The organism is Shewanella sp. VK101, from assembly GCF_056497865.1.
The window spans coordinates 2,466,446-2,524,116 of sequence record NZ_CM151402.1 but is presented as its reverse complement, the minus strand read 5'-3'; the positions used below and the strand labels follow the sequence as shown (position 1 = coordinate 2,524,116).

The 57,671-nt window shown below is 54.9% G+C and carries 42 protein-coding genes, 2 tRNA genes and 1 riboswitch (2 of these 45 running past the window's edge); of the genes, 22 read left to right on the top strand and 22 right to left on the bottom strand.

What is annotated here, in order from left to right:
- From ACSHSR_RS11425 to rmuC, 10 genes are all read right to left on the bottom strand, one after another.
- Nucleotides 1-131 carry the 5' end (the start) of a D-alanine--D-alanine ligase gene (locus ACSHSR_RS11425; protein ID WP_479630768.1) on the bottom strand. 880 nt of this gene lie to the left of the window's left edge, so the window shows 131 of its 1,011 coding nt (coding positions 1-131); the start codon lies at nucleotides 129-131; its stop codon lies beyond the left edge, outside the window.
- A 215-nt stretch (nucleotides 132-346) separates the two neighbouring features.
- Nucleotides 347-2,350 (bottom strand): exodeoxyribonuclease V subunit alpha, encoded by a 2,004-nt coding sequence (gene recD / locus ACSHSR_RS11420; RefSeq protein WP_418069830.1) that lies wholly within the window; start codon nucleotides 2,348-2,350, stop codon nucleotides 347-349.
- On the bottom strand, nucleotides 2,347-6,012 hold the full coding sequence (recB, locus tag ACSHSR_RS11415) for an exodeoxyribonuclease V subunit beta (RefSeq protein WP_479630767.1): 3,666 nt from the start codon (nucleotides 6,010-6,012) through the stop codon (nucleotides 2,347-2,349). The genes recD and recB overlap by 4 nt, the downstream gene beginning before the upstream one ends.
- A 1-nt stretch (nucleotide 6,013) precedes the next feature.
- A complete protein-coding gene (gene recC, locus ACSHSR_RS11410; protein WP_479630764.1) occupies nucleotides 6,014-9,640 on the bottom strand; it encodes an exodeoxyribonuclease V subunit gamma in 3,627 nt (1,208 codons plus the stop codon).
- 51 nt (nucleotides 9,641-9,691) lie between these two features.
- Complete coding sequence (locus ACSHSR_RS11405; RefSeq protein WP_479630763.1) at nucleotides 9,692-11,755, bottom strand: transglutaminase TgpA family protein; 2,064 nt, start codon at nucleotides 11,753-11,755, stop codon at nucleotides 9,692-9,694.
- A complete protein-coding gene (locus ACSHSR_RS11400; RefSeq protein ID WP_479630762.1) occupies nucleotides 11,752-12,732 on the bottom strand; it encodes a DUF58 domain-containing protein in 981 nt (326 codons plus the stop codon). The genes ACSHSR_RS11405 and ACSHSR_RS11400 overlap by 4 nt, the downstream gene beginning before the upstream one ends.
- A 7-nt stretch (nucleotides 12,733-12,739) precedes the next feature.
- Nucleotides 12,740-13,642, bottom strand: a complete 903-nt coding sequence (locus ACSHSR_RS11395) for an AAA family ATPase (RefSeq protein ID WP_096141712.1) — start codon at nucleotides 13,640-13,642, stop codon at nucleotides 12,740-12,742.
- Between the two features lie 14 nt (nucleotides 13,643-13,656).
- On the bottom strand, nucleotides 13,657-14,373 hold the full coding sequence (locus tag ACSHSR_RS11390) for an EAL domain-containing protein (protein WP_479630761.1): 717 nt from the start codon (nucleotides 14,371-14,373) through the stop codon (nucleotides 13,657-13,659).
- Between the two features lie 170 nt (nucleotides 14,374-14,543).
- A complete protein-coding gene (locus ACSHSR_RS11385) occupies nucleotides 14,544-16,418 on the bottom strand; it encodes a transglycosylase SLT domain-containing protein (RefSeq protein WP_479631517.1) in 1,875 nt (624 codons plus the stop codon).
- 123 nt (nucleotides 16,419-16,541) lie between these two features.
- A complete protein-coding gene (gene rmuC / locus ACSHSR_RS11380; protein ID WP_479630760.1) occupies nucleotides 16,542-18,038 on the bottom strand; it encodes a DNA recombination protein RmuC in 1,497 nt (498 codons plus the stop codon).
- Between the two features lie 279 nt (nucleotides 18,039-18,317).
- Between rmuC and msrP the strand changes: the two genes are divergently transcribed.
- Together msrP and msrQ are read left to right on the top strand one after the other, a co-directional pair.
- A complete protein-coding gene (gene msrP, locus ACSHSR_RS11375) occupies nucleotides 18,318-19,313 on the top strand; it encodes a protein-methionine-sulfoxide reductase catalytic subunit MsrP (protein WP_144128453.1) in 996 nt (331 codons plus the stop codon).
- Nucleotides 19,310-19,924: a protein-methionine-sulfoxide reductase heme-binding subunit MsrQ gene (gene msrQ, locus ACSHSR_RS11370; RefSeq protein ID WP_479630759.1), complete on the top strand. Its 615-nt coding sequence runs from the start codon at nucleotides 19,310-19,312 to the stop codon at nucleotides 19,922-19,924. The genes msrP and msrQ overlap by 4 nt, the downstream gene beginning before the upstream one ends.
- Before the next feature lie 31 nt (nucleotides 19,925-19,955).
- On the opposite strand, the gene ACSHSR_RS11365 is transcribed toward msrQ, so the two are convergent.
- The 3 genes from ACSHSR_RS11365 to ACSHSR_RS11355 all read right to left on the bottom strand — a co-directional run bounded on the left by ACSHSR_RS11365 (nucleotide 19,956) and on the right by ACSHSR_RS11355 (nucleotide 22,957).
- Nucleotides 19,956-21,281 carry a diguanylate cyclase domain-containing protein gene (locus ACSHSR_RS11365; protein ID WP_479630758.1) on the bottom strand — a complete coding sequence of 442 codons (1,326 nt, stop codon included), beginning with the start codon at nucleotides 21,279-21,281 and terminating at the stop codon, nucleotides 19,956-19,958.
- Nucleotides 21,278-22,276 carry an ABC transporter substrate-binding protein gene (locus ACSHSR_RS11360; RefSeq protein ID WP_071237597.1) on the bottom strand — a complete coding sequence of 333 codons (999 nt, stop codon included), beginning with the start codon at nucleotides 22,274-22,276 and terminating at the stop codon, nucleotides 21,278-21,280. Before ACSHSR_RS11360 ends, ACSHSR_RS11365 begins: the two co-directional genes overlap by 4 nt.
- A 363-nt stretch (nucleotides 22,277-22,639) precedes the next feature.
- On the bottom strand, nucleotides 22,640-22,957 hold the full coding sequence (locus ACSHSR_RS11355; RefSeq protein WP_025009657.1) for a hypothetical protein: 318 nt from the start codon (nucleotides 22,955-22,957) through the stop codon (nucleotides 22,640-22,642).
- 210 nt (nucleotides 22,958-23,167) lie between these two features.
- On the opposite strand from ACSHSR_RS11355, the gene ACSHSR_RS11350 reads away from it, so the two are divergent.
- Genes ACSHSR_RS11350 through ACSHSR_RS11340 form a run of 3 tightly spaced genes read left to right on the top strand, consistent with a single transcriptional unit; the run spans nucleotide 23,168 to nucleotide 26,077 of the window.
- A complete protein-coding gene (locus ACSHSR_RS11350) occupies nucleotides 23,168-23,662 on the top strand; it encodes a putative 4-hydroxy-4-methyl-2-oxoglutarate aldolase (protein WP_107004755.1) in 495 nt (164 codons plus the stop codon).
- A 40-nt stretch (nucleotides 23,663-23,702) separates the two neighbouring features.
- Complete coding sequence (locus tag ACSHSR_RS11345) at nucleotides 23,703-25,538, top strand: AsmA family protein (protein ID WP_479630757.1); 1,836 nt, start codon at nucleotides 23,703-23,705, stop codon at nucleotides 25,536-25,538.
- Nucleotides 25,535-26,077, top strand: a complete 543-nt coding sequence (locus ACSHSR_RS11340; RefSeq protein ID WP_115390428.1) for a BsuPI-related putative proteinase inhibitor — start codon at nucleotides 25,535-25,537, stop codon at nucleotides 26,075-26,077. The genes ACSHSR_RS11345 and ACSHSR_RS11340 overlap by 4 nt, the downstream gene beginning before the upstream one ends.
- A 98-nt stretch (nucleotides 26,078-26,175) precedes the next feature.
- Here ACSHSR_RS11340 and ACSHSR_RS11335 read toward each other — a convergent pair whose 3' ends face one another.
- The 3 genes from ACSHSR_RS11335 to gloB form a co-directional block, all read right to left on the bottom strand.
- On the bottom strand, nucleotides 26,176-27,726 hold the full coding sequence (locus ACSHSR_RS11335; protein ID WP_167716242.1) for a methyl-accepting chemotaxis protein: 1,551 nt from the start codon (nucleotides 27,724-27,726) through the stop codon (nucleotides 26,176-26,178).
- Between the two features lie 167 nt (nucleotides 27,727-27,893).
- Nucleotides 27,894-29,426 carry a LysM peptidoglycan-binding domain-containing protein gene (locus ACSHSR_RS11330; protein ID WP_223828977.1) on the bottom strand — a complete coding sequence of 511 codons (1,533 nt, stop codon included), beginning with the start codon at nucleotides 29,424-29,426 and terminating at the stop codon, nucleotides 27,894-27,896.
- A gap of 274 nt (nucleotides 29,427-29,700) precedes the next feature.
- Nucleotides 29,701-30,513, bottom strand: a complete 813-nt coding sequence (gene gloB / locus ACSHSR_RS11325) for a hydroxyacylglutathione hydrolase (RefSeq protein WP_044734420.1) — start codon at nucleotides 30,511-30,513, stop codon at nucleotides 29,701-29,703.
- Nucleotides 30,514-30,629: 116 nt separating this feature from the next.
- On the opposite strand from gloB, the gene ACSHSR_RS11320 reads away from it, so the two are divergent.
- Entirely contained in the window at nucleotides 30,630-31,373 is a 744-nt protein-coding gene (locus ACSHSR_RS11320; protein WP_479630756.1) for a class I SAM-dependent methyltransferase, read from the top strand.
- A gap of 5 nt (nucleotides 31,374-31,378) precedes the next feature.
- The gene (locus tag ACSHSR_RS11315) at nucleotides 31,379-32,296 is read left to right on the top strand and encodes a LysR substrate-binding domain-containing protein (protein ID WP_025888084.1); all 918 of its coding nucleotides are present in this window, start codon (nucleotides 31,379-31,381) and stop codon (nucleotides 32,294-32,296) included.
- A gap of 42 nt (nucleotides 32,297-32,338) precedes the next feature.
- Here the strand turns inward: ACSHSR_RS11315 and rnhA are convergent, their stop codons facing one another.
- Complete coding sequence (gene rnhA, locus ACSHSR_RS11310) at nucleotides 32,339-32,815, bottom strand: ribonuclease HI (RefSeq protein ID WP_025009664.1); 477 nt, start codon at nucleotides 32,813-32,815, stop codon at nucleotides 32,339-32,341.
- 72 nt (nucleotides 32,816-32,887) lie between these two features.
- Between rnhA and dnaQ the strand changes: the two genes are divergently transcribed.
- The 6 genes from dnaQ (at nucleotide 32,888) to bluB (ending at nucleotide 38,420) form a co-directional block, all read left to right on the top strand.
- Entirely contained in the window at nucleotides 32,888-33,634 is a 747-nt protein-coding gene (gene dnaQ, locus ACSHSR_RS11305; protein ID WP_109248002.1) for a DNA polymerase III subunit epsilon, read from the top strand.
- 8 nt (nucleotides 33,635-33,642) lie between these two features.
- On the top strand, nucleotides 33,643-34,953 hold the full coding sequence (locus tag ACSHSR_RS11300; RefSeq protein WP_052658025.1) for a TIGR03503 family protein: 1,311 nt from the start codon (nucleotides 33,643-33,645) through the stop codon (nucleotides 34,951-34,953).
- A gap of 110 nt (nucleotides 34,954-35,063) precedes the next feature.
- Nucleotides 35,064-35,140 (top strand) — tRNA-Asp (locus ACSHSR_RS11295).
- A 50-nt stretch (nucleotides 35,141-35,190) separates the two neighbouring features.
- A tRNA-Asp gene (locus ACSHSR_RS11290) sits at nucleotides 35,191-35,267 on the top strand.
- Between the two features lie 204 nt (nucleotides 35,268-35,471).
- On the top strand, nucleotides 35,472-37,475 hold the full coding sequence (locus ACSHSR_RS11285) for a cation:proton antiporter (protein ID WP_107004765.1): 2,004 nt from the start codon (nucleotides 35,472-35,474) through the stop codon (nucleotides 37,473-37,475).
- A gap of 201 nt (nucleotides 37,476-37,676) precedes the next feature.
- Nucleotides 37,677-38,420 carry a 5,6-dimethylbenzimidazole synthase gene (bluB, locus tag ACSHSR_RS11280; protein ID WP_208160930.1) on the top strand — a complete coding sequence of 248 codons (744 nt, stop codon included), beginning with the start codon at nucleotides 37,677-37,679 and terminating at the stop codon, nucleotides 38,418-38,420.
- Nucleotides 38,421-38,649: 229 nt separating this feature from the next.
- On the opposite strand, the gene fadE is transcribed toward bluB, so the two are convergent.
- Nucleotides 38,650-41,100, bottom strand: a complete 2,451-nt coding sequence (gene fadE, locus ACSHSR_RS11275; RefSeq protein WP_208142764.1) for an acyl-CoA dehydrogenase FadE — start codon at nucleotides 41,098-41,100, stop codon at nucleotides 38,650-38,652.
- A gap of 252 nt (nucleotides 41,101-41,352) precedes the next feature.
- Here fadE and ACSHSR_RS11270 point away from each other — a divergent pair, with 252 nt between their 5' ends.
- Complete coding sequence (locus ACSHSR_RS11270; protein ID WP_045282745.1) at nucleotides 41,353-42,153, top strand: class II glutamine amidotransferase; 801 nt, start codon at nucleotides 41,353-41,355, stop codon at nucleotides 42,151-42,153.
- On the opposite strand, the gene ACSHSR_RS11265 is transcribed toward ACSHSR_RS11270, so the two are convergent.
- Together ACSHSR_RS11265 and ACSHSR_RS11260 are read right to left on the bottom strand one after the other, a co-directional pair.
- The gene (locus tag ACSHSR_RS11265; protein WP_231473497.1) at nucleotides 42,097-42,825 is read right to left on the bottom strand and encodes a DUF3108 domain-containing protein; all 729 of its coding nucleotides are present in this window, start codon (nucleotides 42,823-42,825) and stop codon (nucleotides 42,097-42,099) included. The two genes, ACSHSR_RS11270 and ACSHSR_RS11265, sit on opposite strands and share 57 nt — an antisense overlap.
- Before the next feature lie 19 nt (nucleotides 42,826-42,844).
- Entirely contained in the window at nucleotides 42,845-43,207 is a 363-nt protein-coding gene (locus tag ACSHSR_RS11260; RefSeq protein ID WP_224866581.1) for an MGMT family protein, read from the bottom strand.
- A gap of 176 nt (nucleotides 43,208-43,383) precedes the next feature.
- Here ACSHSR_RS11260 and def point away from each other — a divergent pair, with 176 nt between their 5' ends.
- On the top strand, nucleotides 43,384-43,878 hold the full coding sequence (gene def, locus ACSHSR_RS11255) for a peptide deformylase (RefSeq protein WP_071237586.1): 495 nt from the start codon (nucleotides 43,384-43,386) through the stop codon (nucleotides 43,876-43,878).
- Here def and ACSHSR_RS11250 read toward each other — a convergent pair.
- A complete protein-coding gene (locus ACSHSR_RS11250; RefSeq protein ID WP_479630755.1) occupies nucleotides 43,875-45,302 on the bottom strand; it encodes a HAMP domain-containing sensor histidine kinase in 1,428 nt (475 codons plus the stop codon). The two genes, def and ACSHSR_RS11250, sit on opposite strands and share 4 nt — an antisense overlap.
- Nucleotides 45,303-45,454: 152 nt before the next feature.
- Here ACSHSR_RS11250 and ACSHSR_RS11245 point away from each other — a divergent pair, with 152 nt between their 5' ends.
- The 4 genes from ACSHSR_RS11245 to ACSHSR_RS11230 are packed head-to-tail and all read left to right on the top strand — an operon-like array spanning nucleotide 45,455 to nucleotide 52,066.
- Entirely contained in the window at nucleotides 45,455-46,567 is a 1,113-nt protein-coding gene (locus ACSHSR_RS11245) for an ImuA family protein (protein ID WP_479630754.1), read from the top strand.
- 1 nt (nucleotide 46,568) lies between these two features.
- Nucleotides 46,569-48,278: a Y-family DNA polymerase gene (locus ACSHSR_RS11240; protein ID WP_479631498.1), complete on the top strand. Its 1,710-nt coding sequence runs from the start codon at nucleotides 46,569-46,571 to the stop codon at nucleotides 48,276-48,278.
- Nucleotides 48,278-51,436: an error-prone DNA polymerase gene (locus tag ACSHSR_RS11235; protein ID WP_479631497.1), complete on the top strand. Its 3,159-nt coding sequence runs from the start codon at nucleotides 48,278-48,280 to the stop codon at nucleotides 51,434-51,436. Before ACSHSR_RS11240 ends, ACSHSR_RS11235 begins: the two co-directional genes overlap by 1 nt.
- 30 nt (nucleotides 51,437-51,466) lie before the next feature.
- Nucleotides 51,467-52,066, top strand: coding sequence for a tRNA-uridine aminocarboxypropyltransferase (locus ACSHSR_RS11230; RefSeq protein ID WP_044734429.1), 600 nt, complete (start codon nucleotides 51,467-51,469; stop codon nucleotides 52,064-52,066).
- Between the two features lie 74 nt (nucleotides 52,067-52,140).
- On the opposite strand, the gene trhA is transcribed toward ACSHSR_RS11230, so the two are convergent.
- Nucleotides 52,141-52,821, bottom strand: a complete 681-nt coding sequence (trhA, locus tag ACSHSR_RS11225; protein WP_044734430.1) for a PAQR family membrane homeostasis protein TrhA — start codon at nucleotides 52,819-52,821, stop codon at nucleotides 52,141-52,143.
- Between the two features lie 629 nt (nucleotides 52,822-53,450).
- Between trhA and ACSHSR_RS11220 the strand changes: the two genes are divergently transcribed.
- From ACSHSR_RS11220 to thiE, 3 genes are all read left to right on the top strand, one after another.
- Nucleotides 53,451-54,317, top strand: a complete 867-nt coding sequence (locus ACSHSR_RS11220) for a hypothetical protein (RefSeq protein ID WP_144130918.1) — start codon at nucleotides 53,451-53,453, stop codon at nucleotides 54,315-54,317.
- A gap of 164 nt (nucleotides 54,318-54,481) precedes the next feature.
- A riboswitch (TPP riboswitch) is annotated at nucleotides 54,482-54,581 on the top strand.
- Nucleotides 54,582-54,809: 228 nt separating this feature from the next.
- Nucleotides 54,810-56,912 (top strand): phosphomethylpyrimidine synthase ThiC, encoded by a 2,103-nt coding sequence (gene thiC / locus ACSHSR_RS11215; protein ID WP_479631496.1) that lies wholly within the window; start codon nucleotides 54,810-54,812, stop codon nucleotides 56,910-56,912.
- A gap of 1 nt (nucleotide 56,913) precedes the next feature.
- On the top strand, nucleotides 56,914-57,671 hold the beginning of the coding sequence (thiE, locus tag ACSHSR_RS11210) for a thiamine phosphate synthase (protein WP_479631495.1). Its footprint extends 1,813 nt past the window's final position; the window shows 758 of its 2,571 coding nt (coding positions 1-758); it begins with the start codon at nucleotides 56,914-56,916; the stop codon falls past the right edge of the window.

Sequence of the window (57,671 nt, the reverse complement as noted above, 5' to 3'; positions counted from 1 at the left end):
AGCTCCAACCTGAGCACTTCCATGTCGGGAATATTTGCCAGGCAACTTTCGATATAGTCAGCCGACATCAAAGAGATACTGTGCTCGGCGGCCCCGCCGCCACAGAGTAACAAGATATGGGTTTTGCTCATGAATTCTCCTGACTGAGCGGCCTGATAAATAACCTTGGCCGATATTATGCCTGCTTAGACAGGCCTTGAGTATAACGGCAGCTGACGCTGGCTCTCATCTGGTTATTTTGCCGCCAGAGCGAAACGGGCCGTATGGCATCTGGCTCGGTTGCTGTTCTCGCTATCGTCCCAGCCAGTCGCGGCCAAAGCCGCCATAGCCATAATCTCTGCCACAATCACTGCCACAGCCTATCGGCCAGCCCCGAGGCCCGGCGCGTGAGGCGACGACAGGCGCCGTCAAACACTGAGCTGTTACCCAAGCAGCAAAAATGTTGTTTGGCGCGGGTAATGGCGGTGTAGATCAGCTCCTTGGTGAGCAGTTGCAGCTGCGCCGGACTCGGGCTTGGCGGCAACACCAAGGCCACAGAATCAAATTCACTGCCCTGGGACTTGTGCACTGTCATGGCAAAACAGGTCTCGTGGCCGGGAAGACGCGCCGGCAACACCTTGAGCACACTGCCGTCGGCCTGAATAAAGTGCGCCAGCAGCCTGTTGCTGTCTCGGTCGGGCAGAATAACGCCGATATCGCCGTTAAACAGCCCCAGGTTGTAATCGTTGCTTTGGATGATCAGCGGCCGGCCCGGATAAAACTCCTGCTGCGGGGCGATCAATCCAGCCTGTTTCAACACTTGCGTCAGTTGCCGATTGATCCCCTCGACACCGAAATCGCCGCCACGGGTGGCGCACAGCAGTCGAAAGCGGTTGTAACGGGCGATGATCTCCTCGGCGCCAATGTCCGGCCTGTGCACCACTTCCAAATAGTCTCGGTAGTGCTCACAGGCCTGGCTGAGAAGCTGAGCCAGCCCCTGCTGCTGTTTACCGATTTCCAGCCACTCAAGCTCTTGATAACCACCATTCCAGGCCTCAGTTATCGCGGCGCCATCACTGAGGTTGACCGCCTTGGCCAGCACGCCTATGCCGGCATCGCCGCGGAACCTGTGGCTGTGACGCAGCATACAAAGATTATTGCCTATGCCGGGGGCGAGATTGACGCAATCGCTGAGGTCAAAGCCGGTGAGCCTTGTCAGTGTTGCGGCAAACTCGGCGCTGTAACGCATGCGCCAGTCCTGCTGGTGGCGCAAACCGGCGCAGATATCGGCGAGCACGGCGCCGGCTTCCACCGAGGCCAGTTGATCCTGATCCCCAAGCAGTATCAATCTGGCATTGGCGGGCAGGGCATCGAGCAGCCGGTCCATCATAGGCAAGTCCACCATGGAGGCTTCATCGACAATCAGCAGATCCAGATGCAGCGGATTGTCTTGGTGATGACGGAATTTGTGCGAGCCGGGGATCACCCCCAACAGGCGATGCACAGTGGCGGCTTCTTCGGGGATCTTGTCTATGGCGCCAAGGTCAAGCTCGGCGGCAAAGGGCATAAGCTCTTTTGCCAGGCGCTGTTTGGAGGCCTTTATCGATTCGGTCAGGCGCGCAGCCGCCTTACCCGTGGGGGCCACCAGACGTATGTTCATCTCACTGCCGAGACACAGGAGCATCAGCAGCTTGGTGACTGTGGTGGTCTTGCCTGTGCCCGGGCCGCCGGTGATCACCGCCAACTGGCGACAATAGGCGGTGGCGGTGGCGACTTTTTGCCAATCGCGTTTGCCGGAATTTTCATTATTAGTTTGAGGTTCACTATCAGCTTGAGCTTCACTATCGGCTTCAGCTGCACCATTAGTCGCTTGGCCAGTATGGCTGACTGGCGGCAAAAACAGGCAATCGAGCGCGCGCCGTACTTCGTCGGTGGCGGGGTATTCAGTGGCGGCCATGGCGGTGAGGCGCCGGGCGACCCGGCACTCAAAATCATAATAGCGTTTGAGGTAGAGGCGGCCAGCGTCGAGGATCAAGGGTTTGTCTTCACCCGGGGCGCCGACGGCGGCAAAATTGGCCACCGCCAGCTCAAGGCTTGCCGGGTCGGTATTGAGGCGCACACTGGGGTGGGGCTCTGCCAGCGGATTATCAAACGCTATGCTCCCCAGTGGCAGGCAGGCGTGCTGCGATGATAACTGGCGGCTCAGCAGGGCGCACAGCAACAGAAATAGCGGCGATGGCTCTTGGTGAATGGCGGCCATCTGCAGCGCAAAGTGGCGGTCGAGCGCCGTCAGCAGCCGCTGCTCTTCCCATTGCTTGAGCAGCGCAGTAACAGCTTGGCTGCTTTGCAGTATTGATGGGCTATCTGTCATAGACTCAACTCCAACTGAGGGGTGCTCGAGGGCGATTCGCCCTTGAGTAAGGCATCCAGGGCCAGGATCACCGCTTCATTCGGCCTGTCCACAAACACCCCGGCGCCGGGATGAGCCGCTGACATGCCCCGTAAAAACAGATAACAGCAGCCGCCGAAATGGCTTTGATAACAATAGTCCGGCAGTTTGAGGCTCAGGTATCTGTGCAGTGCCAGGCTGTAGAGCAGGTACTGGAGATCGTATCTGTGCTCGCTGATAGCGGCGGCCATCTTGTCCTGGCGGTAATCGCTGAAATCGTCCCCAAGATGGTTGGATTTATAATCGGCAATATAGAAACGGCCCTGATATTCAAAGGTAAGATCGATAAACCCCTTGAGCATGCCCTTGAAGGCATCGAAGCGCAGTTCACCGCCATAACCGTGCTTGGCCAGCAAGCGACTGAGCTCGGTATCGATAAGCTGGGTATCGCCGCCAAGGGGCAGATAAAACTCCATCTCCACCAGCTTTTGGCGCTTGCTGAGGTCGCCCAGGCGCAGACTCTGCCCCTGAGGCAGAGCGATGTCGGCGTGAAGCAGATCCCGATACCAGTCATAAAGCACATCTTGCCAATCGCTGTCGATGCCGTATTGCTGCATCGCCTGGGGCAGATGCAGCAAGAGTTCCTCCTCGGCCTGGGTAAAGTCGATTTTCTCCAGCACCAGGTGCATAAAAGAACCGGCATTGGCGCCGCGCTCGAAGCTGAAGCGGTTGGCCTGCAAGACATCCTGTGGTTCATAGACAGAGGCTGGCTCGATTTCAAACTCCTCATCACCGGCGCCCGGCAACACCCGCTCGTGGGGCAGATGTTTGACCAGGCCGGAATAGCTGCCGACCCGCCAGGGCGCGCCTTGACGCATCGCCGGCACCTGGGCACAAAGTGGGCTTTGGGAATGGTTTTCAGTGCCTTGAAGGCGACTTGGGTCTGCATCGCCTATCCCGGTCAAGGAGATGGCCTCGCAAACAAGGGATGCGGCGGCGCTTTGCAACCTGTCGCCGTCACAGTCCTTGTCTTCAATGCCGAGCAGATAGCCTATGGCTGTGTCTTTCAAAAAGCTGTTGATGCCCGTCTTGTTCATGCGGCAGTGGTTGGCCAGCCCCAGATAACAGCGATATACGGGCCGGGTCAGCGCCACATACAAGAGGCGCAGATCTTCGGCCAGCGTCTCGCGTTTACAGGCTTCCCAGCCTTCGTCACTGGCGTCCAGATCCCAGACTAATTGATTGTCTTTGTGGTACAGCATGGGCGAGGGGCGGCGACTGCCGTCGCGGGCCAAACTGACAAAGGGGATGAAGCACACAGGATATTCCAGCCCCTTACTCTTGTGGATGGTGACTATCTGCACCAGGTTTTGCTCACTGGCGAGCCTCAGTTGCTGCTCTTCACGGCTCTGGCCGGAGAGCAGTTCCTGCTCAAACCAGTTGACCAGGGCGCTCATGCCTTCGAGCTCGGTAGATTTTTGCTGTAGCAGTTCCGCCAGATGACGAAAATCGGTGAGGCGCCGCTCGGCGTTGGCCTCTCGGCCAAGCCGTTCCAGCAGCTGCCAGTGATCAGCGAGATTGAGCAGTGCCGGCATGATGCCGCGGCGGCTCCAGAGCTCATGCAGTGACATGAAGGTATCGAGCACCTCGGCGCGCAGTGTCTCAGATTGGTTGAACTCATGGATCTTATTGGCGCTGAAGCCCAGCAAGCGGCAGGCCAGTGCCGAGCGAATCGCCCGTTCATCCCTGGGGCTGGCGAGCGCCTTGAGGATAAGGGCGATTTCCCGCGCTTCCTCAGTGCCCATTACCGAGTCGCGGCTGAGGAACACGGCGCCGATTTGGCGACTATTGAGCGCTTGTTGCATGACGGCGGCTTCATTTCTGTCGCGCACCAAAATGGCGATATCCCGGGCGCGCAGCGGCTGCTCACTGCCGGTGAGGCGGCACTCGCCGCGGTTGGCGGCATTGAGCAGGCGCACGATTTCGGCGGCGGTATCTTCGGCCAGCAGTTTACGGGCCTGGGTCTTGTTGAGGCCTTTGTCCGGATCTTCCTTGAGCAGCCTGAGCTGCAGCGCCGCCGAGTCTGCGCCGGGCGCGAGCAGCTGTTTACTGCCAGCGTCATTGGCCTTGACCGGCTCGAACGGGATGGCGTCGCTGATAAAAGGGTCGTTGCGACCGACAAACAGGCGGTTGACTGCTTCAATCATGTTGCAGGCCGAGCGGTAGTTGGTGTCCAGATTATAGTGATCGGCGGTATTGCGCCTGGCCTCAATATAGGTATAGATATCGGCGCCGCGAAAGGCGTAAATCGCCTGCTTGGGATCGCCTATCATCAACAGAGTTCGACTTGGCTCAGGCTCAGGCTTGGGTTCGGGCTCGGGCTGGGCGCCGGCATCCGCTTCCTGCTGTGGCAACTGCGCCGGGTAGATGCCGGAGAAAATTGCAAACTGCAGCGGATCCGTATCCTGAAATTCGTCGATAAGCGCCACCGGGAAGCGTTTGCCTATCTCCTGCTTGAGCTGCTCACCTATGGCAAGGCCGCTATCCGGCGCCGTCTGGGTCAGGCCGCCTATGGCCTTGGCCAGGGTCAGCAGCAGATCGTCCGGGCTCAGCAAGTTGCGCTCGGCCTTGAGCTCGGCAAAACGCTCGGCTATCTGGGCTCTTGCCTGATAGAGAAATGCCGGAATAAGCGAGTCTACGCTGTCTCTGAGCGCTTCTATCTGCGCCAGTAGCGGCGCTTGTTGTGCTGTAGGGATTTCGCCGCCTTTTCTCAGTTTCAGTGACCCGAGAGCCAGGCTGTCCAGGAGTTTCGGGGTCGGCAGCCCCTGATGATACTTGGCCCAGTTGTCCATCTGCTCCAGCATGGCCGTGAGCTTGGGGTAGCCATCGGCCTGCTTGCCATAGCTGGTGCCGTTGAGCGGCAGGCTGTGGAGCAGGGCCTCGATGGTGTCCCTTTCTCTTGGCCAGCTCAGTCGCAGCCTTGCGAGCTGAGTCTGCAACTGCTCGGCATATTGGTCGAATTTCCCCGGGTCGCGGTTGGCGCTCGCTTGACTGGCGCCGAGCAGCGGTCTCAATTCGCGCCCCAGCGCATCCGGAGTGGCGTAATGGGCGGCTATCGCGGTCGCCAGCGCTGTTGGCAGCCGATAGCAGACATGGCGCCAGAAATCGCGCACACTCTGGCGCAGATATTCGCTGTCATCCAGGGTAAATTCCGACTCGAACAGCAGCGCCGACTCAAAGGCCATATCCGAGAGGATCCGCTGGCAAAAGCCGTGAATGGTAAAAATGGCGGCTTCATCCAGGCTCTTGAGCGCCAGATCCAGCTGCTTGAGGGCGGTTGCACGCTGCGTTGGCGGGCAGCGCTGATAAAGCTGCTCGATAAAATCGTCTTTGACGCTTAAGCCGATAAAGCGCTGATAACAGCTGCGGATCCTTTTGCGTATTCTGTCGCGCAGCTCTTCGGTGGCGGCGTTGGTAAAGGTGACCACCAGGATCTGCTCACAACCGAGGCCCGGGCGCTCAAAATCACCCAGCAATAAGCGCAGATAGAGGCCGGAAATGGTGTAGGTCTTGCCGGTTCCGGCACTGGCCTCAATCAGGCGCCGGCCGCTCAGCGGTAAACTCAATGGCTCCAGTGCTTGCATATTATTCCTGTCCCATCTGGGTAAAATCGGCCAGGGCGGCCAGTTTGTCTTTGTGGTAAAGGCTGATAAGCGGCGCCAAAATCCCCTGGGCCAACCCCGGGAAACTCAGGCTTCGCTTGAGTCTGAGTTGCCAACCGCCTGGCAACCCCGCACTCATGTCGCTCAGGGTAAACTCATCTTCACTCAACTCATTTTCACTCAGCTCATTTTCATTCAGCTTAGGTTCGCCAGCTTTGAGCCCAAAATCCGCCGCCGTGGCAGCATAGGTGCTGTCATCAAGGGTTAAACCGAAGTCTTCCGGAAAGCGGAACAGGCGGGCGTTATGGGGATCCTGGCCGTCACCGAACCCGGCATCATCCAACCAGGCGCTCTCGGCCTCAGCAAGCCGCAGCTGATGTTCAGTGTCAATGGGCAAGCCATCTTCTACCTCGGCGCTGAAGTACGCCATGGAGGTTTGCGCCATAAAAGGCAGCGGCCTATGTTGCCCCAGCTCAAACAAGGCGGCCAACTGACCCAGCAGGGCCTTGGCGGACTCGGCCTTGAGCGGCGCCATGGCGTGGAAGTGACCGGCATCCAGCAGATAGCTGTGCCTGTGAATGCCGCTGGCATTGAGGCATAGATGGCGAATATAGAGGCTCAACAGATCCTTGGGCTTGGTGGTACCCGGCCTTAAGTTGACCAGCCCCTTGGGGTAGCAGTCTTCGATGCGGCCACAGAGCAGCAACTCGCGGCCATTGACCTCGAGCTTGAGCGCTATTTCAACGGCATCCGGCTTGGGCAATTCGGCGCGAAGAAAACGGGTGCGCTCTACCGCCGGGGCGATATCGCGGCGGTATTGATCCAGCAGCAGATCGTCAAACGGCGCCATCGGCAGCAGACCTTCGGCCTTGAGCTTGTCGAGCAGGGTTTCATCCAGCTCTCCGCGCTCGTCTTCCAGCGCATCCTGCATCATCAGCAGCTGCAGCTGATAGCGTTGCAGGGCGTTGAGCTCAAAGGGCTCATCATTGTCCTGACTGTCGATATCCAGCCTCAAGTCCAGCTGCAGCACCCGCTGGCAGAAATACTGCGCCGGGTTGCGGAAAAAGCGGATCAGCGCCGAGAGTTCCAGCTCCGGCTCCTTGAGGCCGGTTTCCTCGCCCAGCTCATGTTCAATAAAGGGCGCAGGACTTTGGGCGGCAAACATCTCCCGGGGGCACCACTGGGTTGCAAAACTGCCGGGCAGCTCGCTGTCACTGTAGAGCCGGGCGTCGAAGGGCTGCAGCGGTTGCTGAATGATGAGGCGCTGCATCAGCGCATCGGCCGCCAGATCGCCAAGGGCGGCAATTTCATCGGCATCAGTGGGCACTGATGGCGGCGTAAATTGCGCCTCGTCCGGGCGGTAACACAGCTGAATGTATTCCAGCAATTCCGATACCAGCATGGAGGGAATACGTTCACTGTTATCGCGCTCGCTATGGCCTATGTAACTGATATAGAGCTGATCCCGGGCCGACAGCAAGGCTTCGAGAAACAGGTATCTGTCATCCAGGCGTCTTGAGCGGTCGCCGCGTCTTGGCTTTTCATGGGCGGTGAGATCGAACCCCACAGGATGTTGCACCCTGGGGTAGACGCCATCGTTCATTCCCAGCAAACACACCTGGCGGAAGGGGATGGAGCGCATCGGCATCAGGGTACAGAAGTTGACGCTGCCGGCGAGATAACGCTGACCGACCCTGGACTCACTCAAGGTTGAGTTGAACCATTGCCAAACCACTGTCTGCGGCAATACCCCGCTAAAGCCCGACAGTCGCAGTTCTTCGGCGAATCTGTCTATGGCCTGGCGAATGTCGTTGATCTCTTCCCTGGCATCGTCTTCCTGGGCCAGATAAAAGGCATCGAGCAGGGCGTTAAGCTGCGCCACCCGCTCTTCCGGCGGGATTTGCTGCTTGAGCTCTTTCCTGAAGTCATCGAGCGCTTCAATAAAATTCAATAGCTTGCCGAGCGCTTGCGCCGACTGGCCTTCAATACCGGCCAGCGGCAGATCGCCCTGATACAGCTCGGCATCATCGCCCAGGGCATAGCCCAGCAGCATGCGGCGGATCCCAAAGGCCCAGGAGTGTTTGTCAAACCCGGGCAAGCCAAGCTCTTCGCGGTTGTGACTGTCGCGGCCCCAGCGAATACCGGCGGCCTTGAGCCAGCCCTTGAGCTGCTCCAGCTCCTCCTGGGCTATGCCAAAGCGGGCCAGCACAGCGGGCACTTCGAGAATACTGATGATGTCTGTCAGGCCAAAGCGGCTCTTGTCCAGCGCCAAAAGGTTGAGAAAACCGGCAATTAAGGGGGATTCCTGGGCCGCGCCGCGATCGGCTATGGCATAGGGGATGAAATGATCGCCGCTCTTGGCGGAAAACACCGCATCGATATAGGGGGCGTAGGCGGCCACATCAGGCAGCATCACCATGATGTCCTTGGCGGCAAGCGAAGGGTCGCTGCGCAGGCGATGCAGCAGATGATCGTGCAGGGTTTCCACTTCCCGCAGCGGGCTGTGGCAGCTTCGCAGGGTGATGGAGTCGTCGGTGGCGGCCAAGGGCCTGCGCCGGGCGATATTCAGGTATTTACTGACATCCGGCCCCAGAGGCTCGCCTAAGGTTTCCATCTCCAGAATGTCATTTTGAATGCCGCCGAGCAGGGTATTTGTGTTGCCGGGGTGAAACAGCTCTTCCAGTTCCAGCCGCTCGGGTGGCAGCTCCAGCACCATATCCAGCAGCTCGCGGCCGAGACGGCCGTTATTGGCCAGAATGGGATTGCCCACTTCCAGCTTGTCTTCCCAGAGCTCGGGCAACTGTTTCTTGCCCTCAAAAGCCAGCGCCATCCGCGCCCGCGCCCTGGGCTCTATGATATCGCCCCAATAGTGACGACAGGGGCTGAGGCTCAGCATCACTACCTCGATGCGACTGGCGAGCGCATAGAGTACATCCAGTGTTTGCGGCGCCATCGAGGAGATCCCGAACACGAACAATCTGGGCGGCAGGCCTTCCAAGGCATGATTGCTACCTGTCAGCGTTTCTATCAGCGCCTGGTGCAGATTGGCCCTGTGGTAATGGCTCTGCTGCAGCTCCTGATTGTTGTAACGCACCAACTCGCGCCAAAGCTCGGGTTGCCAGGCGTGCTGCGGCGCTATCTCCAGCGGAGATTCATTTTGCTCCCAGCCGAGGATCCATTCCGGACGGTATACCAGATATTGATCGAAAATATCGGCGATACGGCCGCTGAGTTGAAACAGTTTGAGCTCGACATCGTCGCCCAGATAATGTCTGAGCGGTGCAAAATTGTCTCTATCCAGAAGGGAGGGCAACAGCGCCATCAGTTTCCAGGTCATCGCCGCCTTGGTAAAGGGATTTTCCTTGGGCACGTCATCGAGCAGCAGATAACAGAGCTGCCAGATAAAGCTGGACGGCAGCGGAAACTCCTGCGCTGCTGCCACGCCGTTGTGGCGCGCCAACTCCAGGCGGAGCCAGGTGGACATGCCGGGGCTTTGCACCAGAATTTGCTCACAGCTAAGCGGCGACATGCCGGGGACGCCATCGCGAAGCCGGTCTGCCAGGGTGGCCGACAGCAATTCCATCTTGTTGGACTGGATAAGAGTAAACATAGGCAGCAGGGTTACCTGGCTTTGGGCCGTTTATTGCTTTGGTGCTCTATTCTAGGTGCTTGATTTATCGGGTTGCAAATCTTGTTTCAGCAGTTTGAACCACAAAGCGCGGGACTGGCGGATAAAGCGGCGTTTATATATCGCCGACTCCTTGGAAGCGTCTTGATACTTGAGTTGAATATAGAGTGAGGTCCAACTTTCTATCTCCTCTGTCAGCGCCGGCCAGCGAGCGGCCAGCGCCGCTGCGTAATCCACTGGCCCCAGGGAAGCCGGCCTTGGCAGCCCGAGCCTGGCAGCCTGGCGGCATACCTTGAGATAGTGACGGTTGATGCTGTCCGGGCCTCTTTTAAGCCGCAGCAGGCCAGTGGTGAACAAAATGACGATAAAGGTAAGGGCCATCACCCCGAGGACCAAGGCTGCCAGACGGCCGATACTCACTTCCCCCAACAGCTTGGAGAGCACTTCTTGCTGGCGCGCGTTGTCAAAACCCAGCACCCAGACGCTCCAGTAGTAATCCAGGCTGGCGAGCCTGAGTCTCAGGCTGTTGTACCAGTCGCTGGCCCGCACCCCGGCAAACGGCAGTTCGGAAAGATAGCTTTCTTCAGGGCTGAACAGGGAGTCGAAACCCTGCTCAATTCGTTCGGGCGCTATCATGGCGGTGGGGTCGTAACGTACCCAACCTTTGCCTTCGAGATAGACTTCACTCCAGGCGTGGGCCATATATTGATACACGCTGAGATAACCGGCCTGCGGGTTGTATTCGCCGCCCTGATAGCCGGTGACGATGCGGGCGGGCAAGCCGGTGGCTCTGGCCATGAAGGTGAATGCCGAGGCGTAGTGAACGCAGAACCCGGCGCGATTTTCAAACAAAAAGTCGTCCAGTTGCTGCGGCCCCACCGGCGGGGGCGTCAGGGTGTAGAAAAAGGGCTGGCTGTTGAAATACTGCATCATGGCAGTCAAGCGCTGCTCGGCTTTTGGGTAACGGCGGGCAAAATCGGCGGCAAGTTTGCGGCTGCGGGGGTTGATTTCATCGGGGAGGCTCAGATTGAGCTGCCGCAGCGGCGCTCTCAAGCGGTTATCCAGGGGGGCATCCGGATAGCTCATCACCCGGTATTGCAACCTTTGTTCTACCGGCCTTATGGCATAGAGGCGAAAGTCCGGCAGATTCACCAGGCGTGGATCCATGCTGTAGGCGAGATCCAAGCCGAACAGCCAATGCTGGCCGCTCGGCTCGGCTATGATGCTGTAATCGATAAAAGGCCCTTTGGGGGCGCCGGGTTCGGGGCGGCGATTCATGATAAAGCTGTCTTGCTGCAGCGCCTTTATTCCCCGTGACTGCTGCCAGCGTTTGCCGTCATATTCTTCCAATACCAGTGCGCGCCAATACCTGTCTTCCGGAGCCGGTATCTGGCCCTTGAAACTGGCGCGAAATGCCAGCTCGTTGGATTTGGTCAGGCGTGAGATATCACCAAAGCTCAGCTCATCGGACAGGCCTGTGGTACTGCTTTTCATCTGCGGCACCATCCAAAGCGGACTGAAACGCGGCAGCACTACAAAAAGCAGCAGTGCCAGCGGCAGACTCTGTGCCAGCAGCACCAGGGTTAGCTTGATCTGGCGATTGAACGAGGCCTGTTCGTGGTAGAGGCTTGCCAACACACAGGTGTTGAGCGCCGCCACCAGCGAGAGTTGCAGGGTGTCGAGCATCTGCTGATGGTCGATAAAGGTGAGGGCGATAAGAAAGTAGCCCACCAGTACCACGGCTTTGACATCGCGGCGACTGCGCATTTCGATATATTTGAGGGAATAGCCGAGGATCAACAAGTTGACCAGGGCATTGAGCAGGCCAAGTTCGCGACTCACCAGCGCCAACGTCAGCGCCGCAGCAATGGCCAGCACAGTCACCAGAACTCTGGGGGGCCTGGCGACCTTGCCAAGATAGATCCCCAAGCGCCAGACAAAACAGATGGCGCAGATCCCCAGGGTTCCCAAGGTGATTTTGCCTGCAAGCGGCGCCAGCACTGCCAGGTTGGTGATCAGCAGCCAAAGCAAGGTGCGGCGGGTGATGATCTCCTCCGAGGTTTCCTTGAGTGCGGCTTTCAAGCGAGCGGTTTTCATCGGCCGGTACCTTCAGCCTTGGCCGGATAGAGCGCCAGGGCTTTGAGGCATTCCTGACGCTGAGGTTCGCCTTGAGAAGGCGCTATGGTTCTGCCCGCTAACTTAAGCCCCCAGGTTTGGCCTGAATGGGCCAGTTGATTGACCTGATAACTCAGCTCTCCCAGGCGCTTTTCCAACTCATCGCCGGTTAACTTGCTATCAAGCTCCAGCCACAAGGGCTCCCCCTGAGGCTCGGCAAACTCCTTGCTGAGCATGCCTCGGCCCTGAGCCCACTGTTTCCAGGCCACCTGTTTGAGCGATTCACCCGGAACATAGCTCTTAAGACCGGCGTATTCATCGACGCCGCTGAGCCACTCGCCACTGTCTTGGGATTCGGGGACGTGTTCACTGCGCCCCAGTTTAGGTGTGCTGACCACAGGCGCTGGAAACACCCATTGACTGGTGTCGAGATCCAGATGAGACCAGGCGCGACAGAGCCCCAGAGGATAGCAGGACTCCACCTTGAGCCTGCCTGGATGCCAAAGGCCTCTGGGCCTTGGCTGCATGGGCACCAAAGCCGTCTGCTCCTGGTTATCGACACAGGAGACAAAGACTTGCCGCTCTCCCGGGTAGCTGAAACCGAGCCGAAACAGGCTTCTGTCGGCGCTGACGGTCACAGGGAAGGAGAGGCTGTCGCCGGCGTAGGCTTGGGGAGGCTTACGGGCACTGAGTCTCAGTCCCGCTAAGTTGCGGTAACTGTGAATGATGCAGGTGTGAAACACGCTGGCCAATACTATGGCCAGGCCGATCACCAGGTTGTTTTGATAGTTGGTGCCGAACAGAAACAGCAGCAGTACCAGCGCCAGCCAGATAACGCCGAAGCCGCTGGGAAGAATAAAGATGCTTCTGTGGCTCAAACGTTGCTCTTTGGCGGCGGGAATACGCCGTGACAACCAGCGGTTGAACCGGGCAGAGAAGAGGGAGGTCACAGAGGCCATCTCGTTGTTACCGAATGGGATTAATGGTGCCGAGTAACTTGGCCGATAACTGCTCGCCCTGAAGTTGGCTCGAATGCCGCAGGCGGTGCTCGGCAACGGCGCCAAACACTGCTTGCACATCTTCGGGCACCAGATATTGACGCCCCTGGATATAGGCCCAGGCCTTGGCCGCCGCCAGCAGCGCCTTGGTGGCTCTGGGGGAAAGGCCATAGCCTTCGTTTTGGCTGCGGGAAGCTTCCACCAGCGCCAGAATATAGTTAAGCAGGGCATCGGAAGCGGCCACCTGCTCGCACTCCTGCTGCAGTTGATCCAGCTCGAGCGCACTCAGACACTGGGGCAGGGGCTGAGTGCGTTCTTGCCCTTTGAGCATGGCCAGCTCGGCGTCCTGGCTGGGATAACCAATGGAGAGGCGCATCATAAAGCGGTCCAGCTGGGATTCCGGCAGTGGAAAGGTGCCTGATTGGTCGGTGGGGTTTTGGGTGGCGACCACAAAAAAAGGATGCGGCAGCCTGTGGGTCACACCGTCGACAGTGATCTGCCGCTCTGCCATCGCCTCGAGTAAGGCACTCTGGGTCTTGGGGCTGGCGCGGTTGATTTCGTCGGCCAGCACCATCTGTTTGAAGATGGGGCCTGGGTGGAATACAAACTCAGATTGCTGCTTATCGAAGATGGAAACCCCGAGAATATCCGCCGGCAGCATGTCGCTGGTAAACTGAACCCGCTGATAACTCAAGCCTAAGGTTTGCGCCAGTGCGTGGGATAAACTGGTTTTGCCCATGCCCGGCAGATCTTCAATCAGCAGGTGGCCGCGGGCCAGTAAACAGGCCAGTGCCAGCCGTATTACCCTGGGCTTGCCTATCAAAACTTGCTCGAGTTGCTGCAGTACCTGGGTTATCTGGCTCTTGGACACATTGGCTTCCTTGTTTAGATGGTCACTGAAATCAGTTCCGGCTCTGTCTGGATGAACTGAGGTCTGAAATAGAAACCTTGCACTAAATCCACATCCAAAGCCAGTGCCTGAGACAGGTGCTGCTCGGTTTCAATTCCTTCGAGTATAGTTATTTTTTGGCAGGACTTGGCAAAATTAAGCAGATTTTCCAAAAGCTTAGCCATGAGCGGTGCCTTGATGGCACTCAGCCAGTGACGGTCGAGCTTGATGCAGTCGATGGCAGTCAGTAGTTGCAGCGACACCATGGCATGGGGAGCACCGACATCATCGAGTGCCACGGTAATCCCGCGGCGGTGCAGTTCCTTGAGTAGTGCCTGGGCTTTATCGGCGTCATTGACACAGGTGTTTTCTATCAGCTCTACCGTCAAGCCTCCGGTTTGCTGCTGATATTTGTCCAGCGCCTGCATCATGCATTGACAGTTGGCGCTGTCCAGCGCGTGGGGATCCAGATTCAGGTGCAGCCTTGGCGTTTTAGGCGCCTGATTGAGTTGCAACAGCTTGGCTTGCAGTTCTACCGCCGCCAGGGCGCGGCTGTCTCTGTGCAGCCAGTCGAATACCAGATTGGGCGCCAGCGCCTTTCCCTCTTGATTGTAAAAGCGGGCCAGGGCCTCATAGCCCTGAATGGTCAGGGTCCAGGGGCAAACAAGTGGCTGATATTCGCAGGCAATGTGCCGCGGAGGAGAAAGATCCATGCAGTCATCAACGGAGTTAGCTAAATGAATGCTAATTATTCCCATTATAGCCGTGGGATAACAAGCCCATTTACCCCACTAAAGTACCGAGCGCTGAAAAATACAGCGAGGGACAAGCGCTTTAATATCAAAGCGTTGGGAAATTGACTCAGTGCCAATTCACCGCCGCTTCAATAGCGGCGGCCAAGCTCTGTTTCACTGAATTGTGGCAGCGCCTGTTGTTGACGCAGCTCATAAATCTGCCGGTAGGTGAATACGGCCTGCACATAGGAGCGGGTTTCACTGAAGGGGATGGTTTCGATAAAGCTCATCACATCCAGTTTGCCATCGCTCTGCTTCAACCAACGCTTTACCCTGTGAGGGCCGGCATTGTAAGCGGCGACGGCCAGCACCCGGTTGTTGTCAAACTGTTCCAGCAGCTTGGTGTAGTAGGCGCTACCGAGCGGTACATTGATGGCCGGGTCGTACAAACTACGACTGCCGTTGAACGTCAGTTTGAACTCTTTTGCGGTTTGCTTGGCGGTGGCCGGCATCAGTTGCATCAGGCCTCTGGCGCCCACTGACGAAGTCGCATAAGGGTAGAAGGCGCTTTCGCGGCGGGAGATTGCGCGAATTTCATTGACATTGACCTTGAAGTCTTTGCCTGCCCGGGTAAAGAAAGGGTCTGCTGCATAGGGAAAGCGCATCTGCATATCATTCCAGAGCTTGGCCTGAATACTGGCTTCAACCGCCAGCGCGTCCCAACCTTGCTGCTGAGCGTAGACTCCGTACTGGGCGCGCATCTGCTTGTTGTGGCGGGCGAGCATTTGGCTCCATTCGATGCGGGCATCGACCAGTTTATCCAGCGCCAGCAGTTCAGATACCCGCGCCAGCGCCTTGTCATCGGCGAGTCTTGCCTGCATTTGCGCCTGGGATTGAGTCGGCACATGCGCCAGGTTAGGGGCGACACCGAGTTCGGCGGCGGCCCAGAAACCATAGAAATTACGCTCTTTGCTGAGCGCTTCGAGCATGGTATCGTCCCGGCCATTGACCCTCAGGTGCCAGTAGCGCCAGCGGGCATCGTTGCGGCCTTCGTCGCTGAGCAGCGGCAGAAAACGGCGGATATCGGCGTCATTTTGCTCGGCAATAGCCCAGCGCAGACGGCGCTCGGTCAGATCGTCGGCCTTGAGCAGCGGCAGCATGGTGTCGATATGATCTCTAAGCCCCTCGTCCTCGACGATAAGCGCTCGTCTGACCAGATAACGGTTGAGTTGTCGCCCTTGGAAATCGCTGAATCTGCCGGCTTTTTCATACTTGACGTACAGGCGAACTGCCTGACGCAGATCTTTGCGGGCCAGGCGCTTAAGCCCGGCGGACACTATATCGCTGTAGATGGGGGCATCGCCATCAAACTGATTCATGTGCCTGAGGCGATTGGGATCTTTGTATACCGCCTGCAGCAGCTTGGCCTGGCTCTGATGCTGAGTCACTTTACGCCCCAGATACTGCAACAGACCGCTTTGGCCTGCATCAAAGGCCAGCATCATCCGCGACCAAATCAATTCCTGAGTGCGGTGCCCGGCCTTGCTCCAGGCATTGAACAGGGGATCGCACTCCTTGGGACGGGAGCGACCATAGAGCCAGAGTTGGCGAGTGCCATCCCAGGCGACCTGAGCCTCACCCTGGCCAAGCTTGGCCCGGTAAAAATAGCATTGCAGCTCTGTGGCTCGTGGAAGTTCCGGGGAAATGGCCAGAAAGTCTTGCCAGCGTTTGTCGGCACCGGCTTGCACCAGGTACCTGTGGCGGGCACTGGCGTGCAAGGGTGAATGCTCAAACTTGTCCAATGCCTTTAGCGCCTTTGAGCCAGAAAGCGCCATTATGTCATCCAGCTCGGCGTGAAAATCCAGATAGATACTGAGTGGGTAATCCTTGAGTTGGGCCCTGAGCTTGCGATACTCCTCAAGTTGGCCCTTATCCAGCGCTTCTCTGGCCTTTAGGTAGCTTTGGCGTTGTTGCTCCAAAGCGGCAGGTGCCTTGGCCGCATGGCCTATCCCGGGAAACAGCATCCAGGGAGTGGATACTGCCAATGCACTCAAGGCAACACTGCCGGCGAGGGCGATTCGGGTCAAGGCTCTGCGCATCTAAAACTCCTTGTTGATGGCCTGGTTCACTTGAGAGCGGGGTTGAGCTCAGGAAGCCAGTTCGCTGCCCGGCTCTGTATCCTCTATGGCATCAACCTCCTGGTCTGTCGGCAAGGAAGTCTCTGTCATCGCCTTTTCAAGCAACTGTTTATCCAGTTGTTTACTGGTTTCAACGCCCAGCTGTTGCATCTGGTGAGCCTGGCGGACAAGGTTACCTCTGCCGGTAGCCAGCTTATTCATGGCGCCGTTGAAACACTTCTCTGCATTGTCCAGCGCGCGCCCGAGTTTGTCCATATCTTCCAGATAGCCACAGAGTTTATCGTAAATTTTTCCGGCTTGCCTGGCGATCCTCTGTGCATGTTGGTTCTGATACTCGTAGCGCCAGATGTTATTGATGGTGCGCAGTGCCACCAAAAGATTGGTTGGGCTGACGAGCATGATGTTGTTTTCGAGCGCAAAATTAACCAACTGCGGCTCTTGTTCCAGCGCCAGCAGGAAGGCGGGTTCCACCGGAATAAACATCAGCACATAATCCAGGCTCTTGATGCCGTGCAGTTGCTGATAGTCCTTCTGACTCAGGCCTTTGATATGACCGCGGATAGAGTTGATATGTTCACGCAGCGCCAGGGCGCGCTCTTCATCGGTTTCGGCATTGTAGTAGCGCTCATAGGCTAGCAGTGACATCTTGGCATCTATCACTACATCCTTGTTGGCTGGCAGGTGGACGATGACATCGGGTTTAAAGCGCTTGCCGGCATCATTTTTCAGATCCTGCTGCACGTCATACTCGTGCCCTTGTCTTAGGCCACTTTCCTGCAGCACCCGCTCCAGGATCACTTCCCCCCAATTGCCTTGCTGCTTGTTGTCACCCTTGAGCGCTTTGGTGAGGTTGACCGCATCCTGGCTCATGCGCAGGTTGAGCTGCTTGAGATCTTCCAGCTGGTGTTTCAGTGAGGAACGTTCACTCTGTTCCTGTGAGTAGGATTCATGAATTTGTCTTCTGAATCCTTCGAGTTGTTGCTTCAGTGGTCCAAGAACACCATCCAGCTGCGATAGATTCTGGGATTTTAGCCTTTCGCTTCTGTCTTCAAAAATTTTGTTGGCCAGGTTTTCAAATTGCTCTTTCAGGCGGGCTTCACTGCGCTCAAGCAGTTCAATCTTATCGTTGAGCGCCTGCTGCTCGGCGTCGAAGCGGGCGCTGATTGTCTGCTGCATGGCATTGGATTTTGACAGGTTTAACTGAGTTTCCAACTGCTTGCGCTGAGCATCCTTGAGTTGCTGTTCAAGGTCGGGCACCCGCTCGGCAATGGCCTCTGCCTTGCCGAGCTGGGACACCAGCCATTCGGCTTTTTCCTGGCTGTTGCTGAGTTGTTCGTTAAGTTCGCTGCATCTTTGTTCATGTTGCAGCACCAACTGGTCTTTAATCTGTTGCCAGCGGCCGCGGGTCATGCGCTGATTAAAGAGGGCGCCAAGCAAGATACCCAGCAGTAATACGGCTGCGGCGGCAATGAGTTGAGGCGCGGAAATTGTGGTGGCCAAGTCCATATCATGTCCCTTGAGTGCAAAAAGAGGAGCGGAAAACCCGGATAGAGTCGCAGAATGAGTCAGGGCCTTCAAGGCCCAGGGCATGCAGACTCAGGATAAATGACCAAGAGTTGCCCATTTTGTACCCCTTGTCAGCCAAGGTTCAGCCAATGAAGCAGCAGGAATTAGTCCAGCAGGAAATTTTTCTTTGCCTGCCTGGGTCTTATAAACTGAATTGACTGCAGCTATTGAGAGGTCTCTGTGAGCAATAAAAAATTTAAACCGGGTATCGGCAGGCAAATGCCCTGGGAGTTGCCGGCAACTGAAGTCACGCCGGAAGCCGTGTTTCGCGATCGGCGCAATATAGTTAAGGTGTTGGGGCTCGGCGCCATAGGTGCCAGTATTCCCGGCCATGTTCAGGCAGGCCTGTTTGACCTTTTTGGTGAAAAGCGCGAGAGCGAGGCATTTGTGACCTCAAATCTCAACTATCGCAGCAACCCTAACTTTCAATTACCGGGAAGCCTGACACCCCTTGACAAGGTGATCCGCCATAACAACTTCTACGAGTTTGGCACAGGTAAACAAGATCCCTTCGAAAACAGTCAGGACCTCAAGGTCAATCCCTGGATGCTGAAAGTGGAAGGCGAGGTCGAGCGCCCTTTGACGCTGGACTATGACGCTCTGCTCAAGTTGCTTCCCCTTGAGGAGCGCCACTATCGTTTGCGCTGTGTCGAGGCCTGGTCCATGGTGATCCCCTGGGTCGGCTTTCCGCTGGCGGCTTTGCTGGCCAAGGCCGGAGTCAAATCCTCTGCGACTCATGTGGCCTTTGAAACCCTGTTTGATCCCGAGCAGATGCCTGGGCAACGCAATCGCCTGATGGGCGGCGGCATTCATTATCCCTATGTGGAGGGATTAAGACTCGATGAGGCGATGAACGAGTTAAGCTTCCTGTCGGTGGGCCTCTATGGCAAGACACTGCCGCCGCAAAATGGGGCTCCCGTGCGTTTGGTGGTGCCCTGGAAATACGGTTTCAAGAGCATTAAATCTATCGTGAAAATTAGGCTTTTGGACAAACAGCCACCGACCAGTTGGAATCAGCTGGCACCCCATGAATATGGTTTTTATGCCAACGTGAACCCCAAGGTGGATCACCCGCGCTGGTCACAGGCGACAGAGCGGCGGATTGCCGAAGGTGGGATCTTCTCTGCCAAACGGATCCCGACCCAGATGTTCAACGGTTATGGCGAGCAGGTAGCCCATCTTTACCGGGATCTGGATTTAAGGAAATATTATTGATGCGTCTAGACCCCAAGCTACTGCCTTGGTTAAAGGCGTTGCTGCATTTGGCGGCCGGCTTGCCACTGCTTTATTTGGCTCTGCAAGTGATGACAGACAGTGCCGGTGGCGATCCTGTGCAATATATTATCCATTTTACCGGCAAAGGGGCGCTCAATGTCTTGGTGGCCACCTTGTTGGTATCGCCTGTTGCCAGAAAATTCAAATTGGGGTTGTTGATGCAGACCCGGCGTTTGCTCGGACTCTGGGTATTTGCCTGGGCCTGTTTACATATTCTCAGCTATTTCAGCCTGGATCTGCTGTTTGCTTGGGAGCTGCTACTCAGTGAAATTATCAAGCGTCCCTATATTCTGGTGGGGGCCAGCGCCTGGTTGTTGCTTGCTGCGCTGGCGCTGACCTCGTTCAAGGCATTGCAGCGCCGGATGGGGCGACGTTGGCAGCAACTGCATTACAGTATCTATGCCATAGCCCTGTTGGTACCTGTGCATTATTACTGGTCGGTGAAGTCTGAAATCATTGAGCCCAGTCTTTACCTTGCTGCCATGTTGCTGTTGTTGGCGATAAGACTGCCGAGGTTCAGCTGGTTTAGGCGCCTTTGGCCGGCAGTTTGAAGTTCAGGCGTGTGTGGCCGGGTAAGCATAGTCAGGCATCGGCACTGGGTGAGGCAAAGCTGTAGCGCTTCTTTAGTGACAGTTCTATGGAAGCCTGAGGTTGTGCCTGCTTGGCCTGATACATGGCACTGTCGGCAGCGCCGATGAGTTCGGCCAAGGTGTCGCCATGCTCAGGATAGAGACTGATGCCGGTACTCAGGCCGACTTGCAGTTGTTGCCCTTGCCAGGGGATATCGGCACCCAAGGCATGAATCTTTTCCAACACGGCACAGACTTCTTCGCGGCTATTTATCGGCTCCAGCCAGATGATAAATTCATCGCCGCCGATACGGGCCACCAAATCCGAGCGTCTTAAGGTCTCTCGCAGCCTTTTGGCGATTTCCACCAGCACTGCATCACCGGCGCTGTGGCCAAAGTTGTCGTTAATGGGTTTGAATTTATCCAGATCGATAAACAGCAGCGCCGCTTTAAGCTGTTGACGTTGGCAACGTACTATGGCGTTTTCCAGCTCGGTGGTGGCGGCACCGCGATTGAGTGCGCCGGTGAGATCGTCATGGTTCGCCAAATATCTTAACCTATCCTGTTGCTGCTGCAACTGCCGGGTTTGCGCCTCCACTTCCAGCTGTAACTGCTCCTTTCGGGCTGTAGTTTCCATCAATGCCTGTTTCATATTGTTGAATTCATTGGCCAGCTCCGAGAGTTCATCCTGTTGTTCCAACCTGATACGGCTGTGAAGATCGCCTTTGGCCAGATCGCGAATGCCGCGTTTCAAACTGCCCAAGTGGCGCCGAAAACGCCTCAGAGTATGCAGGGTAAAGCCTGTCACCAACAGGGCAATGGCCAGCAGCAGGGCGCCGTTGAGATAGAGATGACTGAGCTGCAGCATACGGGCTCTGTCCATGGTGTAATGTTGAAAGCGAAACAGATCTTCGCTCATGGATTGAATGCTCATATTGTATCTGGACAGCAACATGCTGCTGACCAACTGATCATCTGCTATCAGCGACAGCTTGGGCAGGGAATGCTCCAGCAGGGTACTGATGTTGCTGCTCTGGCGTTTTAAATTGGCCAATAGCTGCTGTTGCTGCTCATCATCGACCTGAGTGTTACTCAAGAGGGCGTTGAGGCGCAGCAGATCCCGCTGGGTATTTTCAACTGCCCGGGTATCCCGGTATTGCTGCAGCAGCCACAAGTTGGAGCGCAGTAGATCCAGATGCAGTTGCAGCTCCACCAGTTTGTGCATCTGCTGGAATGTCTGCTGGGAAAAATGGCGCTGTTGCAGCAGTGACAGCGCCAGTACCAGCGTCAGGGTGATGCAGAGAATGACCAGAATATTGAGGCGGCTGGATAGCTTCATTGCTGCTCCACCAAAGACATGTGTTGTATCTGATCCAATGCAGTGGGATCTATGACGCTTCTGAAATCCGGTAGCTGCTTGGCTTCAATGGTGCCGCTGGCCATGGCCCAGCGGGCCTGCGACTGCAGATTACTGAGCAGGCTGTTACCCAGCGACAGACGGAACAGGTAGTCGGGCCAGAGGGCGGCAACCTCCTCTGTTGGCAGGTGCAGATACTCGGCAACCAGTTGACGGGCTTCCTGCGGGTGCAGAACAATAAATTCACTGGCGAGTTTCAACGCCTTGAGGATCCGCACATGATGCTCGTAGTACGCTTGGTTGTCGGCCTTACGACTGATGAGATTGAAAGAAAGGCTATATAACCCCCGGCTGGGGAACTCGCTTATCTTGCCCGGTTGATGCTTGAGCAGCTGAAATCCGTAGGGCTCCCAAACTGAAATCGCATCCACATCGCCGGCCAACAGCGCCGGTGCCAAGCGAGACGGACGGATATCCACCCTAACTGGCGCCAAGGCTGGGTGTCCGGCAATATTCAGTATGGTATCGAGAAAGTACTCGCTGGCACTGCCGGCAACGACTCCAACGCGTTTGCCATCCAGTTGCGCCGGGGTAGTGATACCGCTCTGGCTCAGGGTTAACAGCTTAATGTCGTTATCCGATTCGGCAAAGCTGGCCAGCACGGTAAAGTCGGTTCGCTCAAAGCTGTTGAACATCACCACTGACTCTGAGCTGGTGGCCAGATCCGCCCTGTGATAGAGCAGGGCCTCGAAACAAAGATCGCCACCTTGAAGTGGTTGCAGCACCACATAGACGCCTTCGCGGGCAAAGAGTTCGAGCTTATCGGCAATGATGACAGGGGCTGAAAGCAGCGAGGTGGACACGGCGATGCGAACCGGGGTCTGATTGAGTAAAACAGGGGAGGTTGGTTGCCTGGGCCCGCTGAGCCAGATAAACAAGAGTAGCAGCAGAGCCAAAGGCACTAGCATCTTTCCCATAGTGGTTGCTGCCCTCCATTCGTCACTGCTTTGAGCCCTTATCTTTTCAAACTGGGCCGTTTGTACTTTCCCTAAGTGTAGTGCAAACAAGAGGGTGCGCTATAAAGCCTCATAATTTTCATGGGATTATTTGGAATAATCCGGACGAATAATAGGTTGGGGATTTGAGCGGATACTTATTGCTTTTTGTTAAGCATCAGAAACTTTCAATAACGGAATGAAATTTAAAAGATGGAATAAATAGTTGTTGGACAGAAAGGGTTTATATCATTGTTATAAAAAGAGAGGCGCAGATATTGTCTGCGCCTTTCTGGTATATCGAACTATATTGCAATCGATACTGAACTCACTTCCCTATAGGACTTACTTACCGCCTTGATTGGCCATATAGACCAATACTTCATCGTAGGACATATTGAGTTCGCGGGATAAATTGATGACCTTGGTCTTGAAGGTTTGTACTTGCTCTTGTTTATGCAAGTCGTTCTGCGTTTCTTCGACCAATTCATTGACCGCTTCCTGCAGAAGCTTCAGACGCCTGAGGCTATAGTCCAAAGACTTCAAGTAACGGGTCATCTGTTGTTTGTTTCTGGCTTGCTCAAGATCCGTTGAGTGTTTTTTTTCATATCCATATGCATCGAGCGCCGCAATAGCACTCTGCAAATCGAGATCTTTTGTCATGTATGTTCACTTAAAACGAAGTTTTGCCCGAAAGAGTGGACAGGATAAAGGGATCGTAAAGCTGTCACTTGTAGTAGTTTATAGTATATTTCCGAACTTACTCAAGCATTTCACTGCACAGCGTAGGAGATGCCTGTTTTGCTATCATGAAACTTGTGGTGGCAGGATAAGGGCGTTAACCTAGAAAGCAGTATTTGCACGGAGGCCTATATGCTGGATTTGTTACCGGATCTCTTTGATCATTATGAAAATGATCTCATGTTGCTGCCATCTGTTTTTCACCAGTTTGGTGGCAAGTCTATTTTTTGGGGCGAAGCCGTAACCGTCAGGTGTTTCGAGGATAATTCCATGGTGAAGCAGCTGTTGGCTACTGATGGCACGGGTAAAGTGCTGTTGGTGGACGGTGGCGCCTCTACATCCAAGGCCCTGATGGGAGACCTTATTGCCCAAAGCGCAGTTGACCATGGTTGGCAGGGAGTCGTGATTTATGGCGCCGTGCGCGATGTTGCCACCTTGGCGACCATGCAGCTTGGGGTAAAGGCCCTGGCGGCGGTACCTATCAAAACCGAGCGTAAGGGGGCTGGAGAAATCAACTGTGCGCTCTCCATTGGCGATGTGCAGATAACTCCCGGCATGATGCTCTATGCCGATGATAATGGCATCGCCGTCAGCCAAAATCCCTTGAATATGGCCTTTATCAGTTGAACAAGCGCCTTTGTCCTTATTGTTGAACAAGGAAACTATTATGAAAGTGGTTAAGTGGATACTGGGTATTTTCGCGGTATTGTTTCTCGGTCTGGTTCTGTATTTGACCTTGTTGTTTGATCCCAACGACTTTAAACCCCAAATAGTCGATGCGGTAAAAAAACAGACAGGGCGTGAATTGGTCATCAGTCAGGATCTCAACTGGACTTTTTTCCCGACTCTGGGAATTGAATTGGGCGGTATCAGCCTGAGTAACCCGGATGGTTTCGACGAGAAACAGATGTTGGCAGTTAATCAGGTTGTCGCTGAAGTTGCTCTGATGCCGCTGTTTCGTAAAGAAGTGGAAATTGCCCAGTTAAACCTCGATGGCTTGAAACTGGATCTCATAACCCAGAAAGACGGCCGCACCAGTCTGGATGGGCTCAGCGGCGATGCCGGTACGGCCAAAGAGCAACCCAAGAATACCGAAGGCAACGCTCAGGGGCTGGCCAGTCTCAATATCGGTGGCATCAATATCACCAATACCCAAATTCATCTGCTCGACAAGCGCAGTGGCAGTGACCAAACCTTTGTACTTGAGTCCCTGACCCTGGGCGAGTTTTCGCTGGGTAAATTTGCCTCTCTGGCTTATAAGTTCAGCGGCAGCATGCCGGACATGAAAATTGCCAGCGAGGGTAAAGGGCAATTGAAGATTTCAGCGGACATGAAGCAGTTGGAGATCACCGGCTTTGCCATTGAAAATCGCGTTGAAGGCAAGAGTATGCCCGGCGGCAAGTTGAGCGCCGATCTGAATGCCGATGTGAAATTGGATCTCAACCGTCAAAACGCCGAGCTGGTATTGAGCAGTCTCAAGGTGGCCGATATTGAAGGCAAAGGGGATCTCAAAGTGGCTTTCGGCGGCAAGGTACCGGATGTAAAAGCCAAGTTGGCACTGGGGGAAATTGACCTCGACAAGTTACTGCCCGCCGGTGAGGAAGATAAAGCCGCAGCCAAAACCACTGAGTCGGCAACGGTCGCCAAGGCCGGCAGTGAACCGGACTTGAGTGCGATGAAGCAGGTCAACTTCGCCATGGATCTTACTGTTAAGGCCATTAAGGTTGCCGGCTTGACCACTGAAAACTGGAAAATGGATCTGGCTCTGAACAATGGCGTGCTGGATATGAAGCAGCTCAGCGCTGACTTGTATCAGGGTAAACTGATGACCAAGGCACAGCTTGACGGTCGCAACAAGGTCGCCAGCTACAATTTTGATACTCAGCTCAGTGGCGTCAAAATTCAACCTTTGCTCAAGGATGCGGCCGATTTGGAAATTCTTGCTGGTGCCACCGCTTTTAATGTCAAAGGTAAAGGCAAGAGCCTAATTCCGGATAACATCAAGCAAAACCTGGACGCCAACGGCAAGTTTGAAATCAGTGACGGTGCCCTTTACGGCGTGAATATCCCTCATATGATCCGCAGTGCCCAGGCCAAGCTAAAAGGTGATTTGTCGGCTCAGGAAGAGGGCGAACGCAAGACAGACTTCTCCAGCCTGACCGGCAGTTTCAGTCTGAAAAATGGTGTGGCCAATAACCCGGATCTGGCGATGGCCTCACCACTCATTCGCTTGGCGGGTGCCGGTAGTGCCAACCTTATCAGTGAGCAACTGGACTATAAGCTGAAAACCTCAGTGGTCGGCAGCCTCAAGGGCCAAGGCGGTGAAGGCAAGAATGATCTGGCCGGTGTTGAAATTCCGCTGATGATTTCCGGTTCATTCCAGGAACCCAAGTTTGCACTCGATACCCAGGCGCTGTTTGATTCCAAACTCAAGGAAGAAACCGAGAAGGTGAAAGACAAGCTTAAAGACAGCATCTTCAAGAAACTCGGAGGAGGTAAATGATGCGTGCCGTTTTGCCTTTGCTGGCGGTCTTGGCACTCGCAGGTTGCAGTGGCTCCAATGCTGCAACTACTGAGCCTGTGCCTCAAAAGACCCCGACTGGGATGGAGGAACTCAGAATGCCGACACTGCACTTTGGTACCATCAAAAAAGCGCCGACAGCTGCCTTGCTTGAGGGTAAACTGACGTTTGCAGAAGTAGTCAATAAGCAGCCGCTGCAGGCGATGCTGGAGATCCGTAACCCGAGCGAGTATGTGGTTGGGATCCGCTTTAACTCAGGGATGACGGCGGATCTCTGGTTGGTGGATGATAAGGAACAGCGAGTCTGGGCTTGGTCGGATGAAATGATGTTCACTCAGGCTATCAGAGATACCAGTATCAAGCCGGGACAGACGCTGAAAGTGATGTTCAAGGTACCGGCCAAGACACTTGAGCGAATTGGCCCTGAGGGATACAGCTTCCAGGCCCGCTTTGAAGGCAAACCTCTGGAGTCCAAGTTGGCGGCTATGGCCATGCTGGAAGTGCCGGTGGCGAGGCGTTAAGGCGCTTATCTAGGTTGGAATAAAAAAGTCAGGTTAATCCTGACTTTTTTATTGGGATACTCAGTCTTTGACCAAGCTGTAACGGGCGGTAAAGCGCGTTAAAACTGGGCTATCAGTTCCTTTTGCCGCTCACTTTGGCGGGTCAACTCTTCGCCGTGATGGCTTGCGGCTTCACTGTTGCTGGTCAGGCTGCCAACCCCTTGTTGCAACTGCTCTGAGTGGCGGTGCAACTGCTCAACCACACAGGCTTGCTGCTCCGTGGCAACGGCGATTTGCTGGCTGTGTGCGGCAATTCGGCCCAGGGCACTGGTGGCTTCATCCAACCGCTGCGCCAACTTTTGCTCCAGTTGCAGACTTTCTTTGGTCAGTTGCTGGCTGCGCTCCATCTCGGTCACTGTCTGCCGACTTTGCAGACTGAGCTCGGCAATAATTTGATGTATTTCACCGGCGGATTCACCGGAGCGCATTGCCAGGTTACGTACCTCATCGGCCACCACGGCAAATCCGCGGCCGGCTTCACCGGCCCGGGCCGCTTCGATTGCCGCATTGAGTGCCAGCAGGTTGGTCTGATCCGATAGTTGCTCTATCACTTCCAGCACGGTGTTAATGCTGCTGCAGCGTTTATCCAGCGCCAGCAGTTGAGCCTCCACCTTGGTAAGCAGAGCGGTGATTTCACTGTTGGCTGCGCGGCTGGCGGCCAGGGCTTCGAGCGTTTGCCGGTTACTTTGCTCAAGCTCAGTGACCTCGTTGGCGGTGTCGGCGGAAGTTTCGGCAATCTCTGTCACAGCACCTTTGAGTTCGTTGATGGCATCACCTTGCTGTTTGAGCGCGCCGGTTTGCTGTGCCAGTTCGCGGTAGTTGGCATCGACGGCGGCCTGATGGGCACTCAAACTGTTATCGAGGATCTCACCGCTGTCTTTTATCCGCCCTGTGATGGCGAATATCTCGGCCTGCTGCATTCTCAGGCTCAATTCCAGCTCGGCGAGTTCATCTGTGCTGTTACAGTAAATAGCCTGCATCAGTGGATTATTCTGTACTCCGCGGCTGAGTTGACTGACATTTTTTAACCTTTGTTTGAGTCTGAAAAGGCTCCAGCCCATCAAAGTTGCCGCGGTGCAGACAGGCACAAATTGCCAGAGGCCGCTTAGCCAGGGCAGGGGCACCAAGGATAGCAGTGATGCACCCCAGCATAGTGCCAGTTTGGTTGTCAGGTCGAGTTTAACGCGTGGCAGTACTGATTTTCCCTGACTGATGGCCAGGTAGCAGGCCTCGGCTCTGGCAATCAGTTCTGGTGTTGCCTTGGTTCGCACTGATTGATATTCAACTATTTTGCCTTTTCGGCGGATCGGGGTGACGTAGGCGTTGACCCAATAGTGACCACCATCCTTGCGGCGGTTTTTCACCAAACCCATCCAGCTGTTGCCACTCTTGATCTGTTGCCAGAGATCGGCAAAGGCTGCCTTGGGCATATGAGGATGGCGCACTATGTTATGCCCATGGCCCAACAACTCTTCATGGGAAAAGCCACAAAGTTCGACAAATTCCTGATTGATGTGGGTGATACGCCCTTTGAGATCTGTGGTTGATAGAATACGGGCACCTTCAGGCACCGGCGTCTCGATGCCGGTAATGGACAAATCTCTGCTCATTTTTGTTTTTATTTAGGGTGGATTAATTCAGCGGATGATTATCGACAAAGATGAGCGTCAAATTTGTGACAGCGAACAAATGGTTAACAATTGTACCGAAGCGGCTTGTGAAAGTTAGAGCAGGATCAAAAGCGGCATCAAAGATGCCGCTTGGGTAGGAGTTTTTATCAGGTCTTGACTCGGGTCACATCCACGAACAGGGTCAACATCTGTCCGGGTTGCAGGTATTTACTGGCCTTGAGCTGGTTCCATTCCAGCAGATCATCCACAGTGACATTGAACTTGCTGGCTATTCGTGCCAGCGAATCCCCGGAGCGAACCTTGTATTTCACGGTGCGCATTACGGCGTTGGCATTCTGGGATTTGCCAGAGGCTTTAGTCCAGATGGTCAGCTGTTTCCCGGGACGCAACGGCGTCTTGGCCGAGATACCGTTCCATTTCACCAGCTCGTTGACACTGACACCATTATCCTTGGCTATCTGCCACAGGGAGTCACCGGACTTGACCTGGTAGCTGCGTTTGCTCTTGCCGGACTTATTCTGACCCAGACGCTGCTCTTTGGAGAGCGGGTAGGCCGATGCATCCTTGAGGGCGACCGGGATCAACAGGTGCTTGCCGGCGACAATATTGTTGCCACTGATGCCGTTGACAGAACGGATCACATCGATACTGGTATGATGTTTCTTGGCTATCACTCCAAGGGAGTCACCCTTGCGGATCTTGTATCTGAGCCAGTTGAGGCGCTCGCTGGGCTCAGTGCTGGCCAGGGCGATTTCAAACTCTTTGGCCTTGTCCAACGGCAGTACCAATTTGTGTGGCCCTTCCGGCGCTGTGGCCCAGCGATTAAAACCCGGGTTGAACTGTTGCAGTTCATTGACTTCCATACCGGCAAGGCGGGCTGCCAAGGCCAAGTCTATCTGACTACCGACATCGACCACTTCCAGTTTCTGCTCGTTGGCAATCGGTGTCAGGTTAATGCCGTATTTGTCGGCGTTTTTGATCACATCGGCCAGTGCCAGCAGTTGCGGCACATAACGCTCGGTTTCCTTGGGCAGTGACAGGGACCAGAAGTCGGTAGCTTGCCCTTTTTGACGGTTCCGCTTGACCGCGTTCAACACCCGACCTTCGCCTGTGTTATATGCGGCAATGGCATAGAGCCAGTTTTCGCCCGTCTTGTCGTAGAGGTATTCCATCATATTCAGCGCTGCAGCCGTGGCAGCAGGTACGTCGCGGCGTCCGTCATACCACCAGTTGATATCCAGGCCAAAATGCAGCGCCATCGGCGCCGTAAACTGCCACAGCCCGGAGGCTGCACCATGGGAGTAGGCAAAGGGGTCGAAGGCACTTTCCACTATCGGCAGCAGCGCCAGTTCCATCGGCAATTTACGCTCTTCTATCTGCTCGACAATCAAATACATGAAAGGGGCAGCCCGCTCGGAGATCTGCTCCAGGTGTCTTGGATTATTGATGTACCACTGGCGGTACTGGCGCACCAGCTTCTCATCGGGAACCGGCATATTGAGTTGGCTGCGGATCCGTTGCCATACATCTGTGACAGCGACTTCGGGCTCACTGATGACTTGTGGAGCCTGAGTGATGACCGGAGCCGGAGTGGCCTTGACGGGCGCTTCGGCAGTGGACTCCGGCGCCTGAGACAGCAGCTGACAGCCGCCAAGCAGGGAAAGGCTCCCCGCCAACATAAAAAATCTGATTTGCTTCAAAAACAGCAATCCTCGAATGATGGCCTGAACAGACAGGCAAACGCACATCAAACGGAAACCCGGGATAGGCCTGGTCCCTTGGCCCGGGATAGCACCTTGGGTGGTACTTTTACCCTGGTTTGGTTTCCGTGGTGAAAAAGAAGTGCCGTTACTGGAAGCCAAGTATTGTTATTTAAAACAAGTAGATAAATCTATCTTGGCCTATGGTTGTCATAATAACGACACAAAAAAGCGGCTTATTGTAACCCGGTTTTCAGAAATTGTCTTTCCATTGCCTGAGAACTGCAAAGCGGCTCACGGGATCATGGCAGGGGTGACCGCTGTGGGCCTCCAGTACGCTCTGCAGTGTGTTCTTTTGGCAGCGCATAAAGGGGTTGATGGCCTTTTCACGACCAATAGTGGAGGGGAGTGTGGGGTGTTGCTGTTCGCGCAGCGCTTCGGCGGCAAGTTGGTAGTCAGCCAGTGCCTGATTATCCGGCTCAACGGCTTTGGCAAAACGCAGATTGGCCAAGGTGTACTCATGGGTGCAATACACCTTGGTGTTGTCATCGAGGGCCGCAAACTGACTCAAGGAGTGGTACATCTGTTCGGCGCTGCCTTCAAACAGGCGGCCGCAGCCGGCGCAGAACAGGGTATCGCCGCAAAAGAGGGCATCGCCAATCAAGTAGGCGATATGATCCAGCGTGTGCCCGGGGACCTTGAACAGTCGACACTCTAAAGCAAATCGGCCTTGCCCAGGCTCAAGCCGATATTCGCCTTCCTCGGTTAGTGCCCGGGTAATACCTTTGATGGCCGGATTGGCAGGCCCGTAAACCGGGAGCGAGCCGAAAGCTTCCTTCAAGGCCAGGATACCGCCGGTATGGTCGCTGTGATGGTGAGTTATCAGTACCCCGGCCAGTGTCAGGTTATTTTGCGCCAAAAAAGCCAACACGGGCGCGGCATCACCCGGGTCCACCACCCAACAGCAATCACCTTGGGGTGCCACTATGGCCCAGATATAGTTGTCATCGAAGGCGGCAATGGGCGTTATCTTTGGCCGGGCGAGGGGGACATTGACATTGGACATAAGCTCAAGGCTCCTTTGAGTCGACGGGATCAGTTTCAATTTTACTGAGCCTCATACTTGCTTGTATAGGGGGTTCGTTATTAAGCTGAACCTAGAACGGCTTAACCGGAGTATCTATGCCTCTCTCGTCTGAGTCCAGACCCAGCTCCTGGGACAGTTTGCCAGCCGGTGAGACTATCAAACGTGAACTGGAAAGCAAACTGGCCTATTGGTGGCCCAGAGTGTTTGGTTATCATCTGTTGCGCCTGGGGGCCTTAAGCCGCGAACTCGAGATCAAAAACTGTCCGGTCGGGCATCAGTTTTCCCTCTATCCCGGCAACGGCGCTTCGATAGTTGCCGATTTTGCCTCGCTGCCGTTGGCGCCGGCCAGCATAGATGCGGTGGTGATGAACTTGGTACTGGAGTTTGAGACAAACCCTTACCGGATTTTACGTGAAGCCGACAGGGTGCTGGTCAGCGGAGGTTATCTTTTCATCGTCGGGATTAACCCGTTCAGCTGCGTCTTTTTCGGCAAGCTGCTGCCCAGATTTCAGCAGGCTTTACCCTGGAGCGGCCATTTCTTTATGCCGGCCAGGGTCAAGGACTGGCTGGGGCTTCTGGGGTATCAGTTGGTGCACGATGAGCGGCTCTTGTACCATTCGCTGCTCAGCGAAGCCGCACCCTTGAGGATATGGCATCATTGGCAGCAAAAGTGGCTGCCGGGTACCGGCTCTCTGTATCTATTGGTGGCCCGCAAGCTGGATTCGCCGTTAACCCCCTTGGGGGATAAACGTCGTCAGCGGATCCCCGGCTGGCAACCCACGCCGACACCGGGATTCTCCGGCAGGCAACTGGAGCGCCACACTAAAGAAGAGCAATAATTGCAATGCGTATTACCCTGAAACAGTTAATGATTTTTGAAGCCGTGGCCCGCACAGGCCAGGTGGCCAAGGCCGCCGAGCGGGTTAACCTCTCCGCGCCGGCCACCTCCATGGCACTGTCGGAGCTTGAAAAGCAGCTCGATACCCGTTTGTTTGAGCGTATAGGCAACCGCTTGCAGCTCAACTCTCAAGGCAGTCTGCTGTTGCCACTGGCCAGCGATGTGCTGCAGCGCATCGAGCGCATAGAGCAGGCTTTTACTCCGAACAACCATGAACTGGCCGGTATGTTAAATGTCAGCGCCAGTTCAACCATAGGCAATTTTCTGCTGGCCAAGGCGGCGGTGGCATTCAGCCAGCAGCACCTTCAGACTCAGGTCGACTTGGCGATAGACAATACCCGTAAGGTTATCCGTGATGTGGCCGAGTTTCGCGCCGAGCTGGGCTTCATTGAAGGTTATTGCCTCGACAGTCGTATCGCCGTATTGCCTTGGCATCAGGACTGTCTCAAGGTGTTCTGCCATCCGGCGCACCCGCTGGCGGGAAGCAAGGTCTCGCCAAGCGAGCTCAAAGGGCTCTTCTGGGTATTGAGAGAAGAGGGCTCTGGCACCCGGGAGTACTTTGTCGATGCCGCCAACCGCTTGGACCTGCAGCCAGAAGCCCGTTTCTGTTTTCCAACTCCGGATGCCATCAAACAGGCGGTGAAGCAGGGCGCCGGGCTTGGGGTTTTGTCTGAGCTGACACTGGATAAAGAGCTGGCTCGCAGAGAGCTGGCGTTGGTGGAGGTGGAGGGGCTGGCGCTCGAGCGGCCGTTTTACCTTATTCGCCACAAGAGCCACAGCCTGACGCCATTGGCGCAGGCCTTTATCGACTTTTGCGGCAAGTTTTTGAAACTCAAGACAGTCGCGGACAAAGGTAGTCATTAGAGACCAAGCTTCTAACGACCAAGCCTCTAAAGATTATAGCCATTAAAGACTGGCCTGATAACCCTGATCGACAGTGGCAGGGTTGGCCTCGGCGGCTTCGCGGGCCAGGGTGTCGCAACGTTCGTTCTCCGGGTGTCCGGCGTGGCCCTTGACCCAGCGCCAGTCTATCTGATGTTGTTGCGTGGCCTTATCGAGTCGCTGCCAGAGATCGACATTTTTCACCGGCGTCTTGTTGGAAGTGACCCAGCCTTTTTTCTTCCAGCCGTGGATCCATTGGGTGATCCCCTGGCGCATATATTGGCTGTCGCTGGTCAGCACGATTTTGCAAGGCTCTTTCAGGCTCTCAAGCGCTATGATAGGTGCCAGCAACTCCATGCGGTTGTTGGTTGTCAGGGCAAAGCCACCGGAGAGTTCTTTGGTATGCTGTTTATAGCGCATGACAACACCATAGCCGCCGGGCCCGGGGTTGCCCAGGCAAGAGCCGTCGGTGTATATCTGGATCTGTTTCAGTTCGCTCATCAAGTTGTTACCATATCCGGCAAATGCGGGCGAGTATACCCGTAAATTCACTCAGGAAGCTGCAAAAAATAGATGAATATCATATCGAATGCCAGTCGGCAGATCATTCTGGATACCGAAACCACAGGTATGAACCAGGGCGCAGGCCCCGTCTATCTAGGCCACAGAATCATTGAAATCGGCTGTGTGGAAGTCATTAACCGCCGCTTGACCGGCCGCACTTTCCACCAGTATATCAATCCGGGCCAACCCATTGATGAAGAAGCGATTGCGGTTCACGGTATCACAGATGAGAGAGTGGCCAACGAGCCCAGGTTTCATGAAATAGCCCCCGACTTTATCGCCTTTATTCAAGGGGCGGAGATTGTGGCTCACAACGCCTCGTTTGACGTGAGCTTTATGGATCATGAGTTTTCCATGACCCATCCCAGAGGGCCGGTGACGGCGGATATTTGTCAGATCCTCGACTCCCTGGCCATCGCCAAGTTTTTGCACCCAGGGCAAAAGAACAATCTGGATGCCCTGTGTAAGCGTTATCACATAGACAACTCCCGCCGCGAGTATCACGGCGCTTTGCTCGATGCCGAGATCCTCGCCGATGTTTATCTGGCGATGACAGGCGGCCAGACCAAGTTCAACCTCTCCAGTGAACAAGCAGGTCAGGAAGCCGGCGGCATCATGCGTCTCGATGCCAATCGCGCAAAACTTAAAGTGATCGCCGCATCGGCCGATGAACTGAATATGCATGAGCAAAGGCTCGATTTAGTTGCAAAATCAGGCAAGTGCCTCTGGCGCGACGAGCCACAACCTATGGATTGAAGCAAATAATGGGATTGAGACCAGCGCTGGGCCTCATGGTGTGTCTGCTGCTTGGCCTTGGGGCCCCGGCTGTGGCGGAGATAGTACCCAAGGAACAGGCCTCTGAGCTTAAGAATCGTTTTCGGGTCGACCATATGGTCGACAGAATCGTGCTTCTGGTGCAGCGGGAATACGGCTCCGCCCCTGTGGTGGTGGTTTTGCCTGATGGCAGTAAATGGTATGCCTCGCGCCACCCGGAGAATGTCAAATGGACCGATGGCGTCACAGGCGACATGATTTCGGTGGAAAACCCGGTGCCAGGCCCTTGGCAGCTCATTGGTAAAGTGGTGCCCGGCTCGCAAATCACCCGGGTATCCGAGCTGGGGATTGAGGTGGATGAACTGCCTCAGCCACTGTATCAGGGAGAGCGCCTTAAGCTGACCGCCCATCTCACCGGTGATTCGCTGAGAATGCGACTTCCCGGGCTTGAATACCTGTTGCAATGGACGGCGCGTTTTGTTTCCTCCCACAAACCGGGCGATGAAAACTTTGCCGCCGGTACCCTTATTGTCGGCAGTTATCAGGACAACGGAGAGGCGCTGGATGAACGGCCAGATGACGGCACCTTTACTTCCAATATCAACCTCAACCAGCCCTGGGGAGATTACACCCTGCAGGTCAGTGTGCAAAACGATGTGTTTGAACGTGAGTTCAAACAGGCATTTCGCCTCGAACCTTCGCCTGTGGATATTAAGGTGGTTGAGCCGGACGATCCCCTGACTCAGCCATGGGGCCTGATGCTGAGTGCCAATCCAGACATTCTGCGCCTTGAGGAAACCTATTTCGATATTGAGCTTTTGGGGCCGGCCGGATTGCAACTGCCGGTTACTGTGCGTCAGCCCACAGAAGGCACCACGCAACTCGTGCTGCCCCAGGTGAGTGACTTTGGCAGTTACCGTATCAAGGGCACTGTCTTCAGCACAGACAAGCAGGGAAGGGAGCTGGTGTTGACCCTGCCGGAGCGCTTTTTCAATTTTGTCGAGCCACCCAAGCCGCCACCGAGCGCCGAAGAGATGGCCGCCAGGGCTGCAGCAATAGCAGCCAAAGAAGAAGCGGCGGCCAAACAAAATGCCCTTTACCTGATCATAGGCGGTAACGTCTTGCTGTTACTGTTTGGGGTCGGTGCGATTCTGTTTTGGCGCAAGCGTCAAAGTCTGAAGCAGGCCTTGGCTGCGGCTGAAGAGCAGTTGCTGGCAAAACAGCAGGCAGCGCCCAAGGAAGATGATGTGCAGGAAATTGACCTGACCCTACCCGATGAGGATGAGCGCAAATCCAACTGAACATCTTGATTATCCATGCTTTGCTGATTTTTTAGCTAATCGGGATCCTCGGGGTAAAAAAGTTGTTGACGCTGACAAGGGGCCTACGTATTATTCCCGGCAACTTGAGTGGAGCGGTAGTTCAGTTGGTTAGAATACCGGCCTGTCACGCCGGGGGTCGCGGGTTCGAGTCCCGTCCGCTCCGCCAGTCAAGTTAACGAATTCAAGCCTTATTGCCCAGGCGATAAGCAAGAGTTTGGAGCGGTAGTTCAGTTGGTTAGAATACCGGCCTGTCACGCCGGGGGTCGCGGGTTCGAGTCCCGTCCGCTCCGCCAAACAAGCAGAAAGCCCAGTCAGCAATGACCGGGCTTTTTGTTTTATCTGGTTTCAAGCCGATTCTGGCACATTGCCACAAAAATTTCTGATCCCATCCTCTTTAACTCATATATGCTCATACAGAAACAGCGATTGACTCTGGCGTTGCTCATGCTGTAAAGCTGTTTCGGGTCGCCCGAAAGAAACAAAAAAGGATTCTACTTATGGTTGAAAAAATCACCGCCATGCTGGCGTTGATAGGAGTCTTATCTCTGGCGTGTCAGTGGATTGGCTGGCGGATGCGTCTGCCGGCGATATTGCCGCTGCTGCTTTGTGGTTTGTTGCTGGGTCCCGGGCTGGGTTTACTGGATCCCGATGCGATTTTCGGCGACTTGCTGTTTCCCATCATCTCCCTCGGGGTTGCTGTCATTCTGTTTGAAGGGGCGTTGACGCTCAACTTCAAGGAGATCAAGGATCATGGCCGGATGGTGACGCATTTGGTGTCTGTGGGCGCGCTGATCACCTGGGGCTGCATCGCCTCGGCGGCGCATTTCCTGCTGAGTTTTGATTGGCCGCTGGCACTGTTGTTTGGGGCCTTGGTAGTGGTTACCGGGCCGACTGTGATAGTGCCCATGCTCAGAACCGTTAAGCCCAAGTCTCAGTTGGCGAGCATTCTGCGCTGGGAGGGGATAGTGATAGATCCCATAGGCGCCATGCTGGCGGTGTTGGTGTTTGAGTACATTACTGTCAGCGCCGGGCAGACAGCGCATGTACTGCTGGCACTCGGCTCTATGCTGGGTATTGGCCTTGGGCTTGGTGCCTTGGCCGGTTATCTTGTCGGGCGGGTGCTGAGAAGCAATCTTTTGCCCCATTATCTAACCAACACGGCTGTACTGACCATAATGCTCGGGGTCTTTGTCGGTTCAAACCTATTGCAGGAAGAGTCCGGCCTGTTGACAGTGACAGTAATGGGGATTTGGCTCGCCAATATGCGCGGCGTGGATATTGCCGATATCCTCGAGTTCAAAGAGACACTCACGGTACTGCTTATCTCGGCGCTGTTTATTTTGCTGGCGGCCAGGTTGGATTCGTCGGCCATGCTGGACCTTGGTCTGGGCGGCCTAGGGGTACTGGCAGTGGTGCTTTTGGTGGCCAGGCCGCTGAGCATTTGGCTCTCGGGTATAGGTACTTCGCTCAGCAGCGCTGAAAAGTGGTTTTTGAGCTGGGTGGCGCCGCGGGGGATAGTGGCGGCGGCCGTGTCATCACTGTTTGCCATCAAACTGGAAAAGATGGAAGTGCCCGGCGCCGAGACCATAGTGCCACTGGTGTTTTTAATCATCATAGGCACAGTTGTGATCCAGTCGCTCACCGCCAGACGCTGGGCCAGTATTCTTGGGGTGCAGGCAGGCTCTGCCCGCGGCCTGCTGATCTTTGGCGCTTCCAAGTTTTCCCGGGAGCTGGCCAAGGTGCTCAAGAGCAAGGATATCAAGGTGATCCTTGCGGACAGTAACTGGGATAACATTCGTTTGGCGCGGATGGATAATATTCCGGTTTACTTTGGCAACCCGGCCTCCGAGCATGCCGACACCTATCTGGATTTGACCGGCATCGGCAAGGTGTTGATCCTGTCTCCCTATCGTCAGCTCAACCCTGTGGTCTATTTCCATTTCCAGGATATTCTCGGACAGAAGAAGGTTTATGGTCTCAGTAACACGGAAAGCAACGGTACCAGTGCCCGCCATCAATTGTCTGAGTCCTATTTGAAGCGTATGTGCCTATTCGGTGAAACTGTCTCCTACGCCAAACTGGCCAGTTTGATGTCCAAGGGCGGGGTGCTGAAGAGCACTAACCTGACAGAAAGCTTTGGCTACAAAGACTTTTGCCGCCGCTATGGTGAAACTGTGGTGCCGCTGATGTACCTGAAAAATGGTAAGGTCACTATGTTGACCGGCAACACTACAGATTTGCCAAGCGGAATCGAGCTTATCAGCCTGATCCCCAAAGAGGCGCTGGCGGAGGCATCGGCGCTCAAGGAAGCGGAGGAAACCCTCAAGCAGGCAAGGGCTGAAGCCGAGCAAAAGGCCAAGGAGCAGGAAGCGAAAGAGCAGCAAACCGCGCTAACTGAGGCTGATGTTCAAGACAAAGTGAGCTGTGATAAAGAGGGCGAAGCCGGTGGAAAAGAGAGCGGGAAAGGTAATGGGGAAGACAAGGGGAAAGTTACCGCCTGATCAAATTTGAGCCACGGCGCCGAAAGCAAACGGAAAATACCGGGTCATTAAAACGGCCCGGTATTTTTATATCACAAGGTTTGGCTATAGAAGATTAATGCAGCATCAAATCTTGAGATGCCGGATTGGCGCTTCCTGTAACATGCCTGCTATAGTCCGGGCACCGCAGGCGTTAAAGATCAGCCATCAAAGAGGTGAACCATGTCCGATTTTGCTGTTTCCTCCGAAGCAGAAGCGTTTTCTTTGCAGGAGAGAGAAGCCTTGTACAAGGCGATATTTGCCCGCCGCGATGTACGCAGCCAATTTTTGTCAAAGCCGGTTCCCGAGGAGAGCTTACAGAGGATCCTGGATGCGGCGCACCATGCGCCCAGCGTTGGCTTTATGCAGCCTTGGGACTTTATTCTGGTGCGCAGTGAAGCCAAGCGCCGCGCCATTAAACAGGGGTTTGATGCCGCCAATGCCCGTTCGACGGCACAGTTCAGTGGCGAAAGACGGCTTCATTATCAGCGGTTAAAGCTTGAAGGTATTCTTGAGGCGCCTTTGGGGATCTGTGTGACCTGCGATCCCAGCCGCACCGGGCCTGTGGTACTTGGCCGCACCATCAAGCCGGAAATGGACAACTACAGTGCAGTTTGCGCGGTGCAAAATCTGTGGCTCGCCGCCAGAGCCGAAGGCCTGGGTGTGGGCTGGGTCAGTATTCTTGATGATGAAGTGTTGCGTGAGACCTTGGGGATACCTGAGGAGATAAGAATTATCGCTTATTTGTGTCTGGGGCGGGTGAGCGCTTTCAACGATACCCCTGAGCTTGAGCGCAAAGGCTGGTTGCCCCGGCGACCACTTGAGTTGGCGGTTCATGAAGATGGCTGGCAGGCTGCGCAGCAGCAACAAACCGATGAACTGCTGGCCGAATTTTTGCACCAAAGAGAGCGCCAAAGCGGAAAATGACATCTCATTCTATAGAAACAGTTGAGCTACGCGCAGATATGAGCCCAGGGCAAGGATGAAATGGCAGAGCGGTAAGGTCGGTAAAAAATAGGTGGATATAGCTACAAGAAAGTAAGCACAGAGAAGATAGAGACATAAAAGATAGACACATAAAAGTGATCAAGTCTGCCCCGCCATAAAAGAAAAGGAGACTCAGAGTCTCCTTTTTCATGCTTGTTACTCGGCAGGTTTAAGCGGCTTGCTCTTCGCGGCTGTCCTGCTCCAGGCTCTGGGCCTTGAGTTCAGCGGGGTCAAAGTCATCCACGTTGATGGATTTCATTCGGCCGATTTCAGCGCGCTCCAGCAGGGCCACTTCATCATCGCTCAGAACACCCAGCGCCTTGCCTTCTGCGGCCACTTTATCCAGCCACATGAAGGGCAGACGTTTGCCGGCAGCCTTACAGACTTTGTCATACAAGGGCTCTGCCGCCAGTATGTCTTTGAAGGTCTGCTCCTGAATACCTACGGCATTGTTGTCGCAGGCTTCCCAGAATTGTCCCTTACCCAGACGGTCACGGCTGGCACAAGGGGTCTGCATTATCTTGGCTACCTTGTGGTCCAACACATCACTTGGGCGCTTCAGTGGTCGACCGAAGGGGAACAACACCAGGCGCAGCACGCCGCCGAGGCCAGCAGGGAAGTTATCCAGCAGATCATCCAGAGAAGACTGCAGCTTGTAGAGCGCGTCTTCAACCGCCCACTGTACCAGTGGCAGATCTTCACTCTGACGGCCTTCATCCTGATAACGCTTGAGGGTTGCCGATGCCAGATACAACTGGCTGAGCAAGTCACCCAGGCGGGCAGAGATCCGCTCTTTACGTTTGAGGTTACCCCCCAAGGTCGCCATCGCCAGATCCGACAGCAAGGCCAGGTTGGCACTGAAGCGGTTCATATGCTGATAGTAACGCTTGGTCTTGTCGGCAAAAGGCGCATTGGAGAAGCGACTGCCCGTGAGGCCCATCCACAGACTGCGGATAAAGTTACTTGTGGTAAAGCCGATATGGCCAAACAGCGCCGCATCAAAGTTATTCAGGCCGCGGTTTACGTCGGTATCAAAGGCCGACTCCATCTCTGCCAGTACATACGGATGGCAGCGAATGGCGCCTTGACCATAGATGATCATGGAGCGGGTCAGAATGTTGGCCCCTTCAACCGTGATGGCGATAGGTGCCGCTTGATATCCGCGTCCCAGATAGTTGTTGGGGCCAAGACATACCCCTTTACCACCGTGAATATCCATGGCGTCGATAACGCATTTCTGCATTCTGTCGGTCAGGTGATATTTGACTATCGCTGAGATGACAGAAGGCTTTTCACCCAGATCAATACCTGTGGTGGTCAAGGAGGTTACAGCATCCATCAGATAGGCATTACCACCGATGCGCGCCATTGGCTCTTCAATGCCTTCCAGCTTACCGATAGGCAGCTTGAACTGACGACGAATGCGGGCATAGGCACCGGTTGCCAAAGCCGCGGTTTTAACACCACCGGCTGAGTTGGAGGGCAGGGTGATGCCGCGGCCAACCGACAGGCATTCCACCAGCATGCGCCAGCCTTGTCCCGCCATTTTCGGGCCACCTATGATAAAGCTCAGAGGAACAAACACCTCTTTGCCTCGGGTTGGACCATTTTGGAACATACAGTTGAGCGGGAAGTGGCGACGGCCGGTTTCCACACCTTCAACATCGGTCGGGATCAAGGCGCAGGTAATGCCCAGCTCTTCCTTATCGCCAAGCAGATGCTCGGGATCTTTAAGCTTGAATGCCAACCCCAAAACTGTGGCAACAGGTGCCAGGGTGATATAGCGCTTGTTCCAGGTCAGTTTCATCCCCAGAACTTCTTCACCTTGCCATTGGCCTTTGCAGACCACACCGAAATCCGGAATGGCGCCGGCATCTGAACCGGCCTCAGGACTGGTCAGGGCAAAGCAGGGAACTTCCAAACCTTTGGCCAGGCGGGGCAGGTAGTGATCCTGCTGCTCCGGGGTACCATAGTGCTGCAGCAGCTCGCCCGGGCCCAGTGAGTTGGGCACACCTACGGTCGAGGCCAGTTCACTGCTGACACCGGCCAGCTTTTGCAGTACCCGGGATTGGGCGTAGGCAGAGAACTCCAGACCACCGTACTTCTTCTTGATGATCATCGCAAAGAAGCCTTTGTCCTTGAGGAATTGCCATACTTCGGCAGGCAAGTCCGCCAATTGATGGGAAACCATATGCTGGTTAACCATGCGGCAGACTTCCTCCACAGGTCCTTCCAGGAAGGCACGTTCTTCGGCGCTCAGACGGGCAACCGGATAGTTGTGCAGCTTCTTCCAGTTGGGATTACCGGCGAAGAGATCGGCTTCCCACCAGGTAGTACCGGCTTCAATCGCCTCTTTTTCGGTAGAAGACATCTCCGGCATGATGCCGCGATAGAGTTTAAGTAATGGCCGGGTTATCACACTCTGCCTGAAGGCACTCAGGTTCAGCGGCAGGGCAATAACCAGGAAAATTATCCAGCTAATCAGTCCAGTTACATCCAGCAGGCTGCCTGCTGCCATGACCACTGCGGCGGCTATGGTTGCGGTCAGCAGGGATACTCTGAGGTACGCTGCTGCTCCTAAAACCAAGAGCAATGCCAGGATCCATAGTAGGGTAGTCACTGTTTGTTCTCCTTAATAAAACGACCACTTTATTCAGTGTAGAACGCCTCGCTTGAGAGCGATCAAGATCACAATTATAGTATGTGGTCAGACCTGTGTCGCAATAAAATTAAACCTAAGCGAAATCGAATACAAGCATTTTTCAAACAATTGTTTAAATTTTTTATTGCAAGCAATAATTCCCCTGCCGACATGGCTTGGCTACAATGCCGCAGATAATGAAATAACAGATTCAGTGACAGGAAAAACAAGATGTGTGAGCTGCTGGCGATGAGTGCCAATGTGCCAACGGATATTGTCTTCAGCTTTACCGGGCTGGCGGAGCGAGGCGGGGTGACCGGCCCCCATGTGGATGGTTGGGGGATCACCTTTTATGAAGGCAAGGGCAGCCGCACCTTCAAGGATGCCAGTCCCAGCAGCCAGTCCCATGTGGCAAGCCTTATCAAGTCATACCCGATCAAGAGTGAAGTGGTGGTCAGCCATATTCGGCAGGCCAACCGCGGTGAAGTCTCGCTGGAAAATACCCACCCCTTTACCCGCGAGCTTTGGGGCCGCTACTGGACCTATGCCCACAACGGCCAGTTGTCTGACTATGAACAGAAGTTTCAAAGCGGCCGCTTTCAGGCCGTGGGTGACACAGACAGTGAGCAAGCCTTTTGCTGGATAATGAGCCGCCTGGTCAAGCGTTTCGGCGAATCCGAGCCGGACGATATTTTGCCCGTGTTTGAGTATGTGGCCCAGCTTGCCGAGGAGATCCGCACTCTTGGGGTGTTTAATATGATCCTCAGCGATGGCCGTTATCTGATGAGTTATTGCAGCAATAACCTCTGCTATATCACCCGCCGGGCGCCCTTTGGCCGGGCGCAGCTGATAGACACGGATGTGGTGATTGATTTCGACACCCAGACCACCCCCAAGGATGTGGTCACTGTTATAGCCACCCGGCCGCTGACCGGCAATGAAAACTGGCAGCTGTTGGCGCCGGGGGACTGGAAATTATTCCGTCTTGGCGAGCTGGTTATTGACTTCCGAGCCCAGGCTCAGCTTGGCTAACTTGATATCGAGCTGCTTACTGCCTGACTCAAAGTGGGTCAGGCGCACCGGCAGCCAGCCGAGATCTGGCGCCATCCAAACAAAGGTCTGCCGCTTGGTGCTGTCGCGGACCACTTCCAGTTTCACCGTGTTATAGACGCCACTGTCCAGTGTCATCCGCTCCTTGCCGACTATCTTGAAACGATAGTCATCTATCTCGTTGTCCTTGACCAGCTCATAGGCCAGGGGCTCCTTGCCGGCGGCGAGATCCAGCCGAAACTGCAGCTGTACCATCAGGGCATCGTAGAGAGTGCCTGAATAGTCCAATTTGCTCTTTTCATCCTTGTAGCGACTGAAAATTTTGCCCTGTTCCTTGGCAAAGGCTATCTGCTCATTGAAGTTGGGGCCAGTGCCGGTTCGCTGATGGCTGAAGCGCAGCGGCGTCAACTGACCATCCTGATAGGTAAATTCACTGCGGATATGGCGTTTATCACTCAGCACCAAGAGGCTGAGATCGCTGTCCAACTTGTATTGATAGAAGTCGCCCTCTGGCGGCAACAGCATAAAACGGGCGCCACCGAGATTGATTTCGCCATAATTGACCTGATATTCGGCGGTATGGGGTGCCAGGGGGCTGGTCTGCGCCCATAACGGCAAGGGCAGTAACAGTATCAAGAGTAGAAGTGAACGGATCAAAGGCAGTCTCCTGTGGTTAAAACGGCATGGACAAGACCAGAGTGGCCATGTCCGGCCGCCACTCATATTCAGACAGGGCAATTCTGCCTTGGTTCACTTGTACGCCTTCGCTGCGCAGCAGGCTCATCTGTAGCTGAAATGCCTGGGTATCCTTGGCAAAGGAGATTTTCCCCTGACTGTTGATAACCCTGTGCCAGGGCAGCGCCAGGCTGTCTGGCGCCTGTTTCAGTGCCCGGGAAACATAGCGTGCCCGTCCGGGCAAGCCGGCATAGTCGGCAATTTTGCCATAGCTTGCCACCCGACCTTCGGGGATCAGTGCAACTATGTGCCAAATCTTCTGCATTGGACTCAGTGGCGGGGCGCTCGTTTCCGGGGTCATCTTGGCTCCTGATGCTATTGGCGCAAATTATAATACCATTCCATAGCGGAGGTTACTCACTTGGCAAAAGTGCCATGGCGGCTCTGTGCTGCACACGCAAGGTTTGCCTTTTGATGCTTTTTCGCCATAATGGCGCCCATTGAACGCCAAGTCGAGTAAATTGAGAATATAACCCTATGGCAATTATGGATATTTTGACGGTTCCCGATCCCAGGCTCAAGCGTAAAGCCAAGCCTGTTACCGAAATAGAAACCGTGCAGCCTTTCATCGATGATCTGTTGCAAACCATGTATCACACAGACGATGGTATCGGCTTGGCCGCGACCCAGGTGGGCAGTGAACACGCAATAGTCGTCATTGATATCTCAGAAGAGCGCAATCAACCTCTGGTGCTGATCAATCCGCAGATCACTGAGTCCAGCGGCGAATTTATCGGTGAAGAGGGCTGTTTGTCCATTCCCGGTTATCGCTCCAAGGTAAAACGCTTCGAGTCGGTCACTGTCAGCTATCTGGATCGCCAGGGCCAAGCCCAGACGATCCACAGTGATGATTTCCTGGCCATAGTGCTGCAACATGAAATCGATCATCTGCACGGCAAGGTATTTATCGAGCATCTCTCCCGCCTTAAACAGGAGATGGCACTGAAGAAGGTGCGTAAGTTTACCGCCTAAGCAATAGACTTAAGTTGGGCTTCGCTGCAGCTTGGCAGTTGCAGCGGCAGCTCAAGTAATATGCTCAAACCGCCCTGAGGCCGGTTGACCGCTTGGGCCGAGCCGCCCAGGAGCTGCATACACTGGCGCACAATCGCCAATCCCAGCCCATAACCTCCCTGAGAGCTGTGACGCGCTTCATCCAAACGGGTGAAAGGGTTGAACAAGGCTTCCAGTTGCTCTTTGGGGATCCCGGGTCCATTATCGCTGACACTCAGCTGCAGTCTGCTATCACCCAATTTGTCGTCACCCAATTGAGATACCTGGATTTCCACCCGGCAGGTTTCACCGGCATATTTGAGGGCATTGCGACAGACATTTTCCAGCGCCCGCTTCAAGTAGGCCATATCGGTATGCAAAGTTTGCTCATCAATGGGGGCCTGTGCCCAGACTATGCTTTGCTTGGGGCCAGACTCAAACTCCAGATCCTGCAGCAGTGAGCGGCGTAATTCTGTCAGGGTAAAAGGCGCTGCCGTCAGCTTAATGAAGCCGTTGCTCAGGCGGCTGAAGTCTAAAATAGTGTTAATCAATTGCGCCATCTCTTCGCCCTGGCGTCTTAGCCTGGCAAGAGGTTGTTGATGTTCCTCCCCCAAGCGATTTTCCAACAGGTGTAAGGCCAGCTCCTGCCGGGCAAGGGGAGTGCGCAGTTCGTGGGATACATCCCTCAGTAACCGCTGCTGGGTTTGAATGCTCTTTTGCAGCTGCTCGGCCATATGGTCAAAGTCGGTCGCCAACTGGAAAAATTCCGGCTGCTTTAGTGAAAAATGGCCGGCAATCCGGGTATCGAGTTGGCCCTGTGCCAGCTGACGGGTGGCACTGCGCAGTAAACTCAGCGGCTGGATCAGATGGCGGCTCAGCAGACGACTGAACAACAAAAGCACCAGTAGTCCTACCAGGATACGGATAAGCCAGAGGCTTTTATCCAGTTGCTGCGCCGGGTGTAAAGAGGCGTTGAGTTGTACCACCAAGAGCAGGGGATTGTCCGGCTCCAGGCTATTGCGTAGTGGCAGGCCTATCAAAGGTTTTTGCACCCTGTCCCCCATAGGCTGCTGCAACTGCTTGAGGAAATTGAGTTTGTAAACAAAGTGCGGGTGCATTTCCCGCTGACTCACCGCCTGCTGCTTGCTATCCAGCACATAGAGTACAAATGCCTGACGCCCCTCCCAATCCGCCAGTCCTGCTATATCGCCCCTGACGATATAGTCGTTGGCCTCATCGGCCAGTTGCTGTAACTGGCTTTGGGTCTGCTGGGGCAGCAGTAACAAGCGGTTTAGCAACATGGCTTCAATACCACTGGCGAGCAGCAGGATAAGCAGTAATGACACACCAAAATAGCCAAACAGTCGCCATTGGAGTTGGGAAAACAGGCCGGAAAAGGGCAGCAAGGCAAGCTCCTGAATTATTCGCTGAAGTCGAGAATATGTTTCGATAATCATTCTCATTTATTCTATCTCGGGTTAAGGCTTTGGCGCCAGCACGACTTGTCAGTTGGCTAAAGTTCGCTATACTGTATAAAAATACAGTATCGGTGTTTTTCATGTCTCTTTCAGCCAAAACTCACTCTGTAAAATCTGATCCAGCAAAATCTCAGGCCTTGAACGGTCTGCTGGAGCGCCGGGATCTCTGGTTGGGGCCGGGCAGTCAGGGCAAAACATTGGGGTATCCCAGTGGTTTTGAAGCATTGGATGCGCAGCTCAGTGATGCAGGGTGGCCAAGGCAAGGCATTTGTGAGCTTTTCAGTCAGTCTCCTGGGCACGGGGAACTCAGCCTGTTGTTGCCTTTGATGCGTTATTTACTGCCGGCTCAGTGTGGCTCTCATTCCGAAAGAAATCATTCGGCAAGAAGCCAGTCCAAAAGAAATCAGTCCAGAGGGGATGAGTCCAGAGATGCCATGATAATGCTGATAGCGCCGCCATTGCAGCCGCTGGCACAGAGCTTTGCCCAGCACGGTATTGCCGCCGAGCGTATTTTGTGGCTGGAGTTAACCCAGCGTAAAGAGGTGCTCTGGGCCATGGAGCAAGGGCTGAGCAGCGGCGCCTGTCCCCTGGTGCTGGCTTGGCTGGACAAGCTAACACTGACTGAGGCCAGAAGGTTGCAACTTGCCGCAGAGCAGGGCAAGGCGCTGGGAATTTGCCAGTTGCCTATGGCTCAGGCCGACAGCAATCATCCTGTCACCCTAAAGCTGGCTATCAGCGCGGCTGGCGTTAATACCGCCAGGCTGCAAATTTTAAAGCGTCGCGGTGGTTGGCCCGTCCCTGAATTGCATCTGCGTGGCTTGCCGGCACTGGCGCTTGAACTGCCCCATGTCGAGCCGGGCGTGGTAACCCTGAGAAGCGGCAAGGCGGCTCCCAATCATAGTTTAAGTAACTCAATAGACTCAATTGATCCAAAGCATTCCGGCCGCAAGGCCAATGGCCCTGTGCTTCACGACTCTGGTTTACATGGCACTGTGCTTCACGGTCCTTGGGGGATGGCGCAGTCAAGGATTGCTGCCTCCAATGAATGCGCGCCTAATCCCTGGACAGCACGGCAAGAGTCAAACAAGCCCGCGGGGCTTTTCCCAAGCGCGAATCCGCAAACGGCCAATTCTCAAACTACTCAAAGCCAAGCCACTCAAAGCCATACTGCTCAGAGCCAAGAGGCTATCTGAGATGACCCAGGTATGGATGGGAGTCTGGTTTCCACAGCTATTGCTGCAATATCAGCGTTATCGTCTGGCTATGCTCGGCAATATGGCGGGTTCTATTACTGGTACTATGACCGACACTGTGACTGGTACTAGGACTGGAAGTATGACAGGCAGTGGTGCGGCTCAGGTTCAAATACGCGTTCAAACTCAGCCCCAAACCCAAAATCAACCCAAAACAGTGCCAACCGCTGCGGCGTCAGAGCCTCTTGATCCCCAAGTCCCCATGGCCTTGTATGACAGCCGGAAGCTGGTCATACATTCGGCCTGTCCCGCCGCTCAAGCAAAAGGCGTTACAGCAGGGATGAGTGTCGGCAGCGCTCAGTCGCTGTTGGGAGAGTTGCAACTCTGGCCACTGCAGGAGGTGGACAGCGAGGCGTTGCGGGATTGGTTGTGTCAGTGGAGCTATGATTTCAGCGCCAGAATCTGGCCGCCGTTGTTATCCGGGCTTACTGAACAAGCTGCCCCATATGCGGCCGATGCGCGCTGGCCTACAGATACACTGCTGCTTGAAGTGGGGTCCATGGTTAAACTGTTTGGCAGTTTGAGTGCCATTGTCGAGGCTTATCTCAACAAAGTCGCCGACTATGGTCTGGAATGCTCATTGGTGCTGGCACACAGACCGCTGGATGCGGCGATATTGGCGCGGCATACTCACGTCGGCATCAGCGCGGTATCAGCTGCCTTCATGAGCTCACCCACAGCTGAAAAAGCCGGCCGCCTCAAGGTGCATCACGGCTTACCGCCAGACTTGCCACTGGATTTGCTGCCATTAACCCAAGAGGAACGGCAACGGCTCGGCGCGCTTGGGCTGACAACTCTAGCCATGCTTGATGCCTTACCCCTTGCCGAGTTGGGGCGGCGCTTTGGTCAAGGTTTGCTGCAGCTGCTGGCACAAATCCAGGGGCGTTTGCCCTGTTGCCGCAAGGGATATGAGTTACCCGAACAGTTTCAGGCCAGGTTGACCTTGCTGCATGATGTTGAGTGGGTTCAGGGATTGCTGTTTCCATTGCAAAAGCTGCTGGGGGAATTGGCAACCTATTTGCGGATCAGGCAGTTGGCGGTGCAACAGTTGGAGCTGTGGCTGAAGTTTCGCGAGCCAGAGACGCCGGCGCAGCAACTGACACTCAACTATCCCTTCGGGGAATATCAACTGCAGGGACTATCTCAGCTCTGCCGCTTACAGCTGGAAGGATTGCAACTGCCGAGCCCGGTCGTCGATATTGAGCTGCGAGCCAGGCACTTTGTGTCGCAGCAGCTGGGTAGTCGAGAGTTGACCGAGTCCAGAGAAGGGCTGCAGCAGGATGCCAATCAATTACTCGCCAGATTACAGGCCAGGTTAGGTAGCCATAAGGTGCGCTCTTTGGTGTTGGCGGCCGATCCCATGCCTGAACTGGCCAGCACTGCGGCTTCCCTGACTCGTTGGCCGCCACCGGCAAGGCCGCCAGTTCAGCCGTCGCTGGCGCTGCGGCCTCTTTGGCTGCTGCAAGAGCCGCAAGCCATTGCTCCTGAAGCCGTGGAGCTGCTTAGAGGGCCGGAAAGGTTACAGAGCCCCTGGCATTCAGGGCCTTTTCCCTGCCGGGATTATTTTCTTGCCCATCATAAGGAGAACGGCGGTCTGTGTTGGCTGTTTCGCACCGCTAATGGGCTCTTTCTTCACGCTTGGTTCAGCTGATGTACGCCGAATTGCATGCTATTTCCAATTACAGCTTTTTGCGCGGGGCTTCTCACCCGGATGAGTTGGTGCAGCAGGCCGCCAAACTGGGCTATGAGGCCATAGCCATTACCGACGAATGTTCTCTGGCGGGTGTGGTCAAGGCGCATGAGGCCGCCAAACAAAGCAGTATCAAGCTGATTGTCGGCGCCGAATTCCACCTGCCGGAAGGCTGCCTGGTGCTGCTGGCAAAAAATCGCCGGGGCTATGGTCTTATCAGCACTCTGATAACTAAAGGGCGGCGCCGGGCCGAAAAGGGCAAGTATCGGTTAACCCTGGATGATTTTGCGGTCATTGACCGCGGCTGCTTTTGCCTGTGGCGGCCGCCATCAGTGAGCGAGTTGCTGGCGCAAGCCGACTTGAAAAGCTCTACTCACCAAACCCCAAGTCAGCAACCCCCTTGGCTGACGCAGCTGCAGCAGCGCAGTCTGGCACAGTTGAATGCCCTGGCGGCACGGGTCAAAGCCGCGTTTTCACTGCCGCTTTATCTCTTGATGGAGCGGCAATTGCAACCCGGAGAGGCCTGGTACCTCGAGGCCTGTGAGGCGCTGTCGAATCATTTGTCCCTTCCCTGTGTCGCCGCCGGTAATGTGCAGATGCATCTTGCAGAGCGGCAAAGGCTGCACGATGTGCTCAGCTGTATCCGCCATGGCCGCGCCGTGCCTATGGCCGGCGAGCTGTTATCAGGCAATGCCGAAATGGCGCTTAAGCCGATAACAACTATGGCCAGGCGTCACCCTCAAGCCTGGTTGGCAAGGAGCTGTGAGCTGGCGTCCCGGTGCCATTTCAGTCTGGATGAACTCAAGTATGAGTACCCGGCCGAGTTGGTGGCAAGCGGCCTAAGTGCCAGTGAATATCTGGCGCAAGAGGTGGAAAAGGGCGCCCGCAGGCGTTTTGGCGAGGCGGTTCCACCTGAAGTGCAGACTCAGTATCGGCGCGAACTCAAGCTGATTGCCGAGCTCAATTATGAATACTTTTTCCTGACCATCTATGATCTGGTCTGTTTTGCCACCAGGCAAGGGATACTGCATCAGGGACGAGGCTCGGCCGCCAACTCTGTGGTCTGTTATTGCCTCGGGATCACCGAGGTGGATCCTACCAAGGTCAACATGCTGTTTGAGCGTTTTATTTCCAAGGAGCGCCATGAGCCGTCAGATATCGATGTCGATTTTGAACATGAACGCCGCGAAGAGGTGATCCAGTATATCTACCAAAAATATGGCCGTGAGCGTGCAGCCCTGGCAGCCAGTGTGATCACTTATCGTTTCAAGAGTGCCATGAAAGATGTTGGTAAGGCTCTGGGGCTCAGCGAGCAACGGCTGGATGAGCTGATAGGCGCTGTCGATCGCCGCGATCCGCAAGTGCCTTGGCAGCAGCAGTTGCAACAAGGCAAGCTGTTGCCACAACAAGGTTTGGGGCAGTGGTTGTTGCCGCTGGTGGAGACCCTGATGGGTTTTCCAAGGCACTTGTCGCAACATGTCGGCGGCTTTGTGATTTCGGCCGGGCCATTGGCCGAGCTGGTGCCGGTAGAGAATGCCGCCATGGCCAAGCGCACTGTGATCCAATGGGACAAGGATGATCTCGAGAGTCTGGGGCTGTTAAAGGTCGATGTATTGGCGTTGGGAATGCTGACCGCGATCCGCAAATGTTTCGAGTTGATCTCCCGTCACATTCGTCCCTTTGCCATGTCGGATATTCGCTGGGAAGATCCGGCCGTCTATCATATGTTGCAGCAGGGCGACAGCATGGGGGTGTTTCAGGTGGAATCGCGCGCCCAGACCAGCATGCTGCCAAGGCTCAAACCCGCCTGTTATTACGATCTAGTAATACAGATAGCCATAGTGCGCCCGGGTCCAATTCAAGGAGACATGGTGCATCCCTTTCTGCGCCGCCGCGATAAAATCGAGCCGGTTACTTTTCCTTCGGCCGAGGTGGAAGGCGTGTTGTCACGCACTATGGGGGTGCCCATTTTTCAGGAGCAGGTGATCCAATTGGCCATGGTCGCCGCCGGTTTCAGTGGCGGGGAAGCCGATCAATTGCGCCGCGCCATGGCCAGTTGGAAACGCAGTGGCGAGCTGGAGCAATTTGAACACAAGCTGCTTCAGGGGATGACGGCCCGAGGCTACAGTGACACCTTTGCCAGGCAGATATTCAACCAGATCCGCGGCTTCGGCGAATATGGTTTTCCCGAGTCTCATTCGGCCAGCTTTGCGCTCCTGGCCTATGTTTCGGCATTTCTCAAACACTATTACCCGGTGGCGTTTTGCTGCGCCTTGCTCAACAGTCAACCCATGGGCTTTTACAGCCCATCACAGCTTATTCAGGATCTTCGTCATCATGGCGGCCTGGTATTGCCGGTTTGCATCAACCTCAGTCAGTGGCACAGCACACTGGAGCGACAAACCGATGGCTCCTTGGCATTGCGCCTCGGGTTCAGGTTGGTCAAGGGATTATCCGAGCACAGCGCCGTCAAGATAGTAGCGGGTCGGGGCGAGGGCTTTACTCACTTATCGCAGTTGGCGGCTCTGGCACTGCCAAGGCGTGAGCAGGAGGCGCTTGCCAGCGCCAATGCCTTTGCTACCCTGGGGGGCGATCGCCATCAGATCAGGTGGCAGTTGGCCGCTCGTCAGCAGAGTTTGCCTTTGTTTGAGCAGCCGGACGAGGTCGATTTTCGCCCTGAAACCGCCTTGCCTGAGGTCACCGAAGTCGATGCCTTGCTGGCTGACTACGCCTGTACCGGGCTAACTCTGGGGCGCCATCCTCTGGCACTGCTCAGAGAGCAGGGGTTACTCGGCAAGTGTCACAGCGCCGCTTCTTTGTGGCAGTGTCGTCATGGGCAGAATGTGACTGTGGCGGGGCTGGTGGTCGGCAGGCAAAGGCCTGGCACCGCCAGTGGAGTCACCTTCATCACCCTCGAAGATGAAACCGGCAATGTTAATCTGGTGGTATGGAGTGATACGGCCAGAGCCCAGAGACAGGCTTATTTGAGCGCCAGGATCCTCAAGGTGAGCGGGGTCGTGGAATTTTCGTCCGGCGTATTGCATCTGCTGGCCGGTCGGCTGGAGGATATCTCGGGCAGTATGCACGCGCTGGTGGTAAACTCGCGGGATTTCCATTAGCCGATAACCCATTTTAAGCTGCAACTGCCTGTGAAAATAATCCTGCTGACCCATGAAAGAGAGCTGAATCGAGCCAGTAACACAGCCACCCTGGCGCTTAATGCTTATCCGACTCTCTGTAAGCGGGTATTGTGGGCGCGTAAAGCCCCGGATGCTTGGTTAATGGAGCACTTGTCTTTGGGGCGAACAGCCTTACTCTATCCGCAAACCGAAGAAAATACTTCTAGAACTCAAGCTGTAAATGAAAGCCCAAACTTAAGCCAAAGCCCAAACCAAAGCCCGGCTCAGGACGCAACATTGCTTCAAGACGCTGCTCAGGAAGCCGCTCAGAAAGCTGCTCTGAAATTAGGGAAGCCGCTAAATTCGCTGGTCATACTCGATGCAACCTGGCAGGAGGCCGGCAAGATGTATCGCCAAAGCCCCTATCTACAGTCGCTTGCCAGAGTCGAGCTGCAAACAGAGCAGGACTCGGCGTTTCGCTTGCGGCGCAATCAGCGCCAGGGCGGGTTATGTACCTTGGAATGTATTGCGGCTGTTTGGCAAGACTTGGGGGGAGACTATAGTATCGCCGCCAGGCGGTTACTCAGTGAGTTTAATCAATGGCAGGCTGAGATAAGAGCTCCGGCCTAGCTGCACTAGAGTTAGCACAGCAAGCCGGAAGCCGTCTCTCTACGGCGGCGCTGAGTTAAGTCTATCCGCCTGCGTTAGATCACCGTCAGATAAACACACAGGAAATGGCAAACGGCGCCGCCCAACACAAACAGATGCCAGATGGCATGATTGAAAGGAATTGCCTTGGTAGCGTAGAAGATCACACCCAAGCTGTAGCTCAGCCCCCCGGCCAACAGCAAGTTGAACCCGGCAGTTGACAGGTTATCGATAAGCTCAGGCAACACGGCGACGCAGAGCCAGCCCATGGCCAGATACAGCACCAGGCTCAGCGCCTTGAATCTGTGAATAAAGCAGCTCTTGAACACTATTCCCCCCAATGCCAACGACCAGATGGCTATCAGCACCCATTCTTCCTGGGCATTGGCCAAAGTAATTAACATCAGCGGGGTATAGGTTCCGGCGATTAACAGATAGATGGCGCAGTGATCCAGCATCTTGAGGCGCCGTTTCCACACAGGGTGAGGAATGCTGTGATACAGGGTCGAGCAGAGGAACAGCAGGATAATACTGCTGCCATAGATGGTTACACCTGTTAACTGAATGGCATCCAGCGAATGCCAGCCCTTGAGCAACATCAGCACCAACCCCAGAGTGCCGGCAATCACCCCCAAACCATGGCTGACGGCATTGGCTATCTCTTCATTCAGACTGTATCCAGCGGAAAACTGGCCATTGAACTGGGCTTCGGCTGCTGGGGCTTTGCTGTTTGGCATGATTGACTCTCTGGTTCGACCTCATTGAAAGTGAGTCTAACAGCGCCGTAGCACCATGGCTAGATAAAAGTGTACAAGTGTTCGCTGAAGTTTTTTGATGCCAACTATTTTTTGCTACTAACTGTGAAAGTCTTATTCTCTGTTTGCTACTGACCCTTTAGGAGTTGCATCTTAACAACCCAAGGCCCGGTATCCCAGTGGCATTTCAGTTGTTATTGACACTAAACCTGTTACCCCGTTACTTGACCGGGCTTGAGCTTGTCTCTTTTGAGCTTAAGTTTGTTACCTAACTGGCTTATTCAACTAGCTTATTCAACAAGGGAATGAACTTTTTGCCGAGGGTTTTCCTCTAACACTGAGTTTACATTCAGCGACGGATAAATCAGCGGCTTATGCCTTCTCTTCCAGAAAAGTTTATTGCCAGCCGAGACGAAAGCTCGGCGGCAATGGCAAGCTTGAGCATCAGCATCCCGGGTAGGGATCCTGCCTTTGAGCTTGGTCTGGATGAAATCATTAATCCCTGTTCCTGCCAACCAAGCCATTCTCAATCACATTCGATTGACCCTTTCTTTGCCCAATCGCCTTTTCAACAGCTTGGGTTTCAACCCCAATGCCTGGCGCAAGTTGGCATGGCTAAAAAAGCAGAGCAGGGGGATGGTGAGGCAAAGGGCAACGCCTTCAGCAGTTGGACTGCGGCGGGAGCCGCGCACTTAGTACTATTGCTGGGGTTATCCTGGTTTTGGCAGCAGGCCGAATGGCAAAGAGTGGTGACAGAGCCTGCCAAACCCAAGGCGCTGCAATCCTATCTGTATTTCAGTCAGCCCAGCCCAAAACAGTTAACGCCAGCGCCGGAAGCCTTGGAGGAAGAAGCAATAACCCAGCCCAAGGAAGCGATAGAGGTTAACAAAGCTGACTCAAGCAACCGTTCTGAGTCACAAAAAACCGAGCAAAAAACTCCACAAGGCAGGGTTCAAAACCAGAATGAGCAAAGCATTCCCAAGACTCAGGCTCAAAGCGTTAAGCCTATTGGTAGAGTCATTGAAAAAACGAAAAATGCAGCCGTACCTGCGCCAGAGCGAGCAAATGACTTTAGATCGCAGCCGGCAGAGCAAGCCCAGCTGGACTTCAGTTCAAGCGCATTAAAGTCTGCCCGAAAAGTACTGCAACACTCTCAACAGCAGGCGCTGCAGCAATTATCACAGCAATATGCGGATAAGGCCACGGGACGTAAGAGCCTCAGTGAAATGGATGGGGAGATGGAGGTGCTTTGGGTCAATGACGCCGATGATTTCAATAAAGTGGCCAGTCTGGATCTGCCGCTCGACCCCAACCGTATCGTCAAGGATGGTGATACCTGCTATCGGGTCGTCAAGGTGCCGACTCCGCTCAATCCCTATGCCGAAAACTTGGGTTTCCCATTTAAGTGCGGTCAGACAGAGATGGAAAAAGCGCTCAAGGAGGCGGTGGCCAGCCGTTTAAAGCGGCTTGGTAAGTGAGTTTTGCAATCAATTTATTTGATTTGAAATAAATTGATTGTTCAATTGTTTTGATTATTTCCATTTAATTCAAATGATTAAGTTGTGATTTTAATGGATTCAATCCTGCGGCACATTTTGTCATTGGGCTTGTTTCCCGCTTCGGCTTGTGCTTATACTCGGCAGCAATCTTGTCGGAGTGCCCTCTGGGCTGAGACCGTTTATTCGGGATCCGTTGAACCTGATCAGGCTAGCACCTGCGAAGGAAACAAGCATTCAGCTGCAGCATTACCGCAGCCACTGCGAGCAAAAATCTATGCCAAAGGCTTTAAAGAGCCGAGGCGATATCTGGCTTCTCAAGCGGACATTGAACTGACCTGAAACCACGAGGTCAGTCTGCCAACACCGCCGGAGGAGGACTCCAAATCAAGGAGTTTAACCAGTCAGCTTGCGCCGCTTATTATTCAACTCTCCTGACAAGCAATTTCATTTTCCAAAAGAGTGAGCTTGCTTATGTCAAATCGTCAATCCAATCGTCGTCAAACCCGTGAGGCCGCCCAGGCCTTTATCGATAACCTTAAACCCTTGCAGCATCCCAATTCACAGAAGCTGTTTGTTCAGGGCTCCCGGGCCGATATTCAGGTTGCCATGCGCCAAATCAGGCAGACAGACACCCGAATACCAACCCAAGATGGCAGTGAGCAATTTGAACCCAATCCCGCCGTACGTGTTTATGATTGTGCCGGCCCTTATTCAGATCCCAACGCGGCTATCAATGTGCGCCAGGGCCTGGATAAACTGCGCCAGGGCTGGATCTTAGAGCGTGATGATACGCAAGAGCTGACTTCGGTCAGCTCCAGTTTTACCCAGCAGAGGCTGGCGGATGAAGGGCTGGATCATTTGAGATTCGACGCTTTGCCCAAACCGCGCCGGGCCAAGCCGGGTAAGCGGGTGACCCAATTGCATTACGCCCGCGCCGGCATTATCACTCCTGAAATGGAATATATCGCCATTCGTGAAAATATGGCCCGGGCCAACGAAGCGCTTGCCAAAGATCCGCAACTGGCCCGCAAAGCCAAAGGAGAAGCCTTTGGCGCTATAGTTGCCACGCCGATAACCCCTGAGTTTGTTCGCAGCGAAGTGGCTCGTGGCCGCGCCATTATTCCCGCCAACATCAACCATCCGGAAGCTGAGCCTATGATTATCGGCCGTAACTTTTTGGTGAAGGTCAACGCCAATATCGGTAATTCGGCGGTGACCTCTTCCATCGAGGAAGAGGTGGAAAAACTGGTGTGGGCCACCCGTTGGGGCGCCGATACGGTGATGGATCTGTCCACCGGCCGTTATATCCACGAAACCCGCGAATGGATAGTGCGCAACTCGCCTGTGCCCATAGGTACTGTGCCCATCTATCAGGCGCTGGAAAAGGTCAACGGCATTGCCGAAGATCTCAGTTGGGAAGTGTTTCGCGACACCCTGATAGAGCAGGCCGAACAAGGAGTGGATTACTTCACCATTCATGCCGGGGTCTTGCTGCGTTATGTGCCCATGACGGCCAATCGGGTGACAGGTATGGTATCTCGTGGCGGCTCCATTATGGCCAAGTGGTGCCTGAGCCATCATAAGGAAAACTTCCTCTACAGCCATTTCCGCGACATCTGTGAGCTTTGCGCCGCCTATGATGTGTCTCTGTCGCTCGGTGACGGCATGCGCCCCGGCTCGATTGCCGATGCCAACGACGAGGCTCAGTTTGCCGAGCTGGAAACCTTGGGCGAGCTGGTGAAAATCGCCTGGGAATACGATGTGCAGACCATTATCGAAGGGCCGGGCCATATTCCTATGCAGCTGATCAAGGAGAATATGGACAAGCAGCTTGAGTACTGTGATGAGGCGCCTTTCTACACCTTGGGGCCCCAGACCACGGATATTGCGCCCGGCTATGATCATTTCACCTCTGGCATAGGCGCGGCGATGATTGCCTGGTACGGCTGCGCCATGCTTTGTTATGTGACCCCCAAGGAGCATCTGGGTTTGCCCAACAAGGAAGACGTTAAACAAGGGCTTATTGCATACAAAATTGCGGCGCATGCCGCCGATGTCGCCAAGGGACATCCAGGTGCCCAGCTGCGCGACAATGCGTTGTCAAAGGCCAGATTCGAGTTTCGCTGGGAAGATCAATACAACCTGGGGCTGGATCCCGATACTGCCCGGGCGTTCCATGATGAATCCCTGCCTCAGGAATCTGCCAAGGTGGCGCATTTCTGCTCCATGTGCGGCCCCAAATTCTGCTCGATGAAAATCACCCAGGATGTACGCGACTATGCTGCGTCTTTGGCTGTGTCTCTGGCAGCATCTCAGGTAACTTCGGGGGATTCGTCAGGGGCAGACTCGGCAGAGCGCCAAACCGAGCCTGTGCAGGCTGAAGAACTGACGGCACAGCCGCTGGAAGTACTGGATGCCGAGGCGGGGATGGCGCGGATGTCGGCGCAGTTCAAGGCCGCTGGCAGCGTCCTGTATCATCCGGCTACGGCAAGTGAAAAGTCCTTGTCCGAGTCCAATCCCAAGCCCAAGTCCAATCCCGAGCCAGAGGCTACACGCTATGAAGAGGAAGCCTGAAATGTCGGCTGATAAAAGGCCGATAGTCTGGAGCATAGCCGGCTCAGACAGTGGCGGCGGCGCCGGGATCCAGGCCGATCTGGCCACCTTGAGCAATCTTGGCTGTCATGGCTGCTCTGTCATCACCACTTTGACCGCCCAAAGCAGTGTGGCAGTGACGCTAACCGAGGCGGTGAGCGAGGATATGTTGCTGGCGCAGCTCAATGCTCTTCTCGGTGACTTGCCGCCCAAGGCGATAAAAATCGGCTTGCTAGCCAATCAAGCGCAGCTGCAGCTGCTTTGTGACTGGTTGGCTCGGCACCTGCCTGATGTTCCTTTGGTGGTCGACCCCGTCATGGTCGCCAGTTGCGGCGATGCACTCTCAAAGAGCACTGCAATGGGCGCAGCGCGGCTGGATTACCGGCCGCTGGCGGCGCTTTCCACTGTGCTGACCCCGAATATTCATGAGCTGGCGTTGCTGAGTCGCAGCGATATTCATGACTTTCCTTCCTGGCAAGATGCGGCAACTTGCCTGGCAAACGAACTGCCTTGCCATCTCTTGGCCAAGGGCGGGGATTTCGAGGCGGGGATCGCGCGCGGCCTGGCAGAAGACTTACTGCTTTTTAAAGACTTACCTCACAGCTCCGGGTTGCATCAACGGCAGGGGTTTGTGTTGGCGAGCCCAAGGCAAGCATCCAGTAATAACCATGGCAGCGGCTGCACGTTATCCAGTGCCATAGCGGCATTTCTGGCCCACGACTGGATCTTGCCCGATGCCCT

Coding starts and splice junctions, on each gene's coding strand:
- recD (WP_418069830.1), bottom strand. CDS start 2,350: ATGACAGATAGCCCATCAATACTGCAAAGCAGCCAAGCTGTTACTGCG.
- recB (WP_479630767.1), bottom strand. CDS start 6,012: ATGCAAGCACTGGAGCCATTGAGTTTACCGCTGAGCGGCCGGCGCCTG.
- recC (WP_479630764.1), bottom strand. CDS start 9,640: ATGTTTACTCTTATCCAGTCCAACAAGATGGAATTGCTGTCGGCCACC.
- ACSHSR_RS11405 (WP_479630763.1), bottom strand. CDS start 11,755: ATGAAAACCGCTCGCTTGAAAGCCGCACTCAAGGAAACCTCGGAGGAG.
- ACSHSR_RS11400 (WP_479630762.1), bottom strand. CDS start 12,732: ATGGCCTCTGTGACCTCCCTCTTCTCTGCCCGGTTCAACCGCTGGTTG.
- ACSHSR_RS11390 (WP_479630761.1), bottom strand. CDS start 14,373: ATGGATCTTTCTCCTCCGCGGCACATTGCCTGCGAATATCAGCCACTT.
- ACSHSR_RS11385 (WP_479631517.1), bottom strand. CDS start 16,418: ATGCTGTTTCCCGGGATAGGCCATGCGGCCAAGGCACCTGCCGCTTTG.
- rmuC (WP_479630760.1), bottom strand. CDS start 18,038: ATGGACTTGGCCACCACAATTTCCGCGCCTCAACTCATTGCCGCCGCA.
- msrP (WP_144128453.1), top strand. CDS start 18,318: ATGCCCTGGGAGTTGCCGGCAACTGAAGTCACGCCGGAAGCCGTGTTT.
- ACSHSR_RS11365 (WP_479630758.1), bottom strand. CDS start 21,281: ATGAAGCTATCCAGCCGCCTCAATATTCTGGTCATTCTCTGCATCACC.
- ACSHSR_RS11360 (WP_071237597.1), bottom strand. CDS start 22,276: ATGGGAAAGATGCTAGTGCCTTTGGCTCTGCTGCTACTCTTGTTTATC.
- ACSHSR_RS11355 (WP_025009657.1), bottom strand. CDS start 22,957: ATGACAAAAGATCTCGATTTGCAGAGTGCTATTGCGGCGCTCGATGCA.
- ACSHSR_RS11350 (WP_107004755.1), top strand. CDS start 23,168: ATGCTGGATTTGTTACCGGATCTCTTTGATCATTATGAAAATGATCTC.
- ACSHSR_RS11345 (WP_479630757.1), top strand. CDS start 23,703: ATGAAAGTGGTTAAGTGGATACTGGGTATTTTCGCGGTATTGTTTCTC.
- ACSHSR_RS11340 (WP_115390428.1), top strand. CDS start 25,535: ATGATGCGTGCCGTTTTGCCTTTGCTGGCGGTCTTGGCACTCGCAGGT.
- ACSHSR_RS11335 (WP_167716242.1), bottom strand. CDS start 27,726: ATGAGCAGAGATTTGTCCATTACCGGCATCGAGACGCCGGTGCCTGAA.
- ACSHSR_RS11330 (WP_223828977.1), bottom strand. CDS start 29,426: ATGTTGGCGGGGAGCCTTTCCCTGCTTGGCGGCTGTCAGCTGCTGTCT.
- gloB (WP_044734420.1), bottom strand. CDS start 30,513: ATGTCCAATGTCAATGTCCCCCTCGCCCGGCCAAAGATAACGCCCATT.
- ACSHSR_RS11320 (WP_479630756.1), top strand. CDS start 30,630: ATGCCTCTCTCGTCTGAGTCCAGACCCAGCTCCTGGGACAGTTTGCCA.
- ACSHSR_RS11315 (WP_025888084.1), top strand. CDS start 31,379: ATGCGTATTACCCTGAAACAGTTAATGATTTTTGAAGCCGTGGCCCGC.
- rnhA (WP_025009664.1), bottom strand. CDS start 32,815: ATGAGCGAACTGAAACAGATCCAGATATACACCGACGGCTCTTGCCTG.
- dnaQ (WP_109248002.1), top strand. CDS start 32,888: ATGAATATCATATCGAATGCCAGTCGGCAGATCATTCTGGATACCGAA.
- ACSHSR_RS11300 (WP_052658025.1), top strand. CDS start 33,643: ATGGGATTGAGACCAGCGCTGGGCCTCATGGTGTGTCTGCTGCTTGGC.
- ACSHSR_RS11285 (WP_107004765.1), top strand. CDS start 35,472: ATGGTTGAAAAAATCACCGCCATGCTGGCGTTGATAGGAGTCTTATCT.
- bluB (WP_208160930.1), top strand. CDS start 37,677: ATGTCCGATTTTGCTGTTTCCTCCGAAGCAGAAGCGTTTTCTTTGCAG.
- ACSHSR_RS11270 (WP_045282745.1), top strand. CDS start 41,353: ATGTGTGAGCTGCTGGCGATGAGTGCCAATGTGCCAACGGATATTGTC.
- ACSHSR_RS11260 (WP_224866581.1), bottom strand. CDS start 43,207: ATGACCCCGGAAACGAGCGCCCCGCCACTGAGTCCAATGCAGAAGATT.
- def (WP_071237586.1), top strand. CDS start 43,384: ATGGCAATTATGGATATTTTGACGGTTCCCGATCCCAGGCTCAAGCGT.
- ACSHSR_RS11245 (WP_479630754.1), top strand. CDS start 45,455: ATGTCTCTTTCAGCCAAAACTCACTCTGTAAAATCTGATCCAGCAAAA.
- ACSHSR_RS11240 (WP_479631498.1), top strand. CDS start 46,569: ATGACCCAGGTATGGATGGGAGTCTGGTTTCCACAGCTATTGCTGCAA.
- ACSHSR_RS11235 (WP_479631497.1), top strand. CDS start 48,278: ATGTACGCCGAATTGCATGCTATTTCCAATTACAGCTTTTTGCGCGGG.
- trhA (WP_044734430.1), bottom strand. CDS start 52,821: ATGCCAAACAGCAAAGCCCCAGCAGCCGAAGCCCAGTTCAATGGCCAG.
- ACSHSR_RS11220 (WP_144130918.1), top strand. CDS start 53,451: ATGGCTAAAAAAGCAGAGCAGGGGGATGGTGAGGCAAAGGGCAACGCC.
- thiC (WP_479631496.1), top strand. CDS start 54,810: ATGTCAAATCGTCAATCCAATCGTCGTCAAACCCGTGAGGCCGCCCAG.